At 69.1% G+C, this 56978-nt stretch carries 53 protein-coding genes and 1 riboswitch (1 of these 54 running past the window's edge); of the genes, 24 read left to right on the top strand and 29 right to left on the bottom strand.

Annotated elements, in window-relative coordinates; all coding sequences use genetic code 11:
* A protein-coding gene (locus tag ACYQ78_RS20445) for a hypothetical protein (RefSeq protein WP_459802466.1) crosses the window boundary here: on the bottom strand, positions 1-447 show its beginning. It extends 543 nt beyond the left edge of the window; 447 of the gene's 990 nt are visible here — the first part of the coding sequence; its start codon is at positions 445-447; its stop codon lies beyond the left edge, outside the window.
* A gap of 85 nt (positions 448-532) precedes the next feature.
* Between ACYQ78_RS20445 and ACYQ78_RS20440 the strand changes: the two genes are divergently transcribed.
* Complete coding sequence (locus ACYQ78_RS20440; RefSeq protein WP_459802465.1) at positions 533-1504, top strand: aldo/keto reductase; 972 nt, start codon at positions 533-535, stop codon at positions 1502-1504.
* 98 nt (positions 1505-1602) lie between these two features.
* On the top strand, positions 1603-2244 hold the full coding sequence (locus tag ACYQ78_RS20435) for an HAD family hydrolase (RefSeq protein ID WP_459802911.1): 642 nt from the start codon (positions 1603-1605) through the stop codon (positions 2242-2244).
* Positions 2245-2378: 134 nt separating this feature from the next.
* Here the strand turns inward: ACYQ78_RS20435 and ACYQ78_RS20430 are convergent, their stop codons facing one another.
* The 4 genes from ACYQ78_RS20430 to ACYQ78_RS20415 all read right to left on the bottom strand — a co-directional run bounded on the left by ACYQ78_RS20430 (position 2379) and on the right by ACYQ78_RS20415 (position 8053).
* Positions 2379-3926, bottom strand: a complete 1548-nt coding sequence (locus ACYQ78_RS20430; protein WP_459802464.1) for an MFS transporter — start codon at positions 3924-3926, stop codon at positions 2379-2381.
* On the bottom strand, positions 3923-4384 hold the full coding sequence (locus ACYQ78_RS20425) for a MarR family winged helix-turn-helix transcriptional regulator (RefSeq protein ID WP_459802463.1): 462 nt from the start codon (positions 4382-4384) through the stop codon (positions 3923-3925). The genes ACYQ78_RS20430 and ACYQ78_RS20425 overlap by 4 nt, the downstream gene beginning before the upstream one ends.
* Positions 4385-4501: 117 nt before the next feature.
* Positions 4502-6445 carry an endo-1,4-beta-xylanase gene (locus tag ACYQ78_RS20420; RefSeq protein WP_459802462.1) on the bottom strand — a complete coding sequence of 648 codons (1944 nt, stop codon included), beginning with the start codon at positions 6443-6445 and terminating at the stop codon, positions 4502-4504.
* Positions 6446-6580: 135 nt separating this feature from the next.
* Positions 6581-8053 (bottom strand): NCS2 family permease, encoded by a 1473-nt coding sequence (locus ACYQ78_RS20415; RefSeq protein ID WP_459802461.1) that lies wholly within the window; start codon positions 8051-8053, stop codon positions 6581-6583.
* Positions 8054-8189: 136 nt separating this feature from the next.
* Here ACYQ78_RS20415 and ACYQ78_RS20410 point away from each other — a divergent pair, with 136 nt between their 5' ends.
* Positions 8190-8453, top strand: coding sequence for a DUF2530 domain-containing protein (locus ACYQ78_RS20410; protein WP_459802460.1), 264 nt, complete (start codon positions 8190-8192; stop codon positions 8451-8453).
* Here ACYQ78_RS20410 and ACYQ78_RS20405 read toward each other — a convergent pair.
* From ACYQ78_RS20405 to ACYQ78_RS20395, 3 genes are read right to left on the bottom strand one after another with little or no spacing between them, the layout of a single operon-like run.
* Positions 8395-9135, bottom strand: a complete 741-nt coding sequence (locus tag ACYQ78_RS20405; protein ID WP_459802459.1) for an SAM-dependent methyltransferase — start codon at positions 9133-9135, stop codon at positions 8395-8397. The genes ACYQ78_RS20410 and ACYQ78_RS20405 overlap by 59 nt on opposite strands.
* 19 nt (positions 9136-9154) lie before the next feature.
* Positions 9155-12244, bottom strand: a complete 3090-nt coding sequence (locus ACYQ78_RS20400; protein WP_459802458.1) for a sacsin N-terminal ATP-binding-like domain-containing protein — start codon at positions 12242-12244, stop codon at positions 9155-9157.
* A gap of 32 nt (positions 12245-12276) precedes the next feature.
* A complete protein-coding gene (locus tag ACYQ78_RS20395; protein WP_459802457.1) occupies positions 12277-13047 on the bottom strand; it encodes a DUF3027 domain-containing protein in 771 nt (256 codons plus the stop codon).
* Positions 13048-13153: 106 nt separating this feature from the next.
* Here ACYQ78_RS20395 and ACYQ78_RS20390 point away from each other — a divergent pair, with 106 nt between their 5' ends.
* Positions 13154-14605, top strand: a complete 1452-nt coding sequence (locus ACYQ78_RS20390; protein ID WP_459802456.1) for an MFS transporter — start codon at positions 13154-13156, stop codon at positions 14603-14605.
* Positions 14606-14611: 6 nt separating this feature from the next.
* On the opposite strand, the gene ACYQ78_RS20385 is transcribed toward ACYQ78_RS20390, so the two are convergent.
* Both ACYQ78_RS20385 and ACYQ78_RS20380 read right to left on the bottom strand, forming a co-directional pair.
* Positions 14612-15013 (bottom strand): cold-shock protein, encoded by a 402-nt coding sequence (locus ACYQ78_RS20385; protein ID WP_061299578.1) that lies wholly within the window; start codon positions 15011-15013, stop codon positions 14612-14614.
* Between the two features lie 90 nt (positions 15014-15103).
* Positions 15104-15718: an HAD family hydrolase gene (locus ACYQ78_RS20380; protein WP_459802910.1), complete on the bottom strand. Its 615-nt coding sequence runs from the start codon at positions 15716-15718 to the stop codon at positions 15104-15106.
* 100 nt (positions 15719-15818) lie between these two features.
* On the opposite strand from ACYQ78_RS20380, the gene ACYQ78_RS20375 reads away from it, so the two are divergent.
* On the top strand, positions 15819-16496 hold the full coding sequence (locus ACYQ78_RS20375) for a TetR/AcrR family transcriptional regulator (protein WP_459802455.1): 678 nt from the start codon (positions 15819-15821) through the stop codon (positions 16494-16496).
* On the opposite strand, the gene ACYQ78_RS20370 is transcribed toward ACYQ78_RS20375, so the two are convergent.
* The gene (locus ACYQ78_RS20370) at positions 16380-17459 is read right to left on the bottom strand and encodes a hypothetical protein (RefSeq protein WP_459802454.1); all 1080 of its coding nucleotides are present in this window, start codon (positions 17457-17459) and stop codon (positions 16380-16382) included. The genes ACYQ78_RS20375 and ACYQ78_RS20370 overlap by 117 nt on opposite strands.
* Before the next feature lie 53 nt (positions 17460-17512).
* Between ACYQ78_RS20370 and ACYQ78_RS20365 the strand changes: the two genes are divergently transcribed.
* Positions 17513-19774, top strand: coding sequence for a helicase-associated domain-containing protein (locus ACYQ78_RS20365; RefSeq protein ID WP_459802453.1), 2262 nt, complete (start codon positions 17513-17515; stop codon positions 19772-19774).
* A 16-nt stretch (positions 19775-19790) separates the two neighbouring features.
* Positions 19791-21431, top strand: coding sequence for a DNA repair helicase XPB (locus ACYQ78_RS20360; protein WP_459802452.1), 1641 nt, complete (start codon positions 19791-19793; stop codon positions 21429-21431).
* A gap of 247 nt (positions 21432-21678) precedes the next feature.
* Here the strand turns inward: ACYQ78_RS20360 and ACYQ78_RS20355 are convergent, their stop codons facing one another.
* Positions 21679-21990: a hypothetical protein gene (locus ACYQ78_RS20355; protein WP_459802451.1), complete on the bottom strand. Its 312-nt coding sequence runs from the start codon at positions 21988-21990 to the stop codon at positions 21679-21681.
* Positions 21991-22105: 115 nt separating this feature from the next.
* Here ACYQ78_RS20355 and ACYQ78_RS20350 point away from each other — a divergent pair, with 115 nt between their 5' ends.
* Together ACYQ78_RS20350 and ACYQ78_RS20345 are read left to right on the top strand one after the other, a co-directional pair.
* Positions 22106-24097, top strand: a complete 1992-nt coding sequence (locus ACYQ78_RS20350) for a HelD family protein (RefSeq protein ID WP_459802450.1) — start codon at positions 22106-22108, stop codon at positions 24095-24097.
* Positions 24098-24156: 59 nt separating this feature from the next.
* Positions 24157-24564 carry a GNAT family N-acetyltransferase gene (locus ACYQ78_RS20345; protein ID WP_459802449.1) on the top strand — a complete coding sequence of 136 codons (408 nt, stop codon included), beginning with the start codon at positions 24157-24159 and terminating at the stop codon, positions 24562-24564.
* Positions 24565-24636: 72 nt separating this feature from the next.
* On the opposite strand, the gene groL is transcribed toward ACYQ78_RS20345, so the two are convergent.
* The 5 genes from groL to ACYQ78_RS20320 form a co-directional block, all read right to left on the bottom strand.
* Positions 24637-26265, bottom strand: coding sequence for a chaperonin GroEL (groL, locus tag ACYQ78_RS20340; protein WP_459802448.1), 1629 nt, complete (start codon positions 26263-26265; stop codon positions 24637-24639).
* Positions 26266-26547: 282 nt separating this feature from the next.
* A complete protein-coding gene (locus tag ACYQ78_RS20335; RefSeq protein WP_066373698.1) occupies positions 26548-26748 on the bottom strand; it encodes a cold-shock protein in 201 nt (66 codons plus the stop codon).
* Positions 26749-27072: 324 nt separating this feature from the next.
* Positions 27073-27348: a MoaD/ThiS family protein gene (locus ACYQ78_RS20330; RefSeq protein WP_459802447.1), complete on the bottom strand. Its 276-nt coding sequence runs from the start codon at positions 27346-27348 to the stop codon at positions 27073-27075.
* A 23-nt stretch (positions 27349-27371) separates the two neighbouring features.
* Positions 27372-28616, bottom strand: coding sequence for a threonine synthase (thrC, locus tag ACYQ78_RS20325; RefSeq protein ID WP_459802446.1), 1245 nt, complete (start codon positions 28614-28616; stop codon positions 27372-27374).
* A 14-nt stretch (positions 28617-28630) separates the two neighbouring features.
* Positions 28631-28769: riboswitch (SAM riboswitch) on the bottom strand.
* 57 nt (positions 28770-28826) lie between these two features.
* Positions 28827-29387, bottom strand: a complete 561-nt coding sequence (locus ACYQ78_RS20320; RefSeq protein ID WP_061299589.1) for an RNA polymerase sigma factor — start codon at positions 29385-29387, stop codon at positions 28827-28829.
* Positions 29388-29483: 96 nt separating this feature from the next.
* On the opposite strand from ACYQ78_RS20320, the gene ACYQ78_RS20315 reads away from it, so the two are divergent.
* Both ACYQ78_RS20315 and ACYQ78_RS20310 read left to right on the top strand, forming a co-directional pair.
* Positions 29484-30908, top strand: a complete 1425-nt coding sequence (locus ACYQ78_RS20315) for an alpha,alpha-trehalose-phosphate synthase (UDP-forming) (protein WP_459802445.1) — start codon at positions 29484-29486, stop codon at positions 30906-30908.
* Between the two features lie 47 nt (positions 30909-30955).
* Positions 30956-32110 carry an MFS transporter gene (locus ACYQ78_RS20310; RefSeq protein ID WP_459802444.1) on the top strand — a complete coding sequence of 385 codons (1155 nt, stop codon included), beginning with the start codon at positions 30956-30958 and terminating at the stop codon, positions 32108-32110.
* On the opposite strand, the gene ACYQ78_RS20305 is transcribed toward ACYQ78_RS20310, so the two are convergent.
* From ACYQ78_RS20305 to ACYQ78_RS20295, 3 genes are all read right to left on the bottom strand, one after another.
* The gene (locus ACYQ78_RS20305) at positions 32088-32687 is read right to left on the bottom strand and encodes a hypothetical protein (protein WP_459802443.1); all 600 of its coding nucleotides are present in this window, start codon (positions 32685-32687) and stop codon (positions 32088-32090) included. The two genes, ACYQ78_RS20310 and ACYQ78_RS20305, sit on opposite strands and share 23 nt — an antisense overlap.
* Before the next feature lie 10 nt (positions 32688-32697).
* On the bottom strand, positions 32698-33474 hold the full coding sequence (otsB, locus tag ACYQ78_RS20300; RefSeq protein WP_459802442.1) for a trehalose-phosphatase: 777 nt from the start codon (positions 33472-33474) through the stop codon (positions 32698-32700).
* A 116-nt stretch (positions 33475-33590) separates the two neighbouring features.
* Complete coding sequence (locus ACYQ78_RS20295; RefSeq protein ID WP_459802441.1) at positions 33591-33830, bottom strand: DUF3263 domain-containing protein; 240 nt, start codon at positions 33828-33830, stop codon at positions 33591-33593.
* Positions 33831-33885: 55 nt separating this feature from the next.
* Here ACYQ78_RS20295 and ACYQ78_RS20290 point away from each other — a divergent pair, with 55 nt between their 5' ends.
* The 3 genes from ACYQ78_RS20290 to ACYQ78_RS20280 all read left to right on the top strand — a co-directional run bounded on the left by ACYQ78_RS20290 (position 33886) and on the right by ACYQ78_RS20280 (position 36344).
* A complete protein-coding gene (locus ACYQ78_RS20290; RefSeq protein WP_459802440.1) occupies positions 33886-34698 on the top strand; it encodes an SAM hydrolase/SAM-dependent halogenase family protein in 813 nt (270 codons plus the stop codon).
* Between the two features lie 67 nt (positions 34699-34765).
* Entirely contained in the window at positions 34766-35872 is a 1107-nt protein-coding gene (locus tag ACYQ78_RS20285; protein ID WP_459802439.1) for a S8 family serine peptidase, read from the top strand.
* A gap of 139 nt (positions 35873-36011) precedes the next feature.
* Positions 36012-36344: a hypothetical protein gene (locus ACYQ78_RS20280; protein ID WP_459802438.1), complete on the top strand. Its 333-nt coding sequence runs from the start codon at positions 36012-36014 to the stop codon at positions 36342-36344.
* A gap of 74 nt (positions 36345-36418) precedes the next feature.
* On the opposite strand, the gene ACYQ78_RS20275 is transcribed toward ACYQ78_RS20280, so the two are convergent.
* The 5 genes from ACYQ78_RS20275 to ACYQ78_RS20255 form a co-directional block, all read right to left on the bottom strand.
* Complete coding sequence (locus ACYQ78_RS20275) at positions 36419-37435, bottom strand: ABC transporter ATP-binding protein (RefSeq protein WP_459802437.1); 1017 nt, start codon at positions 37433-37435, stop codon at positions 36419-36421.
* The gene (locus ACYQ78_RS20270; RefSeq protein ID WP_459802436.1) at positions 37419-38465 is read right to left on the bottom strand and encodes an ABC transporter ATP-binding protein; all 1047 of its coding nucleotides are present in this window, start codon (positions 38463-38465) and stop codon (positions 37419-37421) included. The genes ACYQ78_RS20275 and ACYQ78_RS20270 overlap by 17 nt, the downstream gene beginning before the upstream one ends.
* Positions 38466-38478: 13 nt before the next feature.
* Positions 38479-39396: an ABC transporter permease gene (locus ACYQ78_RS20265; protein ID WP_459802435.1), complete on the bottom strand. Its 918-nt coding sequence runs from the start codon at positions 39394-39396 to the stop codon at positions 38479-38481.
* Complete coding sequence (locus ACYQ78_RS20260; RefSeq protein WP_459802434.1) at positions 39389-40330, bottom strand: ABC transporter permease; 942 nt, start codon at positions 40328-40330, stop codon at positions 39389-39391. Before ACYQ78_RS20260 ends, ACYQ78_RS20265 begins: the two co-directional genes overlap by 8 nt.
* A gap of 115 nt (positions 40331-40445) precedes the next feature.
* Positions 40446-42113: a peptide ABC transporter substrate-binding protein gene (locus ACYQ78_RS20255; RefSeq protein ID WP_459802433.1), complete on the bottom strand. Its 1668-nt coding sequence runs from the start codon at positions 42111-42113 to the stop codon at positions 40446-40448.
* 476 nt (positions 42114-42589) lie between these two features.
* Between ACYQ78_RS20255 and ACYQ78_RS20250 the strand changes: the two genes are divergently transcribed.
* The 4 genes from ACYQ78_RS20250 to ACYQ78_RS20235 all read left to right on the top strand — a co-directional run bounded on the left by ACYQ78_RS20250 (position 42590) and on the right by ACYQ78_RS20235 (position 45152).
* Positions 42590-43501 carry an ABC transporter permease gene (locus ACYQ78_RS20250; protein WP_459802432.1) on the top strand — a complete coding sequence of 304 codons (912 nt, stop codon included), beginning with the start codon at positions 42590-42592 and terminating at the stop codon, positions 43499-43501.
* Positions 43502-43517: 16 nt separating this feature from the next.
* Positions 43518-44324: an ABC transporter ATP-binding protein gene (locus tag ACYQ78_RS20245; protein WP_459802909.1), complete on the top strand. Its 807-nt coding sequence runs from the start codon at positions 43518-43520 to the stop codon at positions 44322-44324.
* Positions 44325-44370: 46 nt separating this feature from the next.
* Positions 44371-44907 carry a YbhB/YbcL family Raf kinase inhibitor-like protein gene (locus tag ACYQ78_RS20240; protein ID WP_459802431.1) on the top strand — a complete coding sequence of 179 codons (537 nt, stop codon included), beginning with the start codon at positions 44371-44373 and terminating at the stop codon, positions 44905-44907.
* A gap of 77 nt (positions 44908-44984) precedes the next feature.
* Entirely contained in the window at positions 44985-45152 is a 168-nt protein-coding gene (locus ACYQ78_RS20235) for a hypothetical protein (RefSeq protein WP_245674930.1), read from the top strand.
* A gap of 94 nt (positions 45153-45246) precedes the next feature.
* Here the strand turns inward: ACYQ78_RS20235 and ACYQ78_RS20230 are convergent, their stop codons facing one another.
* Positions 45247-45687: a hypothetical protein gene (locus ACYQ78_RS20230; protein ID WP_459802430.1), complete on the bottom strand. Its 441-nt coding sequence runs from the start codon at positions 45685-45687 to the stop codon at positions 45247-45249.
* Between the two features lie 268 nt (positions 45688-45955).
* A complete protein-coding gene (locus tag ACYQ78_RS20225; RefSeq protein ID WP_459802429.1) occupies positions 45956-47269 on the bottom strand; it encodes a KamA family radical SAM protein in 1314 nt (437 codons plus the stop codon).
* 183 nt (positions 47270-47452) lie between these two features.
* Here ACYQ78_RS20225 and ACYQ78_RS20220 point away from each other — a divergent pair, with 183 nt between their 5' ends.
* The 4 genes from ACYQ78_RS20220 to ACYQ78_RS20205 all read left to right on the top strand — a co-directional run bounded on the left by ACYQ78_RS20220 (position 47453) and on the right by ACYQ78_RS20205 (position 52340).
* Entirely contained in the window at positions 47453-48025 is a 573-nt protein-coding gene (locus ACYQ78_RS20220) for a DUF1707 SHOCT-like domain-containing protein (RefSeq protein WP_459802428.1), read from the top strand.
* A gap of 76 nt (positions 48026-48101) precedes the next feature.
* Positions 48102-49136, top strand: coding sequence for a phosphate acyltransferase PlsX (gene plsX, locus ACYQ78_RS20215; RefSeq protein WP_459802427.1), 1035 nt, complete (start codon positions 48102-48104; stop codon positions 49134-49136).
* Positions 49137-49178: 42 nt separating this feature from the next.
* Positions 49179-50903 (top strand): arginine--tRNA ligase, encoded by a 1725-nt coding sequence (gene argS, locus ACYQ78_RS20210; protein ID WP_459802426.1) that lies wholly within the window; start codon positions 49179-49181, stop codon positions 50901-50903.
* 126 nt (positions 50904-51029) lie between these two features.
* Positions 51030-52340 (top strand): hypothetical protein, encoded by a 1311-nt coding sequence (locus tag ACYQ78_RS20205; RefSeq protein ID WP_459802908.1) that lies wholly within the window; start codon positions 51030-51032, stop codon positions 52338-52340.
* Between the two features lie 264 nt (positions 52341-52604).
* Here the strand turns inward: ACYQ78_RS20205 and ACYQ78_RS20200 are convergent, their stop codons facing one another.
* Both ACYQ78_RS20200 and ACYQ78_RS20195 read right to left on the bottom strand, forming a co-directional pair.
* The gene (locus ACYQ78_RS20200) at positions 52605-52805 is read right to left on the bottom strand and encodes a hypothetical protein (protein WP_459802425.1); all 201 of its coding nucleotides are present in this window, start codon (positions 52803-52805) and stop codon (positions 52605-52607) included.
* A 687-nt stretch (positions 52806-53492) separates the two neighbouring features.
* Positions 53493-53876: a cell division protein SepF gene (locus ACYQ78_RS20195; protein ID WP_459802424.1), complete on the bottom strand. Its 384-nt coding sequence runs from the start codon at positions 53874-53876 to the stop codon at positions 53493-53495.
* Positions 53877-53998: 122 nt separating this feature from the next.
* Between ACYQ78_RS20195 and ACYQ78_RS20190 the strand changes: the two genes are divergently transcribed.
* Positions 53999-54178 (top strand): PhzF family phenazine biosynthesis protein, encoded by a 180-nt coding sequence (locus ACYQ78_RS20190; protein WP_459802423.1) that lies wholly within the window; start codon positions 53999-54001, stop codon positions 54176-54178.
* A gap of 233 nt (positions 54179-54411) precedes the next feature.
* A complete protein-coding gene (locus tag ACYQ78_RS20185; RefSeq protein ID WP_459802422.1) occupies positions 54412-55593 on the top strand; it encodes a glycosyltransferase in 1182 nt (393 codons plus the stop codon).
* Positions 55594-56978: the final 1385 nt, after the last annotated feature.

The raw sequence follows: 56978 nt of genomic DNA, 5'->3' as shown, positions 1-56978 counted from the left end.
CGCCCCGTCGGCATACCGGAACCGGTAGCGGACCGCGTCGATGGCGCCCCCGCGCAGCCGGTTCGGCTCGGTGACCTTGTAGACGGAGATGTCCTGCCAGGCCCCGTCGAGGTTGTCCCCGATATCCCCGAAGAACAGCACCCCGCGCCCCGACCGGTCACGATAGGCCGCCATGCCCTCCCAGTCGCGGGCCTCGGCGTTCCTGATCGTGTACGCCGCCTTGGTCCGCCCAGTGGAGGAGTCGACGGCGTAGAAGACGGGCGCCGCCGCGCTGTCGTTGTGTGTGTAGATGATCCCGGGGTGCGTGGGCGAGACCGCCAGCCCGCTCGACTCGGTGATCCGCGCATCGGCGAACTCGAACAGCTCATCGTCGTCGGCCTGCGCCGGAACCGCCCACACGAGCAGGATCAACGCCGCCAGCGCCATCCCCCGAAAAGTCCACCCCATAGAGACATCCTGCCTTGTCTGATGGTCGCGCCTCCGGAAGCGAGGGCTTGGCTGGAGTCCACTCCAGGTTCCTAAGGTGGGAAGCATGGACTACGCGCAGCTCGGTCGTACCGGACTCAAGGTCAGCAAGCTCTGCCTGGGCACGATGAACTTCGGCCCGCAGACCACGGAGGAGGACTCCTTCGCGATCATGGATCGCGCCCATGAGCTGGGCATCAACTTCTTCGACACCGCCAACGTCTACGGGTGGAAGAAGGGCGAGGGCGTCACCGAGCAGATCATCGGCCGGTGGTTCGCCCAGGGCGGCGGCCGTCGTGAGAAGACCGTCATCGCCACCAAGCTCTACGGCTCGATGGGCGACTGGCCCAACGAGACCTTCCTGTCGGCGCTGAACATCCGCCGCGCCTGCGACGCCTCGCTGAAGCGCATGCAGACCGACTACATCGACGTCTACCAGGCCCACCACGTCGACCGGAACACCCCGTTCGAGGAGTTCTGGGAGGCCATGGAGGTGCTCCGCCAGCAGGGCAAGATCCTCTACGTCGGCTCCTCGAACTTCGCCGGCTGGCACATCGCCAAGGCCCAGGAGACCGCCAGGCGCCGCAACTTCCTCGGCCTGGTGAGCGAGCAGTCGAAGTACCACCTGCTGGAGCGCTCGGTCGAGCTCGAGGTCCTGCCCGCGTGTGAGGACTACGGCCTGGGCGTCATCCCCTGGAGCCCGCTGGCCGGTGGCCTCCTCGGCGGCGTCCTCCGCAAGATCGACAAGGGCCGCAGCGCCAACCCCGACCAGATCGAGGCCCTGGAGAAGGTCCGCCCGCAGATCGAGCAGTGGGAGGCCTTCTGTGACGACCTGGGCGAAGACCCGGCCAACACCGGCCTGGCCTGGCTCCTCCACCAGAAGGCGGTGACCGCCCCGATCATCGGCCCGCGCACCGCCGACCAGCTCAACGGCTCCCTGCGAGCCCTGGAGATCAAGCTCGACGACAAGGCCCTGGCCCGCATCGACGAGATCTTCCCCGGCCCGGGCGGCACCGCCCCCGAGGCCTACGCCTGGTAGATCAGGTTCCCGGCGGCGGGGACACCGACCCACGTCCCCGCCGCTCCGGCGCGCGAGGCCCCGTCGCCGGTGAGAAGGGGTGAACCGTCACGCAGCGTCTGGCGCTCTTCGATCTGGACAACACACTGGTGGATCGGGCGGCGGGGCTGCGCCTGTGGGCGGCCGAATTCTGCGCGGGGCGTGACATCGACGCCCGTGAGGTCGAATGGATCGTGGCCGCGGACGGGGACGGCCTCGTACCGAAGATCGAATTCTTCACCCGGCTCCGGGAGAGACTCTCCCTGCCCGACTCCGTCGCGGAGCTGGAGGCCCAATATCGCCATCGCCATCCGGCCCTGATCCCGGCCGTCCCGGGGGCCCTGGCCGGGCTCGCCCGGTTGCGTCACGCGGGATGGAAGATCGGCCTGGTCACCAACGGCCTCGCCGACATTCAGCTGGCGACGATGACCCACACCCGAGTGGCCGGGCGCGTCGACGGCTGGGCGATCTCCGGAGCGGAGGACGTCCGCAAACCGGAACAGAGGCTGTTCGAACTCGCCGCCGGACGATGCGGTCTGGCCCTGACCGGGGGCGGGTGGATGGTCGGCGACAGCGTGACGGCCGACATCGACGGCGGGCGGGCCGCCGGTCTACACACGGTCTGGGTCAGCCGCGGCCGCCTCTGGCCGGAAGCGACCGGCGAGCCCGATCACATCGTGGTCGACGCCGCCGAGGCCATCAGGTGGTTGCTGACACGGTAGGCACGGGTCATTGGAGGAGTGCGCCCGCGACGACGAGCAGCATGAGCACACCGAGCACGGTCGGTAGCAGCCAGCGGCGGGGACGGTCCACGGCGTCGAGCCTAGCCAAGCTCATGGGGTGCCGCTGACCGTCGTCAGACCGCGACCGAAGCGGCGGCGGGGTTGAGGGCCACGGTTTTGCGGGCCGCGACCAGTTTCGTGACCAGCAGGGCCAGCGCGACCCCGGTCAGGCTGAGCAGGCCGGAGACCAGGATGCCGACCCGCGGACCGGCCAGTTCGGCGATCCAGCCGATCAGCGGGGCGCCGATCGGCGCTCCGGCGGTGAAGACGAGAACGTAGATTCCCATGACCCGGCCGCGCATCTCGCTGGAGGCCCCGAGCTGCAGGGTCGAGTTCGCGGTCGTCTGGACGGTGATCATCGCCAGCCCGGCCGGGACCAGCGCCACCAGGAACGCCCAATATCCGGGGCTGAACGCCGCCGCGATCTGGAACAGCCCGAAGGCCACACCCCCGATGATCAGCGTGCGCCGCGACGGGGTCACCCGCCGGGCGGCCTGGAGCGCCCCCACGACGGCCCCGATGGCGAACGCGCTGCTCGCGATGCCGAACGCCGACGCCCCCGAGTCGAACACCTCGGTCGACATGAGCGCGATCGACGTGCTGAAACTCTGCGCGAAGACGGCCACGAAGGCGACCATGAGCACCGGCAGCAGCAGGTCGGGGTTGCCGAACACGTAGCGCAGGCCCTCTCTGGCCTGGCCCTTGCCGCGTTTGACCGGCTCCGGGGTGCGGAGTTCGGCCTTGCGCATCAGCAGCATCCCGCCGATGGTGAACGCGAAGGTGAGGGCGTTGGCCAGGAACAGCGGCCCGGTGCCGCCCAGCCAGTTGATCAGCAGACCGGCGACGGCCGGGCCGACCACGCGGGCCAGGTTGAACGAGGAGCTGTTCAGCGCGATGGCGTTCGACAGGTCGTCGCGGCCGACCATCTCGACCACGAACGACTGCCGGGTGGGCACCTCGATGCAGGCCAGCAGGCCGAGGGTGAAGGCCATGACGTAGACGTGCCAGACCTCGGCGTTTCCGGTGACGGTCAGCACACCCATGGCCAGCGCCAGCAGCGCCATCAGCGTCTGCGCGGTCATCAGCAGCCGCCGCTTCGGGAACCGGTCGGCCAGCACGCCGCCCCACATCCCGAACAGCATGATCGGCAGGAACTGGAGCGCCACCGTGATGCCCAGCGCGGTACCCGACCCACCGGTCAGGCTCAAGACGAGCCAGTCCTGGGCGGTGCGCTGCATCCACGTGCCGACATTGGAGACCACAGAGCCGGAGAGGAACAACCGGTAGTTGTAGTTACGCAACGACCGGAACATGCCGGATTTTTCCGACGGATCACCGGAAGCCGAGGGAGCCTCGATCGCCACCTCGGAGCCGAGTTCCCCAGCCGAAGCGGCTTCAGCCTCCACCCCCGACCCGACCTCATTTTTGGCCCTTTCCCCCGGACGCGCCTCCTGGCCAGACCCGGCCTTGGCCTTCCGGCCTGCCGAGATCCCGGCGATCGAGCTCCCGGAAGCTCCGGCCGATGCCGGGCCGGGCGCGGTGGTCGGAGTCGGGCCGGACTCCCGAACCGGCCCCACTCCCGTCCACTTCGCCAGATCCGCCGCGGTGCGCAGGCGTCTCACATTTGGGAGAGCTTCTCCAGGATCGGGGCGGCCTGGCGCAGGATCGCCTTCTCCTCCGGAGTCAGTTCGCCGAGGCGCTGGGCGAGCCAGGCCTCCTTGCGGCGGCGCTCCTCTTTCAGCAGGGCCTCGCCCGCCGGGGTGACCGACAGGGTCACCTGACGACGGTCGGTGGGGTGGGGCGAGCGGGCCAGCAGGCCGCGTTCCTCCAGATGGGTGACCACCCTGGTCATCGAGGGAGGTTGCACCTTCTCGTGGTCGGCCAGTTCGCCGGGGGTCATCGTGGTGTGCCGCTCGACGGCGGCCAAGGCCGCGAGCTGCGTGGGCGTCAGGATGTGGCCCGTGGCCTGTTTGCGCAGGCGACGGGTCAGCCGCGCCAGCGACACGCGCAGCGCGGACGCCAGGCCGGCGTCGCTGCGCAGGTTCGCAGCCGGTTCCGTTTTCTGAGGATTCGTTAGCATGAGTCATTACCTTTGCTAACTATATGGCAGTCCGTGGAATTCCTCCACCGGGATACCTTCCCCTAAAGCAGAGGCACGGCCCCCCAGGATGGGAGACCGTGCCCGAAAAATAGCAGGTCAGGCGCAGGCGTAACCCGACGCCGTCGAGGTGTCGCTGGTCGGACGCGCCACCTGGAACCCGAACGTCGTGCTCGCGCCGGAGCCGAGGTTGCCGTTGTAGTTCGCGTTACGCGCCGTCACCGTGTTGCCCGACACCGTGAGGGTGGCGTTCCACGAGCCGACGAGGGTGTGGCCCGACGGCAGGGTGAAGGTCACCGTCCACGAGGTGCGCGCGGAGCTGCCGTTGGTCACGGTCACCGGCTGCACGACGTAGCCGCCGCCCCACTGGGTCTGCACCGTGGCGGCGACGGAGCAGCCGCCGGAGGTGCCGCCCGTGGTGGTGAAGGTCACCGACGACGAGTTCGACGACAGGTTGCCCGCGCCGTCACGCGCCCGGACGTAGACCGTGTACGCCGTCGAAGCGGTAAGGCCACTTAAAACCACAGAGTTGGTGGTGGACGTCGCGATCTGCGTACCGCCCGAGTTGTAGACGTTGTAACCCGCCAGACCCGAACCACCCGAGTCCGTCGACGCCGTCCACGACAGGGTCGCGCCCGACGAGGTGATCGACGAGGCGGCGGGGGTGCCCGGGGTGGTGGGCGCGGTGGTGTCGCTGCTGCCGCCCGTGGTGGTGAACGTGGTGGAGGTCGAGTTCGACGACAGGTTGCCAGCGCCGTCACGCGCCCGGACGTAGACCGTGTAGGCCGTCGAAGCCGACAGACCCGTCAGGCTCACCGAGTTCGTGGTCGAGGTCGCGATCTGCGTACCGGCGGAGTTGTAGACGTTGTAACCCGCCAGACCCGAACCACCCGAGTCGGTCGACGCCGTCCACGACAGGGTCGCACCCGAGGAGGTCACGTTGGACGCGGTCGGGGCGCCCGGCGTGGTCGGAGCGGTGGTGTCGACCGGTGTGGTGCCGTCGTCGAGGGCGTTGTGGACCGCCGTGTACGACGGCTTCTGGCTGTAGTTGTTGTCGTAGAGGAGCGCGAAGCCCTCACCGGGGAAGGTGTCCGGGACCCAGGAGTACTTGTCGGTGAAGCCCCAGATCGTCACGCCGGCGCAGGCCGTGACCGCCAGGCAGGCGTTCACCACGTTGGTGTAGTAGGTGGCCTGCTGGGTGTCCTTGGCCGTGGTGCGGGAGCCCTGGATACGGACGTCGAGCTCGGTGATCCTGACCTGGACGCCGAGGTTGGCGAACCGCTGGAGGTTCTGCTGGAGGTCGTTCGGGAAGCCGTACTGGGTGGAGAGGTGGGCCTGGAAGCCGACGCAGTCGACCGGCACGCCCTGCGAGCGCAGCTGCGAGACCAGGTTGTACATCGCGGTGCTCTTGGCGTTGATGCCCTCGACGTTGTAGTCGTTGATGCACAGGCGCGCGTTGGAGTCGGCGGCACGGGCCGACCGGAAGGCGTCGGCGATGTAGCCGGAGCCCAGCGTGTTGTACCAGAACGACTGGCGGAAGCTGCCGTCCTCGTTGAAGACCTCGTTCACCACGTCCCACGAGGTGACCGTGGCGTTGTTGGCGTAGCGCCCCACGACGGTCGCGATGTGGTCGCTGATGGCCGTGCGCATGTTGGCGGCCGACAGGCCCTGCACCCAGCCGGGGGTCTGCTGGTGCCAGATGAGGGTGTGGCCGTGCACCTGCGCGTTGTTGGCGGTGGCGAAGTTGACGATCTGGTCGGCGCCGGAGAACGTGTACTGGCCGTCGTTCGGCTCGGTGTCGCTCCACTTCATCGCGTTCTCGGCGGTGATCTGGTTGAACTCGGTCTGCGCGATGTTCCGGTACGCGGTCTCGTTCGCCAGCGGCGAGGTCGCCAGCGCGGTGCCGATGAACTTGCCGCGAGCCTGGGCGTGCACGCGTAACGCCGCGTCGGCGGACGCCGGGGTGGCGACGAGCACCGTCGCGGCGGCCGAGGCGAGGGCGAGGGCCGCCGCCGCCAGAGATCGCCATTTCAAGGAACGCACTGGATCTCCTCTTTCCGAAACCTTTCGGTAACGCTCGTGTCGCACGGAAGGCTAGGATCGGCCGGTAGAGCGGTCAATGAACCGACCGTGCGACAGAGAGAGATCCAGCAAACTATCGACTCATATCTGAAACTTTCAGAACCCGAACAGGATCTTGATCGGGCCGAGTGCGAAGTAGATCGTGAACAGCACGGCCACCAGCCACATCAGCGGGTGCACCTCGGAGGCCTTGCCCTTCGCGGCCTTGATGAGCACATACGTGATGAACCCGGCCCCGATGCCGTTGGCGATCGAATAGGTGAACGGCATCAGCACGATCGTGAAGAACGCCGGGATCGCGATCTCCAGATCGGTGAAGTCGATCTCCCTGATCGAGGTCATCATCAGGAAGCCGACGACCACGAGCGCGGGCGCCGCGGCCTCGTACGGAATGATGTTGACCAGCGGCGCGAGGAACATCGACGCGAGGAACAGCAGACCGGTGACCACCGAGGCGAGCCCGGTGCGCGCGCCCTCGCCGACACCCGACGCCGACTCGATGTAGGTCGTGTTCGACGACACCGACGCCGCGCCACCGGCGGCCGCCGCGATCGAGTCGACCAGCAGGATCTCGCGGGTCTTGGGCAGCGTGCCGTCGTCCTGCACCAGGTTGGCCTGCTTGCCGACGCCCACGATGGTGCCCATCGTGTCGAAGAAGTCGGTGATCAGCAGGGTGAAGACCAGCAGCACGGCCAGCACGACCGACAGCTTGGTGAACGCGCCGAACAGGCTGAACTGGCCGATCAGCGAGAAGTCGGGCAGCGCGAAGATCTGGTCGAAGCTCGGCAGCGAGGGCACGTTGAGGCCCCAGCCCTGCGCGTTGACCTTGTCGCCGTCGACCGCCGGGCCGATGTTCCCGATCGCCTGGACGATGATCGCGAAGATCGTCGCGCCGACGATGCCGATCAGGATCGCGCCCTTGACCTTGCGGGCCACCAGCAGCGCGGTGCCGAGCAGGCCGACCACGAACACCAGGATCGGCCAGCTCGTCAGCCCGCCGCCGATGCCCAGTTCGAGGGGCGGCGCCGGGGCGGCCGTCTTGCGCACGAACCCGGCGTCCACGAAGCCGATGAGCGCGATGAACAGGCCGATGCCCACCGAGATCGCGGTCTTCAGGCTCGCCGGGATGGCGTGGAAGACGGCCGTCCGGAACCCGGTCAGCACCAGCACCAGGATCACCAGGCCCTCGAGCACGACCAGGCCCATGGCGTCCTCCCAGGAGACCTGGGAGGCGATGCCGTAGGCGACGAACGCGTTGAGACCCAGGCCCGCCGCCAGGGCGAAGGGCACATTCGCCACAAAGCCCATGAGGATGGTCAGCAGACCGGCCACCAACGCCGTCGCCACGGCGATCAGCGACAGATTGGGCGCGGACCCGTCTCCGAGGAACTGACCGTCCGCGTCCTGGACGAAGCCCAGGATGATCGGGTTGAGCACGACGATGTACGCCATCGTGAAGAACGTGGCCAAACCACCACGAACCTCTGCGCCAACCGACGAACCGCGATCCGAGATCTTGAAGTACGTGTCGAGGAAACTACTGCTTTGGGGGGTTTTGACGTCGCTCACGTGCGCAGAGTGACACCCCTTACCAGCAGGGAAAAGACCCAGGTCGCCTACGTGACTTTTTCGTTGCGGTTTCGTACGCACCCCGCGTCGAACCTCACGTGGGCCGGTTGTGACCTGCCGGATTTAGGCTGACAGTGTGACCCAGCAAAGGCGGCCAGATCCAGAGCCCCTCAAGACCAACGACACCGCCACGATCACGGTTGGCATCGTCCTGTGGGCGATCGCGCTGATCGTCCTGCTCGTCGTCCGGCCCGACCAGAGCTGGTATCCGTGGACGTGCGTGGCCGGCATCGGCATGGGCTTCTTCGGGCTCTGGTTCGTCCGGCGGCGTGACCAGAAGATCAGGAGGTCCGCTTCAGCAGCAGCGTCACGAAGCCCAGAACCCCGCGATACCCCTTGAGCCACATGTCGCGGTGGGCCAGCGCCGCCGCCCGCGCGGCGTCGCCGTCGGCGCCGGGGTGGTCGGTCGCCCAGCGCAGCAGGCTGCCCGTCCACGACCACTCGTAGTCGTCCCACTCGGACAGTTCGCTCGTGTAGGCGTAGACCGTGGCGTAGCCCGCGCTCTCGGCGCGCTCGACGGTGCCGGCCAGGTCGGCGTACTCCCCTGGCTCGGCGCCCAGCGTGATCAGCGTCTCGGCGTTCGGCGGGACCTCCCAGAACCCCTCGCCGATCAGCGCCAGGCCGCCCGGCTTGAGGTGCTCCTTGACCGCCCGCGCGGTCTCCACCAGGCCGCCGTAGGCGTGGGTGGCGCCCACGCACATCACCAGGTCGTAGAGGCCGCCCCTGAAGTCGGCGGCGGCGGTCTGGTGCAGCGCGAGCTGGTGGTCGAGGCCCTGCTGCTCGGCCATGATCCGGCAGGACTCCAGGCCCTCGCGCGAGAGGTCGACCGCGTCGGCGGTGGCGTCTTCGTGCATGGCCAGCGCGCGGAGCGTCCACACGCCGTGGCCGCAGCCGAGGTCGAGGACGCGCGGCTGGCTGCCGAGCTTGGCCCGCCGCAGGATGCGGGTGACGGTCTGCCCGCTCACGGGAGCGGCGATCGGGTGGTCGGTGTGCGCTATGTGACTGATCAGATGACGTTCCACCCGACCACCCTGCCATTTCCTAGGCGTCGAGGTCCGCTTCCGCCAGCAGCAGCGGCACCCTTTCCGGGTCGCGCAGCAGCGCCTCGACCGCGAGCCGGTCGCTCCACTGCCCGGCCGCCCAGGCGAGCCCGCGCGCCAGCCCCTCGACACCACTGGCGTGCACGCGCCCCTCGACGAACCGCCAGGGCACCGGCCTGCCGTCGACGAGCAGCTCTTCATGCTTCGTGTACGAATTGGGCGCGTCGGGAAGCAGCCTGCGCACCTGCGGGGGCACCGGCGCGTCGGCGCCCGTGGAGGTGACGTCGCCGGTGACGACCTCGCCGACGAGCGGCAGGTCGAGCACCTCGGACAGCGCCTCGGCCTGGTCGAACCCGACCAGCACGAGCGGCCGGTCGGCCACCAGCGCGAGCAGGTCGGGCGCCTCGACGACGACCGGTTCGAGCTCGCCGTCGACGTCGGCGACCACGATCTCGCCGTTCAGCACCGCCCGGACCGCCGACGGAGGGCTCACCCGGTCGGGCGCGACCTCGGCCAGCGCCTTCCACAGCGCCCGGAGCTGGGCCCGGTCGACCGGCAGCGACGCGTCGGCCATCAGGTCGAGGAGCTCCTCGGGGCCGCCGTGGGAGGCCAGCAGGTCGGCCAGGGTCGAGCGCACGCCGATCATCGTGAGGGCGGCCTCGTCGGCGACGGGGGGCGCGTCGGCGTACAGCCCGAAGAGAAGGGGGTCGGCCGACGGCAGCCGCAGGGCGGTCGGCGCCTTGCCGCCGATCACCGGATGATGCGCCAGCCACCAGGCCGTGTACGACGGCACCTCGTGGACCTCACCGTTGGCCACCACCCGGAACGGCTGGAGGGCGGCCCGCAGCGGCGGCCGGGCCAGCAGCGGCAGCGCGGCGGCCCAGTCGGCGACGTATTCGAGGTCGCGGACGGCGGTGAACTCGCGCGCCACGGGCGGCACGTCGAGCTCGGGCAGCAGGTCGAGGATGGCGTCGAGCCACTCGTCTTCGCGGTCGAGGTCGTGGTCGCAGTCGTTCTGGTCGAGCACGACGTCGGAGTCGTTGACCACGGCGAAGCCGTCGAGCACCCCGGCCGCGGCCAGCACCCGCGAGCCGAACTTCTCGACCAGGTCGGGCGCCGCGAACGGGGCCTCCTGGTCGATCAGCCTGGCCAGGTCGCCGCCTTCGAGCAGCAGGTCACCGGCGGCGTAGACCTCGCCGTCGGCGCCCCGCAGCGCCAGCGTGGCCAGCCAGGGCGCCTCACCGGCGGTCAGCCCGGCGGCGTCGACCAGCGCCAGCACCGCCTGCGCGACCGGCTCGGGATCGGCCGACCCGGCCGACTCGGTGACGGCGGCGTGGGTGAGCGGGTCGTCGAGGACGGTGCGCGGCGTCGCCTCGGCCGCGCCGAGGCGCAGCAGCAGCGGGTGGGCGGCGTCGGGGTGGACGATCCGCAGCCCCAGCGGCGCCAGCAGCGAGGCGTCGAGCGCCTTCTCCCCGTCGGTCATGACGAGCGTGCCCCGGGCGCCCCGGACCAGCCGGCCATCGGCCAGCGGGACCGCCACGGCCCCGACCGCTTCGAGGTCGTCGGCCGGGATCACCTGGTAGAGCGCCCGCCACCAGGCCGGTTCGCGGTCTTCCACGGCGTCGCCGGAGAGCATGTCGATCACGTCGGCGAGCTCGACCCGGCGGATGCCCAGCCCCGGCAGCGCGTGGTGGCGCACCGGCCACCCCGAGGGCAGCAGCCCCGGCACCATCTCGGCCACCATGGTCAGGAACTCACCGGGCCCGGCCACCACGCGGGCGTCGCGCCCGGCGATGACCAGCTCTTCTTCGTCGGCGAGGGAGACCGGCGTCAGGCCGTCGGCCACCCGCCGCGAGTTGACGATCTCGGCGTAGCGCTCCGAGGGCTCCTCAGGTGCCGAGATCGCGGGCAGCAGCGGCAGGTCGGGCAGCAGGGTGAGGATCTCGCTGCGGATCGCCGCGTCGAGGTCGCCCTTCGCCAGCACCTGGGGCACCAGATCAAGCAGCCGGGGTGTACGCGGCAGCGACCGCAGCAGGTCGCAGTAGACCTCGGCCGAGCGGCGTACCAGGAAGTCGGTCAGCGGCCCCGAGGCGACGTGGCGCCGGTCGGTGGCCAGCGGGAACGTCGCGATCAGCAGCGCGGGCAGGTCGAGCGGCTCGTCGGAGGGCGTCGGCGCGTGCACCGACGACGGCACGTCCTTCGGCAGCGGCAGCGCCTCACCGGCCCGGCGGGCCTGGTCGCCCCACGCGCGGGCCTGGCCGTGGGCCACCGCCCCCGCGATCGGAACCGCCCAGCGCACCTGCCAGAACGGACGTGCCCGCTCCTCGGTCGGCCGGTCGGCGAACAGGTCGCCCACCTGCTCGGGCGTGAACTCGCCGGAGGCCTCGACGACGTGCCACCCGGTGGCGGTGACGCTGCGCCAGACCCCGTCGAGCTCGATGTCGATCGCCGACAGGGCGGGCATCACCAGCGGCAGCGCCGGGCTGGTCTCCTCCAGCATCCGCCGGACGGCGTCTTCCGCGGCGGGGTTGCGGAGCGGGAGGCGTACGACGGAATCGAAGCCCTCGGGGACCGTCAGCTCGGCCGGGAACGGCAGCCGGAGCAGCGGCACATGGCCCTCGCGCCCGGCCAGCTCGGTCTCCAGAGCGGGGATCGCGGCGACCAGCTCGGTGGTGAGCTCGCGCGACCAGCGCACCCCGCCGGTCGCCCGCGAGGCGATGGCGGGCTCGTCGCTGACCGAGACCACGGCGGCGAAGCCGACGCCGAACCGCCCGGCCGCACCGGCCTCGTCGCGCTTGCCGGAGACCCGGAGCGTCGACAGGCCCTCGACCCCGGCGGCGTCGAGCGCTCCCCCGGTGTTGGCGGCCTCGAGCACGCCGTCGCGCAGTGTCAGCCGCAACCGGCCGGGCACCCCGGCGCGCAGCGCGGCGTCGGCGGCGTTCTGGGCCAGCTCGATGATCAGCCGGTCGCGGTAACCGCCGAGGGCGAAGTCCTCCTCGGCGTTGGCGTCCTCCCGGAACCGGGCGGGCGAGGCCGTCCAGGCCGCGAGGACGTTTTCACGCAGGCGGGTGGTGCCGAAGAGGTCGTTCATCACACGCTTCCGGAAAAGGGATGAAAGGGAGGTCAGCCTTCCGGCATGGGGTCGTAGCCCATGTCGTCGAGAATCGGCTGGGGAGCCTCGCCACCCGCTGTGGGCGACGGGGTCGCCTCGGAATGGGCGCCGCAACCATGATCGGCGGCGACGACCTTACCGTCGTCGGGGGCGAACTCGTTGGCGCACACCCCGAAGCCCAGGCGCAGCGCGCCCGCGAGGGGCCAGTAGAAGCCGCAGGTCGAGCACTGGGCGGGGGCGGCCGTGGCGAGCGGGGAATCGGGGCCCGACTCGCCGCTGTGCCAGCGGTTGACCGCCAGGTCGCGGCCGATGGCCGACAGCACCCGCACCCGGCCGAGGCCGTATTCGAAGAGCATCTGGTGGTCGGTGTCGTCGTCGGCGTCGGCGGTGGCGGTCGTGAAGCCGGGGGCGAGCCGGTCGTCGTCGGCCTCGGCCGGCAGCAGGTCGCCGGGGCCCAGGTCACCGGGGCGCAGACGGCGGCTCCACGGCACCCAGGTGGGCGCCAGCAGGGCACCCTTGCCGGGCAGCAGCACGGTTTCACTGACGGTGACGGCCTTCGCACGCGAAGCGCGGGTCACTGTGATCGCCCACCGCCAGCCCTCGTATGCTCGATCGAGGCAGGCGAAGTAGTGGGTGACGATGCGGTCACCCTCCGCATCGAACCCCAGGTGGTCGCCCACCTCGCCCGGCCTGGCGATGTGCTCGGCCGCCGAGCGAGCCAGGTCGACGGCGGCGGCGCAGGCCTGGTCTGCGGCGGGGGTTCTCACGCGGGTACGGCTCACACTTCATTTTCACCTACCTGAGGAGCGATTTTCACCCTCACCGGGAGCGGACAGCATCCAACCGCGTCGGTAAGACTGGAAATTCGACACGAGAGGAGCGCGTGGGGTGGCGGGTGCCTGGGGCAAGGTCCGTGACGCGAGCCGGGCCTTCGCGTCCGCGACGGGCCGGACCGGCCGTTCCATCGGCCGTGGCGTGACCGCCGCGGGCCGGGGTGTCGGCCGTGGCGTGCACGGCGTCGGACGGGCCAGCCGGAGGCTGACCCACGCGAAGGGCGCCGACCGCACCGGCCTCGGCCGGCTCATCGAGGTCACCGCGGTGCACAGCGCGGGCGACGCGCTGATCACGGTCTCGCTCGCGGGCGCGCTGTTCTTCGGCATGCCGGTGGGCCAGGCGCGCGGCCAGGTGGCGCTCTACCTGCTGGTCACGATGGTGCCGTTCACGGTCGTGGCCCCTTTCGTGGGCCCGGTGCTCGACCGGTTCCGGTCGGGCCGCCGCTACGTCATCGCCGGAACCCTGTTCGCTCGCGGGCTGCTCTGCTGGGGCATGGCCTCCAGCGTCGTCTACGGCGACACGCTCTCCCTCTTCCCCGCCGCACTGGCGGTGCTGGTGCTCTCGAAGGCCTACAACGTGTCCCGGGCGGCGACCATGCCGAGCGTGCTGCCCGCCGACATAGGGCTGGTCACCGCGAACGCCCGCGTCGCCCTGTTCGCCCTGGTCGCGGCGGGTGCCGGGGCCGGTCTGGGCGCAGGCCTGGTGGCCTGGGTGGGCGCCGAGTGGGTGCTGCGGATCGCGATGGTGCTCTTCCTGGTCGCGGGCGTCGTCTCGATAAGGCTGCCGCGCCACGTCGACTCCCCCGAAGAGGAGGAGGACGTGAAACCGCCGGGCGTGCGCGCCCTGCTCAACGTCGGCCCGATCGTGGCCGAATCGATGCGGGCCAACGCGGCGATCCGCATCCAGGCGGGCTTCCTGGTCTTCTTCCTGCTGTTCCTCGTCCAAGACGAGCACCTGCCGGGCCTGGCCCCGGAGATCACGCTCGGCCTGCTCGCGGCGGCGGCCGGAGGTGGCGGCCTGTTCGGCGCGGCGGTGGCGTCGTGGGTGAAGTCCTACTCGCCGCAGCTGATCGTGCTGACGACGCTGGCACTGACCACGATCACCACGCTCGTGGCGGCGTTCTTCTTCAGTCTGTGGACGGCCGTCGCGGTCGCCCTCATCGGCGCCTTCGCGCAGGGCCTCGGCAAGCTGGCGCTCGACGCGATCATCCAGCGGGAGATCGGCGAGGAGGTGCGGTCGTCGACCTTCGGCGTAGTCGAGGCGCTGCTCCAGATCGCCTGGGTGTTCGGCGGCCTGATCGGCCTGATGCTGTCGCTGTTCGCGCAGGGCACCGCGGGCCTGGCGGTCATGGCGGGCGTGCTGGTGCTGTCTTTGGGCTGGCTGCTGGTGGCGCGGCGCGGACGCAAACGCGTGAGTGCGGCGGCCGCCGTCACGGTTCCCTTGCGGCCGGTGACTCAGCCACCGGCCACAACGGGAGATACGAAACCGTTGACAAATCCGTTTTAGCCACGTTTAGGCGTCGATGTCATCCGCAATTGCCCGAATGACAACGGCGACCTTCTTGGCCGCCACGGGCTCGGGGAGTTTGCCCTTCTGGTACGACGAGGTCGACAGTTCGTCGAGCAGCTTGATGAGGTCTTCGACGATCACGACCATTTCGTCGGGCTTTTTACGCTTCCCCTTCGGACGCGGCGCCTTGGCCAGGGTCGGGGGCTGCTCCAGGACCCGCACCGACAGCGCCTGCTGACCGCGCCGCCCCTCTGCGACTCCGAACTCGACTTTCTGCCCGGGCTTGAGGGCTTCCACGCCTTTGGGCAGTGCGGATGAATGCACGAAGACCTCACCGCCGTCGTCGCGGGTGAGGAAACCGAAACCTTTGGCTTCGTCGTACCACTTGACCTTGCCGCTGGGCACAGGAGTGACCTCGTTCAAACTGTCGTGGAAGGGAATGGATGTAGGTTATGCCCACTAGGGCTCCCGGGTGACCGCCGAAAGCCCGTCAAATTACGCGAGAATCGACGCCTGGGTGGTGTACCAGGAGACGAACTCGGTGAGGTCGTCGAGCACCACGTCAGCGCCCTGCGCCGCCAGTTGCGCGGGGGTGCAGCCGCCCGTCGCGACCGCCACGCTGATCGCCCCGCCCGCCTTCGCGGCGTCGACGTCGGCCACGTGGTCGCCCACGTAGACCCCCGCGCCGAAGGCGGCGATGGCGGCGCCCTTGTCGGCGCCGAAGACCGATCCGGCGATCTCGTCGACGTCCAGGCCCAGGGCGTCGATGGTGCGGCGGGCGTCGCGGGCGTTCTTGCCGGTGACCACGATGATCCGGCCACCCGCTTCGCGCACGGCCGCGAGCGCCTCGTGGGCGCCGGGCATGGCCACGGTGGCGGGCAGGGCGATGACCGGGTAGAGCGACCGGTAGAGCGTGACGGCGGCCGGGATCTCCTCGGCCGGCAGCCACTGGGCCAGCTCGCTCTCCAGAGGCCAGCCGATGCGCGACACCGCGACGGCGACGTCGATGGGGGTGTCGAGCGACGGCAGCATCGCCTCATAGACGGCGGCGATGGCCGCACGCGTGTCGGCGAGCGTCAGGTCGAGGTCGAAACCGACGTGGATCCCCATGTTGTGCACGCGTCAAGGATGCCAAAGCAGGCGATCAGCCGCGAAGTGGATCTTGCTTTGAAAGCGGGGCGGTCTACGCTGTCCCTCGCGGGAGGTACAGATGAGCACACGGGGTCGCATCATCGAGGAGGCGCTACGGCTGTTCGCCGAGCGCGGCTACAACGCGACCTCGGTGGCGGAGATCGAGTCCGCCGCCGGGTTGTCGCCCGGTGCCGGGGGTCTCTACCGGCACTTCAAGTCCAAATACGAGGTTCTCGCCGCCGCGGTCGCCGACCGGGCGTCCCGGAACGAGATCGAGCTGGACGTCGCCAAGACCGACCCGATAGAGGTCCGGCTGGCCGCGATGTGTCACGCGGGGCTGGAGAAGATGCGCGAGGAGCGCCTGCTCGCGCAGGTCTTCTTCCGTGACCTCTCCCAGTTCCCCGACCTGATCGCGGTGGTCAGGGCGGGCCTGCTGCAGCCCATGTTCGACGCGCTGCGGATCTGGTTCGACGAACAGCCCGAATACTTCGACGCCCAGGTCGACTGGGCCGGGGTCAGCTCGGTGCTGGGCGGCGCGATCATCCACTACCGGCTGATCGAGGACACCGCGGGCGAACCGCCCGGCCGCGTGGGCGAGGAGCGGTTCGTCTCGGCGTGGATCAGGCTGGCGGTCGGCCTGCTACCGGCGGGCGTGGGTGGAGACGGGTGGATCGAAGAGGCGATAGAGCAGCCACGTGAGCCCGGCGGCGGTGCCGATGATGAACGCGACGCCGGCGACCTCGTTGAAGCGTGCTAGCAGCCCTTCGACCGAGGAACGTTCCGGCCCGGTGAGCGCGAGGATCCCCCCACCGAAGATCCACGCCAGCACGGGCGCCCCCAGCCCGGCCAGCCGGTCGGGCATGTTCCACCCCTGACACGAGAGGGTCACCACCGCCCCCACCGCCCACACGATCCCCGGCACCGGAAAGATCACCACAGCCGGAAACCTGATCGGCACCAGCAGCGCGGCCACGGCCAGCAACGCCATCGCGACGGTCTCCCGCCGATGCCCATGCAGAATCGACCAGGCATCGGGCGTGGGCCTGCGCCGCCACCGGGGCGCCGGGCGCCCCTGCGACGCACCCACCCTCCACACGCGGCGAGGAGGCGTGATCACGCTGGGCAGCACCGAAGTCGGGTCAGATCCACGCCGATCCGATCCCGGCGAACGAGATCCCGGCGAACCTGGCCTCGACACCCCCGAACCCGTCCGGCCCGAACCTGACGCCCCCGAACCCGGCTGACCAGACGTCGAACCGCCCGAACCCGACGAACCGGGACCTGACGCGCCCGAACCAGTCCGACCCGAGCTCGACACACCCGAACCCGGCTGGCCAGACCGCGACGCACCCGAACCCGATCTCGACACCCCCGAACCCGGTCGGGCGGGTCTGAACAACCCTGACCCCGGGAGGGCCGAGGGCGGGAGGACCGTGCGGCGCAACGCGCTCATCGGGCGGGTCTGTTGAATTGGGGGTTCCGGTGGGGGTTCGCCGCGTAATCGGCGGACCTCGCGGTCGACCATGTCGGCCGGGGTGCCGAAGCGGGACAGGAGGCGGGCGACCGATTTGGGGTTCTCGTCGCCTTTGCGCTCCTGGTCGACGCGTTCGCGGACCCGCCTCACGTAGTCGAGGCGTTCCTCGGGGCGCATACGGCCGTGGGCGGCGTCGGCCACCCGGCTCACGAAATCCAGCACGAGCTGGTCGGCTCGCTCGATCACACCGTCATAGTGCCCCAGCGCCGCACTCCATGCATGCTCCTACGATGGAAAGGATGAGCGAGGGGTTCACGGAGTGGCTGCGCAGCCGGAGCGACGAGCAACTGCGCGTGCTCGCCATGTCCCGACCCGAGCTGATCACCCCGGTTCCGGCGAATGTGCCGGGTTTGGCGGCAAGAGCCGGAACCCCATCCGCCATCGGCCGGGCCCTCGACCGGCTCGACGGCTTCACCCTCGCGGTGGCCGAGACCCTGGTCGTCTTCCCGCCCGGTGAGCTCGCGAAAGCCGTCCACCGGGCCACGAACGACGCCCCGGGCACCGACGAGGCGATCGACCGCGCGCTGGCCACCCTGACCGAGATGGCGCTGGTCGACGACGCGCGCGGGCTCGCCCCGGGCGTGAAGGAGGCGCTCGACCCGCCCGCCGGGCTCGGCCAGCCGGCCGCCCACGTGTTCCGCCACGACCAGCGAACGGCCGTGAAACTGGCGGAGCCGGGGAGAATACGCAAACTGCTCGACCAGGTCGGCCCGCAGGCCCGTGCCGCGCTCGACGAACTGGCCTGGGGGCCGCCGTCGGGGCGGGTGCCCAACGCGCGGCGCGAGGTGTCGGTCGAGACCGCCCAGTCGCCCATCGAGCAGCTGCTGGCCCGGGGCCTGCTCGGCGCGATCGGCGACGACACCGTGACCCTGCCGCGTGAGGTCGGGCTGGTGCTCCGCCACGACCGTCTCCACCGCGACCTGTCGCCGGTCCCGCCGCCGCTGACCGGCGCCACCCGCCGCGCCGACCTGGCCGCCCGCACCGCCGCCGGCCAGGCCTTCAGCTTCGTACGGTCCGTCGAGGAGCTCTGCGAGATCTGGAGCGTCGACGCGCCGGGGGTGCTGCGCACGGGCGGCCTGGCCATCCGCGACCTGCGGCGCGCGGCCCAGCTCCTCGACGTGCCCGAATGGACGGCCGCCCTCGTCATCGAGGTCGCCCACGCCGCCGGGCTGGTCGCCACGGGTGGCCCGGCCGACGCCGAGTGGCTGCCCACCCCCGCTTACGACGCCTGGCGGGCCCGCCACACCGAAGACCGCTGGGAGACCGTGGCGCGGGCCTGGCTGACCCTCGACCGGGTGCCCGGCCTCGCGGGCGCCCGCGACGACCGCGACCGCCTGCTCAACGTGCTCCACCCCGACCTGCGCCGGGGCGCCGCCGCCGAGATCCGCCGCCGGGTGCTGTCGGTCGTCGCCGCGACCCGGCTCGCCCCGACGCAGGAGTCGGTACTGGCCCGGCTGACGTGGGAACGCCCCCGCAGAAGGGGCGCCCACCTGGAACGCATGACCGAGTTCGCGCTGCGCGAGGCCGAGGTCGCCGGCCTGACCGGGCTCGGCGTCCTGTCGCCCCACGGCCGGGCGCTGCTCGACAACGAGAAGGCGGCCGGGCTGCTGGCCCCGCTGCTGCCCGAGCCGGTCGCCCACGTCGTGCTCCAGGCCGATCTGACCGCCGTCGCCCCCGGGCCGCTCACTGGTGAGCTCGACCGCTGGCTGGGCATGGCGGCCGACATCGAGTCGAAGGGCGGCGCGACCGTCTACCGGTTCGCCGAGAGCTCGATCAGGCGGGTCCTCGACGCCGGGCAGAGCGCCGAAGAGATCCTGGCCATGCTGGCCCGCCACTCGACCACTCCGGTCCCGCAGCCACTGTCCTACCTGGTGACCGACGTCGCCCGGCGGCACGGCCGCCTGCGGGTCGGCTCGGCGTCGGCCTACCTGCGGTGCGACGACCCCGCGGTCCTCGACGAACTGCTGGCCGACCGGCGGGCCTCGGTGCTGCGGATGCGGCGGCTGGCCCCGACCGTGCTGGTGTCCAAGGCGACGCGGGCGACCATGCTCGACTCGCTGCGCGCGATGGGCTACGCCCCCGTCGCCGAGTCGCTCGAAGGCGACGTGCTGATCACCCGGGCCGACGCCCGGCGCGCCGAGGCCCAGCCGGTGCGGCAGGTCAACGGGCTGTTCGCGCCCGAGGCCGAGGTGGTCACGGCGGCGATCCGGGCGCTGCGGGCCGGTGACAAGGCGCTGCTGTCGCGGCCCGCGCCGGTGGGCGAACCGGGCGGCGCGGTCCCCCGCACCCCGGCGACCGCGACCATCTCGGCGCTCCAAGAGGCGATCAGGCAGGGCTCCCGGGTTTGGATCGGTTACCTAGACTCACAAGGTCAGGCCACGAGCCGGATCCTCGAACCGGCGAGAATAGAGGGTGGCTACCTGACGGCGTACGACGAGACGAGGGCGGCCATCCACCGCTTCGTACTCCACCGGATCACCGGCGTCGCCGACGTCAACTGATTAGGGGGCTCCACCCGTGAACGACGGGCCGCTCATCGTCCAGTCCGACAAGACCCTGCTGCTGGAAGTCGACCACGAGCGCGCCGACGAGTGCCGTCGGGCCATCGCGCCGTTCGCCGAACTCGAGCGCGCGCCCGAACACGTCCACACCTACCGCATCACCCCGCTGGCCCTCTGGAACGCCCGCGCCGCCGGCCACGACGCCGAGCAGGTCGTCGACGCCCTCATCGGGTTCAGCCGCTATCCCGTGCCCCACGCGCTGCTCGTCGACATCGCCGAGACGATGGCCCGCTACGGGCGGCTGCGGCTGGAGAAGCACCCCGTCCACGGGCTGGTGCTGACCAGCACCGACCGGGCCGTGCTCGAAGAGGTGCTGCGGGCCAAGAAGGTGCAGCCGATGATCGGCGAGCGCCTCGACGCCGACTCGGTGGCCGTCCACCCGAGTGAGCGCGGCAACATCAAGCAGTTGCTGCTGAAGCTCGGCTGGCCCGCTGAAGACATGGCCGGTTACGTCGACGGCGAGGCCCATCCGATCGCGCTGACCGAAGAGGGCTGGTCGCTGCGGCCCTACCAGAAGGAGGCCGCCGACGCGTTCTGGCACGGCGGCTCCGGCGTGGTCGTGCTGCCCTGCGGCGCCGGGAAGACGATCGTCGGCGCGGCGGCCATGGCCCACGCCCAGGCGACCACGCTCATCCTGGTCACCAACACGGTCAGCGTGCACCAGTGGAAGACCGAGCTGGTCAAGCGCACGAGCCTGACCGAAGACGAGATCGGCGAGTACACCGGCACCAAGAAGGAGATCCGGCCGGTCACCATCGCGACCTACCAGGTGATGACCTCCAAGCGCGGCGGCGTCTACCGCCACCTCGAGCTGTTCGACGCCCGCGACTGGGGTCTGGTCGTCTACGACGAGGTCCACCTCCTGCCCGCCCCCATCTTCCGCATGACCGCCGACCTCCAGGCACGCCGCCGGGTGGGCCTGACGGCCACGCTGGTGCGCGAAGACGGCCGCGAGGGCGACGTGTTCTCCCTCATCGGCCCGAAGCGCTACGACGCGCCCTGGAAGGAGATGGAGAACCAGGGCTACATCGCCCCGGCCGACTGCGTCGAGGTCCGGGTGACCCTGCGTGACGACGAGCGGCTCACTTACGCGATGGCCGACACCGACGAGCGTTATCGATTCGCCGCCACCACTCCGTCGAAGCTGCGCGTCACCGAGGCATTGGTGAAAAAGCACTCGGGCGAACAGGTCCTGGTCATCGGGCAGTACATCGACCAGCTCGACGAACTCGGCGAACATCTGAACGCGCCGGTCATCAAGGGCGAAACCAAGGTGAAGGAGCGCGAGCGGCTGTTCCAGGCGTTCCGCGACAAAGAACTCCAGGTTCTCGTCGTGTCGAAGGTGGCGAACTTCTCCATCGACCTGCCCGAGGCGGCGGTCGCCATCCAGGTGTCGGGCACCTTCGGTTCCCGGCAGGAAGAGGCGCAGCGGCTCGGGCGGGTGCTGCGGCCCAAGGCCGACGGCGGCGGTGCCCGGTTCTACTCCGTCGTCAGCCGCGACACCGTCGACCAGGACTTCGCCGCCCACCGGCAGCGCTTCCTCGCCGAGCAGGGCTACGCCTACCAGATCATCGACGCCGACGACGTGCTTACCTGACGCAATTAAAAGACCCGGCGGGACAACTCCCGCCGGGTCTACTTAGAAAACATACTTAAGTCCACGAAATTCCGTAGGCCCGAGTCAACCTCATCACCCCCTCGTGCCTGGCCCCCACAGCCAAAGATGGCATCAACGCCCAGGTTCGGGCATACCCCCATTGTCCTGGGCAATCACCTGATTTGCCGCGCTTTTCTTAGGCTTTTCCCATACCGATTGATTAAGACTTCGGAGGGTATTCGCGAGATTACTGCGCGACCAGACCTCCGACGAATAGTACGCCTTCCGCGCCGATCCATGCGGCGATTGCGTACACGAGAAGACGGGCGCGCCAAGTCACCCACGCGCCGATTGTGAGCGCGGTCGCGACGACCGCGAAGAGTGAGGAGACGGAGATCACGAGGGTCATGCGCCCGGCGCACTCCTCGGCCGGTTCTCCGCCGGCGCAGAACGCCTCCAGCCCCCACCCCGCGTACACGGAAAGACCCCACAGGGCGGCCAGCAGCACCATGACGGCGGCCGGCAGCGCGGGCGGGATCGGGATCGGACCACGGAACACCTCTGCCGCCCTACCCGGCCACGACGCGACTCAGACGGGCCGTAAACCTTTTGGTCTGACCGCGACCGGCGACTAGGCTGGCCGGTTCGCCCAGCTCTTCAGGAGGCACTCCGTCATGCCGCAACACACCCTGGCCCCCGACATACCCCCGGCCGACGACCTCGGGGAGGAGCGAAGGCACCTCGACGAGTCGCGTGCGGCCCTGCGGGCGATGCGCGAGCACGCGAGCTCGCTGTCGTCGGACATGGCCGGTGACTGGGTCTCCCGGCAGGTGCTCCAGGGACTGCTCGACCAGCGCGTCGCGGCTCTCGCCGACCACCCGGACACCCCCCTGTTCTTCGGCCGCCTCGACCGTTCCGCCGACGACGACCTGCCGCCGGTGCTGTACGTCGGCCGCCGGCACGTCCACGACGGCGGCGGCCGGGCGCTCGTCATCGACTGGCGCGCACCCGTCTCCCGGGCCTTCTACCAGGCCAGCCCGGCCGACCCGATGGGAGTCGACCGGCGGCGCCGGTTCGGCTACCAGGGTGGCGCGCTGACCGCCTTCGAAGACGAGGACCTCGCCCACGGCGGCGACCTCGGCCCCTCCCGCATTCTGACCGATGAGATCGAGCGCCCGCGCACCGGACCGATGCGCGACATCGTCGCCACGATCCAGCCCGACCAGGACGAGATCGTCCGCGCCGAACTCGGCGTGACCGTGTGCGTGCAGGGAGCGCCCGGCACCGGGAAGACCGCCGTCGGCCTGCACCGCGCCGCCTATCTGCTGTTCACCCATCGCGAGAAATTGTCTCGCGCCGGGGTCATGATCGTGGGTCCGAACCGCGCGTTCCTGTCGTACATCTCCTCGGTTCTTCCCGCGCTCGGTGAGGTGAAGGTCGACCAGACGACCGTGGCGGGCATCCTGGGAGACCACGCGCACCCCGAGGATCCGGCGGTCTCGGCCGTCAAAGGTGACGCCCGGATGGCCGCCGTGCTGAAGCGGGCCATGTGGCTGCATGTGGTGAAACCGCTCGAAGGGGTGCTGGTCACCAAGGGGGCCAACCGCTACCGCGTGGCCGACTACGAGGTGCGCGAGATCGTCGCCTCGCTGCGCGGCACGACCCGCTACAACCCCGGGCGGGCGGCGCTGGCGCAGCGGCTCGCCCACCAGGTGCTGGTGCAGATGGAGCGGCGCGGCGAGTCACCCGACGACCGGGTGCAGGACGCCGTGGCCCGCTCGAAGTCGGTCAAGGCCGTGGTCGACCAGGTCTGGCCGAAGCTGGTCCCCGAGCAGGTGCTGTTCCGGCTACTCGCCGACCCCGAGTTCCTGGCCCGCGCCGCCAAGACCGACCTGACGGCCGAAGAACAGACCGCTCTGCTGTGGACGAAGCCCTACAAGTCCCACAAGAGTGCGAAGTGGAGCGGCGCCGACGGAGCGCTCCTCGACGAGCTGGCCGACCTGATGGACCGCACCCCCTCCCACGGCCACCTGGTCGTCGACGAGGCGCAGGACCTGTCGGAGATGCAGCTGCGCGCGCTGGGCCGCCGCTGCCGCAACGGCTCGGCGACCATCCTGGGCGACCTCGCGCAGGGCACCACGCCGTGGTCGGCGCGCTCGTGGACCGCCGTACTCACGCACCTGGGCTTCGCCGAGGGTCTGGTGACGGAACTGACCCTGGGCTTCCGCGTCCCGCGCGAGGTCCTCGACTACGCCGCCCGCCTGCTGCCCGGCATCGCCCCCGAACTGGCCGCCCCGCGCTCGCTGCGCCCGGGTGCGGGCTCGCTGAGGCTCGTGGAGACCTCCGATGTCCTGGCGGGCGTCAGGGGCGCCGTGAGCGCCGCGGGCGAGGGTTCGGTGGGTGTCATCGTCCGCGACGCCGACGCGGAGGCCTTCGCGACCGCCCTCGGCACCCCCGTGCTGGGCCCGGACGGCGACGGTTCGACGGTCCTGGTCGTCCCCGCGGGCCTCGCCAAGGGTCTCGAGTACGACCACGTCGTGGTGGTCGAACCGGCCGACATCGTCGAGGCCGAGCCCCGGGGCCTGGCCCGCCTCTACGTGGTCCTCACCCGAGCCGTCACCACCCTGACCGTGGTGCACAGCCGCCCGCTCCCGGAAGCGCTGTGAACCGGGCCGAGTCGGAAATGTCCGCGACGCCGGCCCCGCTCCCGTGGCAGGGTGACGCCATGATCCGCTTTGCGACCTCGGCCGACGTCGAGGCGATCCTGACCTTCTGGGTGGCCGCCGCCGAGGGCACCGACCGGCGTGACGACCCCGCGAAAGTGCACGCGCTCATCGAGCGCGACCCCGAAGCCCTGCTCGTGTACGAACTCGACGGCGCCATCGTGGGCACGGTCGTCGCGGGGTGGGACGGCTGGCGCGCGCACCTCTACCGGCTCGCGGTCGCACCTGAGACGCGGCGCAGGGGCATCGGGAAACAGCTCATCGCCGCCGCGGAGGAGCGCTTCAAGGCGTTCGGCGCCTTCCGGGTCGACGCGATGGTCCTGCACGGCAACACCGACGCCCACCCCGCGTGGACGGCGACCGGCTACACGCTCCAAGAAGAGTGGGGCCGCTGGGTGAAGCACCTCTAGTCGTACACCCGGAAACAGAAGAAGGCGGGCCCCGGAAACGGGGACCGCCTGCTCTGTGTGGTGCTGATGGACTTAGAAGTCCATGTCTCCGCCGGGCATGCCGCCGCCCGCGGGAGCCGGGTTCTTCTCCGGCTTCTCGGCGATGACGGCCTCGGTGGTGAGGAACAGGGCCGCGATCGAAGCGGCGTTCTGCAGCGCGGAGCGCGTCACCTTCGCCGGGTCGATGATGCCCGAGTCGAACATGTTGACGTACTCGCCGGTCGCGGCGTTGAGGCCCTCACCCGGGGTCAGGTTGCGGACCTTCTCCACCACGACGCCGCCCTCGAGGCCGGCGTTGACGGCGATCTGCTTCAGGGGCTCCTCGAGCGCCTTCTTCACGATCGCGGCGCCGGTCGCCTCGTCGCCCGACAGCTCCAGCTTGTCGAACGCCTTGGCCGAGGCCTGCAGCAGAGCCACGCCACCGCCGGGGACGATGCCCTCTTCGACGGCCGCCTTCGCGTTGCGGACGGCGTCTTCGATGCGGTGCTTGCGCTCCTTGAGCTCGACCTCGGTGGCCGCGCCCGCCTTGATGACGGCGACGCCGCCGGCGAGCTTGGCGAGGCGCTCCTGGAGCTTCTCGCGGTCGTAGTCGGAGTCGGTGTTGTCGATCTCGGCGCGGATCTGGTTGACCCGGCCGGCGATCTGGTCGGCGTCACCGGCGCCGTCGACGATGGTGGTCTCGTCCTTGGTCACGACGACCTTGCGGGCGCGACCGAGCTGGTCGAGGGTGGTCGACTCGAGCTTGAGGCCGATCTCCTCGGAGATGACCTGGCCGCCGGCCAGCGTGGCGATGTCGCCCAGCATGGCCTTGCGGCGGTCGCCGAAGCCGGGGGCCTTGACGGCCACCGAGCGGAACAGACCGCGGATCTTGTTCACGACCAGGGTCGCGAGGGCCTCGCCCTCGACGTCCTCGGCGATGATCAGGAGCGGCTTGCCGGCCTGCACGACCTTGTCGAGCAGCGGCAGCAGGTCCTTGTTCGCGGAGATCTTCGAGTTGACGACGAGGATGTAGGGGTCCTCCAGGACCGCCTCCATGCGCTCGGGGTCGGTGACGAAGTAGCCCGAGTTGTAGCCCTTGTCGAAGCGCATACCCTCGGTGAGCTCGAGCTCGAGGCCGAAGGCGTTGCTCTCCTCGACGGTGATGACGCCTTCCTTGCCGACCTTGTCCATCGCTTCCGCGATGAGCTCGCCGATCTCGGTGTCACCGGCGGAGATCGAGGCGGTGGAGGCGATCTGCTCCTTCGTCTCGACGTCCTTCGCGAGCTTGGAAAGCTCCTCGCTGACGCGCTCGACGGCGGCCTCGATGCCCTTCTTCAGGGACATCGGGTTGGCGCCGGCGGCGACGTTGCGCAGACCCTCGCGCACCAGCGCCTGGGCGAGCACGGTGGCGGTGGTGGTGCCGTCACCCGCGACGTCGTCGGTCTTCTTCGCGACTTCCTTGACGAGCTCGGCCCCGATCTTCTCCCACGGGTCTTCGAGCTCGATCTCCTTGGCGATGGAGACACCGTCGTTGGTGATCGTGGGGGCGCCCCACTTCTTCTCCAGCACGACGTTTCGGCCCTTGGGGCCGAGGGTCACCTTGACGGCGTCGGCGAGCTGGTTCATACCGCGCTCGAGACCGCGCCGGGCTTCCTCGTCAAACGCGATCATCTTGGCTGCCATAAGGCTGGACCTCCCAGTAAGAGGGTGGCTTCGAAAGAGAGGACCGAGCCGACGCCCGCGACGGCAAGGCCCGCATACCCTTTGGCAGGCCCCATCGCCTCGATCCGTATGGTTGGCACTCCCGGCCGGGGAGTGCCAACCAACTGTTTAGCACTCTCACCGGTCGAGTGCAAGCCGAAGGCCGACGACCAGCACCTCCACGAAAGAAGAGCCCGGACCGCAGGCTGCGGACCGGGCTCCACGTCGTTGGGGGTTGTGGGGTTGATTACTGCCTGGTGGGGATCAGACGGTCCGGACACCCTCCGCCTGTGGACCCTTCTGTCCCTGCGTGATGTCGAACTCGACACGCTGACCCTGCTCCAGGGCCTTGTAGCCGTCCATCATGATTGCCGAGTAATGGACGAAAACGTCCTTACCACCGTCTACCGCGATGAAGCCGTAGCCCTTGTCCGCGTTAAACCATTTGACGGTGCCCTGCGCCACTTTCCGACTCCTCTTGCTGGGCCTGGCAACGGATCCGCCCATTCCACCGCTGATCCGTGACCTTTCGAGCCGTTCTTCCCGGCTACGTCGATCGTTCTCGACCATACACATGGCAAGGCGTGGGACAACAGAGTCAATCGACCCCTGACTTGTTGTCGTTCGCCCAAAGCGAGAGGGCTTCTTTTTCGGTTAGAGATTGGTTGGTTGAGAATTGCACCATATGCCATGGCACTCATTAAGCTTCGATAACGATAGAAGTGCAGGTAAACATAGAAACACCCACGCACTGTAGGAGTACGTGGGTGTGGGAAAGGCTGCGGAAGGTTACCCTCCGGCTACGGCGGGGATCACCGAAATCTGTACGCCGGCCGGGGTTGGAGTGTCCAAACCTTCGGAGAAACGGACGTCCTCTTCTCCGACGTAGACGTTGACAAAACGCCGCACCTTGCCCGATTCATCGAGGATCCGGGCCCCGATCCCGGGGTAGTCGGCTTCGAGCTTCTCGAACACCTCGCGCAGCGTCGCCCCTTCGCCGGCCACCTCGGCCACGCCTCCGGTGTACGTACGGAGAATCGTCGGAATCCGCACTGAAACACTCATGATGATGTTCTCCTTACGAGGCGTTAGTTGGCGAATGCGGTGCGGAAGGCGTCGAGAGACGGCCGGATGACCGCCGTCGGGCGGGCCTCCGCCTGCACGGCGTCGAGGGTCTTGAGTCCCTCGCCCGTGTTGAGGACCACCGTGGTGGCCTCGGGGTCGATGACCCCGGCCTCCGTGAGCTTGCGCAGCACACCGACCGTGACACCGCCGGCGGTCTCGGCGAAGACGCCCTCGGTGCGGGCCAGCAGCCGGATCGCCGAGACGATCTCGGGGTCGGTGACGTCCTCGACGGCCCCGCCGGTGCGCCGGGCGATGTCGAGCACGTAGGGCCCGTCGGCCGGGTTGCCGATGGCCAGCGACTTGGCGATCGTGTCGGGCTTCACGGGGCGCACGACGTCGTGCCCGGCCTTGTAGGCGGCCGAGACCGGCGAGCAGCCCTCGGCCTGGGCGCCGAAGATCTTGTAGGGGGTGTCCTCCACCAGCCCGAGCGCGATGAGCTCCTTGAAGCCCTTGTCGATCTTGGTGAGCTGGGAGCCCGAGGCGATCGGGATGATGATCTGCTCGGGGATGCGCCACCCGAGCTGCTCGGCGATCTCGTAGGCCAGCGTCTTGGAGCCTTCGGCGTAGTAGGGCCGCAGGTTCACGTTGACGAAGCCCCACTTCTCACCCAGCGGGTCGCCGATGAGCTCGGAGCAGAAGCGGTTGACCTCGTCGTAGCTGCCCTCGATGCCGACCAGCTTGCCGCCGTACACGGACGCGACGACGATCTTGGCCTCTTCGAGGTTCGACGGGATGAACACGCACGAGTCGAGCCCGGCCCGCGCGGCGGCGGCGCCGACGGCGCCCGCGAGGTTGCCGGTCGACGAGCACGAAAGGGTTGTGAACCCGAAGTTACGGGCCGCCTCAACCGCGATCGACACGACGCGGTCCTTGAACGAGTGGGTCGGGTTGCCCGAGTCGTCCTTCACGTAGAGGTCGCGGAGCCCGAGCTCGGCGCCGAGGTTCCCGGCGTGGTGGAGCTTGGTCCAGCCGGGCTGGAGGTTGGGCTTGTCGGCGACGTTCGCCGGGACGGGCAGCAGGGCCTTGTAACGCCAGATGTTGGCCGGACCGGCGGCGATGTCCTCGCGGGTCACGGTGCCGAAGTCGTACGCCACCTCAAGTGGCCCGAAACAGTCCTGACAGGCGAAGATCGGACCGAGGTCGTAGCGGGCGCCACACTCGCGGCAGGAGAGGGCGACGGCGGGTCCGAAGTCGTGCTGAAGCGCCATGAAGCGAGGCCTTTCCCTCATCTTCGCCTGCGACCGCCTTGATCACAGGCCGGAATTGGCACCTGTTCCGATCGGCCTCGCCCCGTGGCGAGTTGAATCGGAATGGTTGCCGGGGCTTCGCAGGGCCGGTCCCTCCACCCCTCTGGATGAGCAAATATTCAGTTGTCCACAAAACTGTACCTTGGACCCGTCAGAGTCCGAATCGCTGTCTCACCTTCCGAGATATCCGTCGCCCAGCGAGGCCTGGATGTGCTTCCTGGCCTGGTGGATGCGGCTCTTGGCGGTGCCGAGCGGGATGCCGAGCTGCGCGGCGATGTCGGAGTAGTCGAGCTGCACGATGTCGCAGAGCACCAGCGCGCGGGCCAGATCGGGCTTCTCGGCCTCCAGCGCCTCGATGGCGTCGAGCAGGTCGAGGCGGGCGCCGGCGATCACGCTGACCCGGTGGGGGTCGGGCCGCTGCTCGGCCAGGTCGTCGCTCGACTGCTCGGCGGAGCGGCGCTTCAAAGTGCGGTAGGTGGTGCGGGCGCAGTTGGCGGTCACGATGTGCAGCCAGGTGGAGAAGCGGGAGCGGCCCTCGAAACGGCCGATGTTGCGGGCCACCGCGAGCAGGGTGTCCTGACAGGCCTCTTCGGCGTCCTGACGATAAGGGAGAAGGCGTTCGCAGTGGCGCAGCACATCGGGTTCGACGCGGCGCAGCAGTTCGCCGAGGGCGACGTGGTCGCCGGTGGCCGCGGTGCGGGCCAGTTCCTCGGTGGTCTCGTCAAGCGGCATTGACTGCCCCGATTCTTCGGCGGCCGGGGGTTTCCTGACATCCTATTGTCGACGACATCTTTTCTTAGTCCTCCGGCCATCTGGGGTGTGCCCACCGTGAGTTCAACGCTGATCGCCTCCAACCGCGGGCCCGTCTCGTTCATCCTCTCGGATGACGGCGCGCTGACGATGCGGAGAGGCGGCGGCGGACTGGTGTCCGGTTTGTCAGAAGTGGCCGGAGGTGACGACCATCTGTGGGTCTGCGCCGCGCTCACCGACGGCGACCGCAGCGCCGTCCGGGTGGCCCCCGAGGGCCGCATCGACCGCGCGGGTTACGACACCGGGCCCGTACGCATGCTCGACATCCCCCCGGCCGTCTTCCACCGGGCCTACAACGCGGTCGCCAACTCCACCCTGTGGTTCGTCGGCCACCTGCTCTACAACACCCCGTTCGCGCCCACCTTCGACACCCGGTTCCAGCGCGAGTGGGAGTCCTACCGCGAGTACAACGGGATGTTCGCGCTGGCCCTGGCCGAAGAGGCGGCCCACGGCGCCAAGGTCCTGATCCAGGACTACCACCTGACGCTGGCCCCGGCGATGCTCCGCGTCGACCGGCCCGACCTGCGGGTGGCCCACTTCTCCCACACCCCGTGGGCGCCGCCCGAATACTTCGCGCTGCTGCCCGACATGATCGCGGCCGAGATCCTCCAGGGCGTGCTGGGCGCCGACCACGCCGGGTTCCTGACCGAGCGGTGGGCGAGCGCGTTCATCGACTGCTGTGAGGCCGTGCTCGGCGCGCGGGTCGACCGGTCGGCCATGACGGTCGAGTTCGAGGGCCGGATCACCCAGATCGGGGTGCACGCTTTGGGCGTCGACGGCGACGCGCTGCTGGCCCGCGCCGCCGAGCCCGACGTCGAGTCGCACATGCAGGCGATCAAGGAGCAGGTGGGCGACCGGCGGCTGATCGTACGCATCGACCGCACCGAGCTGTCCAAGAACATCGTGCGGGGCATGCTCGCCTATCGCGAGTTCCTGGCCGAGCACCCCGAGTGGCACGGCAAGGTCGTCCACCTCGCCTTCGCCTATCCCTCGCGCCACGACCTGCCCGAATACCGCGAATACACCGCGGCCGTGCAGCGCTGCGCCAAGGAGATCGAAGACGAATACGCCACCGACGACTGGGATCCGCTGATCCTCAACATGCAAGACGACTATCCGCGCTCGCTGGCCGCCTACCGCATGGCCGACGTGCTGCTGGTCAACCCGATCCGCGACGGCATGAACCTGGTCGCCAAAGAGGGGCCGATCCTGTCGCCCCGCTGCGTGCTGGTGCTCTCGCGCGAGGCGGGCGCGGCGGCCGAACTCGGCGCCGACTCGCTCCTGGTCAACCCCTACGACGTCACGGGCACCGCCGCCGCCCTGTACGAAGCCCTGGTCATGCCCGACAAAGAGCGGGCCGAACGCTGCGTGCGGCTGCGTCAGGCGGCCACCGCGATGCCCCCGCAGCGCTGGTTCGCCGACCAGTTGGCCGCTCTGTCCTGACGATGTACGGTTTCCCCGTATATCTATCAATATCGGGGGAATTGCCGGTGTCGACGCCTGCCATCACGTTCACGCGCGACCGGCCCACCTGGTTCGTCTATCTGATGCTGGCGACCTTCGCCACCTACCTGTACGGACTGTCCTCCGCGCTGCCCACCCTGCGCGCCGAACTCGGCGTCACCCAGGCGATCGCCGGTCTCCACGGCACCGGCATGGCCGTCGGCAGCATCCTCACCGGCCTGTCGATGCCCTGGCTCACCAGGCGTTACGGCCGCCGGTTCGCCGTCTGGCTCGGCATCGCGGGCATGAACGCCGGCATGGTGCTGGTGGGCTTCGGCCCGACCCTCGCGTTCACCCTGGCCGGATACAGCATCGCCGGCGGCTTCGCCGCCATCGCCCTGTACGTCTCCATGGCCGCCCTCAGCGACCACCACGGCCCCGCCGGACCGGCCTCGATCAGCGAGGCCAACGCGGTCGGCGTTCTCGCGGGCATCCCGGCGACCTACGGGTTCAGCGTGCTGGCCGAGTCGGTGCTGGGGTGGCGGGCGGCCATGTTCATCCCCGTCGTGCTCACCGCGCTGCTGGCGCTCGGGATGGGCCGGGTCTGGTTCCCCGAGGTCCCGGCCGAGCGGGAGGTGACCCGGGTGCGCAGGCCGTTCGGCTGGCGGTTCCACTTCGCCGGGGCGGTGCTGCTCTGCTGCGTGGCGGTGGAGTTCGTCTTCAACCTCTGGGCCGCCGAGCTGTTCTCCCAGCGGACCGGGCTGTCGCTGGCCGAGGCGGCCACCGGACTGACCGCGATGCTCTCCGGCATCGCCGCCGGACGCTTCGCCGGCGCCGCCCTCACCCTGCGCTTCCCGGTCTGGCAGGTCTTCCTCGGCACCATGGCCGTCACCCTCGTCGGCTGGACGATCTTCTGGTCGACGACCTCCGTCGCCGTCGGCTACGCCGGCCTGGCCGTCAGCGGCGCCGGGATCGGCATGCTGTTCCCCCTGGGCCTGACCCGGATGATCGAGACCTCGGGCGGGCGGCCCGACCAGGCCAGCGGGATCGCCTCGGTGTGGGCGGGGGTGGGCTCGGGCACCGGGCCGTTCGTGCTCGGCGCGCTGGGTGACGCCTTCGGCACCCACACGGCCTTCCTGCTGGCCCCCGCGCTGCTCGGCCTCGCGGCCGGCGGGCTGCTCAGTTCCAGGTCGCAGTTTTGAGGATGGTCGCCAGGCCGGGGGTCTTCCACTGGTCGACGACCAGGATCTTCGACTGCGGCAGGTACCACTCGCGCTGCGTGAAGTAGCCCGCGCGGTTGTACTTGGGCGGGCCGTACATGCAGCTGCCCGTCCACTCGCGGTAGTGGGCGTTGTGACCGGCGCCGACGGGCTTGTAGCCCTTGACGACCGGCTTGGTCTTGAACGACTGCATCCACAGCTTCTTGTTGTAGACGCAGGGGCCGACGTCGGTCGCCGGGCTGTAGGGGCGGCTCGGGTCGTAGGGGTTGAAGGTCTCGTGGCCGACCCTGATGGCGGCCGGGCCGAACACCCAGAAGCTGCGGCACCCCGAGTCGCGGAAGCCGAAGTTCTTGGTGCCCGCCGTGGGGCAGCTGCCGGTGACGATCCGCACGTAGTCGGGGGCGGTCTTGTAGACCTTCCAGTTCGACGGGATCTTGATCGTGAGGCCCTTGCGCAACTGGACGGTCTTGGTGCCCGCCGCAGTGGCAGCGGCGGGAGTGGAGACGAATCCGACCAGGGCGAGGCCGGCGGCTGCCACCGCCAGAGTTCTGGAGATCATGGCGCAGAGGCTACTGTTCGCGGCTTGCAATCGACTTGAGGAGCCCTTCGAGGAAGGCGACCACCCCGTCGGGCCCGTCGACCACCACGTCGGCCTGCTCGGCCAGCGCGGTCACCTCGGCCGACGCCGAGCAGACGCGGACCCCCGGGATGTTCACCGACGCCACCGCCTCGAACGCGGCCAGGTCGCCCAGGTCGTCGCCGATGAACATGACCGAACGGGCCCGTTCGGCGATCAGGAGCTCCTTGAGCGCCTTGCCCTTGTCGACCCCGGGACCGCGCAGCTCCAGCACCTTGCGGCCGGGCTCGACCACCAGTCCGTTGGCGGCGGCCAGCTCGACCAGCGGCACCCGCAGCGCCTCCAGCGCGGCGTCGGGGTCGGGACAGCTCCGGGTGTGGACGGCCAGCGCCCGCCCCTTGTCTTCGACGGTCACGCCCTCGTGGCCCGACAGCAGGCCGGGCAGCGCGGCGCGGATCGTCGTCAGGCCGGGCGGCGGGGGTGGCGAGGTGATCTCCCCGCCCTCCCAGCGCTCGATCCCGTACTGCCCGAGGATGACCAGGCCGGGGACCTCCACCAGGTCGGGGCCTTCGGGGGTGTCGCCCAGCGCGAGCGCGGTGCCGGGCGGCCGGCCGGTGACGACCGCGATGCGGCGCACGACCTCGGCCAGCCTGATCAGCGTGGCCGGGGCGGCGGGGTGGATCCAGGCCGACGCGGGGTCGGCGACGATCGGTGACAGCGTGCCGTCGAAGTCGAGGCCGATGACGGCCCCGCCCGGGTCGTTCACCATCGCTTCAAGGCCGGCCCGGCCACCGCTGGTCCGAACGTCCGGAATTTCCCCCACGGCTTCGCCCCTTTCGTCGCGCGACGGTCACTCTGTCAATCGCAGGTTAACGCGACGTGAACTCAGATCGACCGCCCGCGTCCGCGGCGGCGCGCGTCCCGGCGCTCGCGCAGGCGGTTGACGAGAGCGGGATTCTCGGCCAGCGCCTCGGGACGGTCGATCAACGCGGCCAGGACCTGGTAGTAGCGGGTGGTGGACATGCCGAAACGGTCGCTGATGGCCTGTTCCTTCGCGCCGGGATGGCGCCACCAGCCGTCCTCGAATTCGAGAATGTCCCGTTCTGTTGGGGAGAGCCCGTCCACACGGGCCATGCTAACTGTCGCCATTTATCGGGGCGGCAACGTAATGTCACCAGGTGTGACGCCTGTTATCACTCTCCTGACCGACTACGGTCTCGAAGACGGTTTCGTGGCCGCGTGTCACGGCGTTATCGCCGGCATCGCCCCCGAGGCCCGGATCATCGACGTCGGCCATCTCGTCCCGGCGGGTGACGTGCGGCGCGGGGCCGCGATCCTCGCCCAGACGATCCCCTATCTGCCCCGTGGTGTGCACATCGCGGTGGTCGACCCGTCGGTCGGGTCGAGCACCCGCCGGGCGGTCGCCATCGAGGCGGGCGGGCGGGTGTTCGTGGGGCCCGACAACGGGGTGCTCTCGTGGGCCGTCCACGCCGTCGGCGGGGCCACCGGGGCCTTCGAGCTCACCAACGAGGACGTCTGGCTCAAGCCGGTCTCCCGGACCTTCCACGGGCGTGACATCTTCTGCCCGGTCGCCGGCCACGTGGTGGCGGGCCGCGACCTGATGGAGCTCGGCACCGCGATCCCGCTCCGCGAGCTGGTGACGCTGCCCGAGCCGACCTCCCGGCTGCGCGACGGCGCGTGCGAGGGCGAGGTGCTCTCGGTCGACCGCCACGGCAACGTCCAGCTCTCGATCACCGCCGCCGACCTGGGATATCTGGGTGTACGCGACGGCGACACCCTGGCCGTCTGGCTCGGCCGCCGGCAACTGGCCGTCCCCTATCGCGACACCTTCGCCGCCGTGCCGCCGGGCGATCTGGTGGCCTTCACCGACTCGGCCGGGCTGGTGGCCGTGGCGGTCAACGCCGGTGACGCCGCCCAGCGGCTCGGGCTGCCGCCGGGCGCCCACGTGCGCCTGTCGCCCGCCCGGACATAACGCACTGTATTTGAATGTTCACGGAAAGGTCAGATTCGCGGGCGTGAGCGTGCCAGAATAAGCCGCCGTGACCTCTGTGGCATCACGGCTGCTCATGGTCTGTGTGGTGGCCGGGCTGATCTTCCCGCCCCCCGCTCACGCCGATGAGCTGGGGACGACGGCCCGGGAGCGGCAGTGGCCGCTGGGGGTCATGGGCGTTCCGGCGGCGTGGGAGCTGAGCCGGGGCGAGGGCGTCACGGTGGCCGTCCTCGACACCGGCGTCGACGCCCGCCACCCCGACCTGGCCGGAGCCGTCGTCGAGGGTCCCGACCTGACGGGGGCCGGGACCGGCCACGTCGGCCGCCACGGCACCGCCATGGCCGGCCTGATCGCCGGGCGCGGCCACGGACCGAGCGGTGGGCTCGGGGTGGTCGGGGTGGCCCCGCGGGCGACGGTGCTGTCGATCAGGGTGACTCTGGAGGCCGACGACCCGGCCCGCACCGACCCCCACGTCGAGGTGCGGGTCAGGGGCGCGGTCGCCCGGGGCATCCGGTGGGCCGTCGACCACGGCGCCGAGGTGATCAGCATGTCCCTGGGCGGCGGCGACGGCAGCGACGAGGGCAGCCCCGACGAGGAGGAGGCGGTCCGCTACGCCCTGTCGAGGGGCGTGGTGCTGGTGGCCTCGGCCGGCAACGACGGCGAGGGCGCCAACCGGCGCACCTACCCGGCCGCCTATCCCGGGGTGATCGCGGTCGGCGCGGTCGACGAGAGGCTCTGCCCGGCGCCCTTCTCCAACCGGCAGGGCTACGTGTGGGTGACCGCCCCCGGCACCCGCATCGTCAGCGCGGGCGGTCCGGCGTCCTATGTGGTCGGCGACGGCACGAGTTCGGCCGCCGCGTTCGTGGCGGGGATCGCCGCCCTCATCAAGGCCCGCCATCCCGGCATGAGCGTCACCGATGTGCGCCGGGCGATCTCGCAGGGCGCCACCCGGCGCGACGCCGACGCCACCGGGGTGGCCAACGCGCGGCGGGCGCTGCTGTTCGCCGGCGCGCCCCGGCAGGCGGTGATGGCGGCGCGGCCGCGTCAGGCCGTCGTCGGAGGGGCTTCGGAATCTACCCGTTCGGGGCCTTTGATCTGGGCCGTGCTGTTGTTACTTGTCGCCGCGTTGGTCGCGAGGGTGGCGCTTCGCGCCTGAGCATTGCGGCTTCCTTGCCGCTCCCTGACCGGATGGGGGGTCCTCCCCTTACGAAAGACCGGGTAGACATGTGTCTGACTACACAGAGTAGTCATCCGCGTGCTCAGCCGCCCGGACCCACCTCAGGGGAGAGATACATATGATCCGCCGAATCGTCGTTGCCTCGGCCGCCGCTGGTCTCGTCGTCGTCGCCCCCGCCAGCATGGCGCACGCCGACACGCCCGTCACCAACCTGCTCAACACCCAGTGCGTGTCGTCGCCCGAGCTCCTCACGGGCCTCCCCGTGCTCGCCACCCTGCTCTCGCCGGTCTGTGGCCTGGTCAAGAGCCTCCCCGGCCTCGTCGGCCAGGTCGTCGGTGGCGCCACCACCGGCCTCCCGCTGCCGTCGCTGCCGTCGCTGCCGTCCGTCCCGGGCGTCAGCACCGGCACCGTCACCGGCCTCCTGCCGGTCAACGCCGTGTCGGTTCGCTAGTTCTCGCGTACCACTTGTGGAAAGGCCCCCGCCTGGATCCAGCGGGGGCCTTTCCCGTTACTGCGAGTAATCGCCTACGAGGCGCCGACGACGTCGTGGACCTCGGCGAAGTGGCAGGCGCTCAGGTGATCCGTACCGGGACGGATCTGGAGAAGCGGCTCCTCGACGGCGCAGATCTCCTGCGCCTTCCAGCACCTGGTCCGGAACCGGCAGCCCGACGGCGGGTTCGCCGGCGACGGCGGGTCACCCTGCAGAATGATCCGCTCCCGCGACTCCCGGCCCTCGGGGTCGGGCACCGGCACCGCCGACAGCAGCGCCTGCGTGTACGGGTGACTCGGCCTCTCGTAGATCTCGGCGTCCCGGCCGATCTCCACGATCTTCCCGAGGTACATCACCGCGACGCGGTCGGAGATGTGCCGCACCACCGACAGGTCGTGCGCGATGAAGATGTACGCCAGCCCGAACTCGTTCTGCAGCCGCTCCAGCAGGTTGATGACCTGGGCCTGGATCGACACGTCGAGCGCGGAGACCGGCTCGTCGCAGACGATGATCTCGGGCTGCAGCGCCAGCCCGCGGGCGATGCCGATGCGCTGCCGCTGACCACCGGAGAACTGGTGGGGGTAGCGGTTGATGTGGTCGGGGTTGAGCCCCACGACCTCCAGCAGATCCTGCACCTTCTTACGCCGGTCGCCCTTGGGGGCCACCTCGGTGTGGATCTCGTAGGGCTCCCCGATGATGTCGCCGACCGTCATCCGCGGGTTGAGCGAGGTGTACGGGTCCTGCATCACCATCTGGATGTTGCGGCGGAACCGCTTCAGATTGCTGCCCTTGTGCAGGTCGACGACCTCGCCGTTGACCTTGACCGTGCCCGAGGTCGGCTTCTCCAGCGCCATCAGCAGCTTGGCCAGCGTCGACTTGCCGCAGCCGGACTCGCCGACCACGCCGAGGGTCTCCCCGCGGTTCAGTTCGAAGCTGACGCCGTCGACCGCCTTGATCGCGCCGACCTGGCGCTTGAGCACGATCCCCTGCGTCAGCGGGAAGTGCTTGACCAGGTCGCGGACCTCGAGGATGGGGTCACCCTGCGGTGCCATCGAGGACCTCCCTCCAGTAGTGGCACGCACTGCTGCGCGTGCCGCTGATCTCGTGCAGCGCCGGGACGTCGGTCACGCAGTCGTCCTGGCGGAACGGGCAGCGGGGGTGGAAGGCGCAACCCGTCGGCATGTCGAGCAGGTTCGGCGGCAGGCCCTTGATGGCGTACAGTTCCTGGCCCTTCATGTCGACCCGGGGGATCGACTCGAGCAGGCCCTTCGTGTACGGGTGTGCGGCGTTGCGGTAGATGTCGTGCACCGGGGCGTTCTCGACGATGCGGCCGCCGTACATGACCGCGATCTTGTCCGCGACGTCGGCGACCACGCCGAGGTCGTGGGTGATCAGGATCAGGCCCATGTTGCTCTCGCGCTGGAGTTCGGCGAGCAGTTCCATGATCTGGGCCTGCACGGTGACGTCCAGAGCGGTCGTCGGTTCGTCGGCGATGAGCAGGTCGGGGTCCAGCGCGATCGACATCGCGATCATGATGCGCTGGCGCATACCGCCGGAGAACTGGTGCGGGTAGTCGTTGACGCGCTGCTTGGCGGCCGGGATGCGGACCCGGTCCATCAGCTCGACGGCCTTCGCGTAGGAGGCCTTCTTCGACATGCCCTTGTGCACGCGGAACATCTCGGCGATCTGCCAGCCCACGGTGAACACGGGGTTGAGCGCCGAGAGGGCGTCCTGGAAGATCATCGCGATCTGCTGGCCGCGGATCTGGCTGCGCTGGGCCTCCGACAGCTGGAGCAGGTCGGTGCCCCGGAAGCGGATCTCCCCCTTGGGGATGCGCGCGGGCGGCATGTCGAGGATGCCCATGATCGCCTGGGCCGTCACCGACTTGCCGGAGCCCGATTCGCCCAGCACCGCGAGGGTCTCCCCGGCGTTGAGCGCGTAGGACACGCCGTTGACCGCGCGGGCCACTCCCTGGCGCGTGGTGAACTCCACGTGCAGGTTGTCGACCGCGAGCAGCGGCTCGGTGCCGATCGTGCCGCTGTCGGCCGGAAGCAGGTGCGTGTCGACGGACGGGTTCTTCACTTGATCACCCCTCCTATCGAAGCTTCGGGTCGAGAGCGTCGCGGACGGCGTCGCCGAGCATGACGAACGCCAGCACCGTGAGGCTCAGGAACAGGGCCGGGAACAACAGCGCCTCCGGTGCCTGCAGGAACCGGTTGCGCGCGTCGGCGATCATCAGGCCCCACGAGATGTCGGGCGACTGGATGCCGACGCCGAGGAACGACAGCGCGGCCTCGGCGGCGATGAAGACGCCCATGTTCATGGTCGCCACCACGATCACCGGCGCCAGCGCGTTCGGCAGGATGTGACGCTGCATGATCCGCCCGGGACCCGCGCCGAGCGCCCTCGCCGCGATCACGTAGTCCTGGTTCTTGGACGACATGACCGCCGCCCGCATGATCCGCAGCACCATCGGCCAGGCCAGCACCGACAGGGCGAGCACCACGGTCCAGATGCCCGCGTTGTCCCGGCCGACGACGGCCAGGATGAGCAGGGCGCCCAGGGTCGAGGGGATCGCGAAGAAGACCTCGGCCACGCGGGACAGGATCGTGTCGGTCCACCGGCCGTAGAAGCCGGCGAACAGGCCCAGGATGCCGCCGATGAGCGTGGTCACCAGGGTCGAGAAGACACCCACCATGATCGAGATCCGGGCGCCGTACACGACCCGCGAGAAGGTGTCGCAGCCGAGGTTGTCGGTGCCGAACCAGTGGGCCGAGCTCACGCCCTGGCGGGCGATGGTCAGGTCGCACGTGCTCGAATCAAATGCGTTGACCGGAGAGAACAGACCCGGAATGATCGACATGACCACGAGGATCGCGATCATGACGGCGGCGATGATGAAGACCTTGCTCCGCCGCAGGTCATACCACGCGTCCGACCACAGGCTCGCCGGCTTCTTCTGCTTCGGCGGTTTATCCGATTTCGGCTTCTGCTCGGTGAGCGTGTCACTCATAGCGGATCCTGGGGTCGAGAACGGCGTACAGCAGGTCGACGAACAGGTTGGCGGCGATGAAGATCAGCACCAGCACCGTCACGATGCCGACCACGACCGAGTTCTCCGACAGGTAGACCGAGTCGAAGAGCTGCCGGCCGATGCCGTTGAGGTTGAAGATGGTCTCGGTGATCACCGCGCCGCTCATCAGCGCGCCGAGGTCGGCGCCCAGATAGGTGACCAGCGGGATCAGCGAGTTGCGCAGCGCGTGCCTGCCGAGCACTCTTCGCCGCGGCATGCCCTTGGCGATCGCCGTGCGCACATAGTCGGCGCGCAGTGTCTCCATCAGGCTGGTCCGCGTCAGCCGCGTCAGATACGCGATCGACGTGCCCGCCAGCACCAGGCCCGGCAGCAGATAGCTGCGCCAGCCCTCCGAGGTGCCCGCGACGGGGAAGAAGTCGATGCCCGTCGAGGTCTTCAGCTGCACGCCCAGCACCAGCTGGAGCACGAAGCCGCTGACCAGGGTCGGAACCGACACCAGCAGCAGGGTGAAGGCCAGGATCGCGGTGTCGGCGGCCTTGCCGCGGCGCAGCGCGGCGATGAGGCCCAGGCCGATGCCGACGATCGCCTCGATCACCAGGGCCATGAGGGCCAGGTTGAGGGTGACCTGGAACTTGCCTTCGAAAATGGTCGACACTGGCAGGCCTCGGAAGGTTTGTCCGAAGTCTCCGGTGAAGATGCCCTGTACGTAGTAGCCGTACTGGACGATCAGAGGGTCATCTAGGTGGAACATCTCGCGCATCGTGGCCCTGAAGACCGGGTCGACCGCCCGGTCGCCCGCGAGGGCCTGAATGGGGTCGCCCGGCAGGGCGTAGACGAGCGCGAAGATGAGAAACGTGGTGCCAAGCAGCACAGGGATCGCCTGGAGCAGGCGCCTGACAACGTAGCGGCCCATTCGGTCTCCCGATCATGACGAAGGGCAGCCCCACTGCAACCAATCGGGCTGCCCCAAGAGTGATGGTCCATCCCGGGCGGCTCAAGGGGTTCCGCCGCCCGGGTTGGATGCCGTCTTAGGCCTTCTCGACGTTCGCGATCTCGATCCGCTCGAACGGGTCGATCTTGACGCTCTTGACGTTGGCCGAGAACGCCGCGTTGGTCTGGTAGAAGTAGACCGGGATGTAGGGCAGTTCCTTCAGCAGGATGTCGTCGGCGGCCTGGTAGGACGCGATGCCTTCCTCGACCGTCGGGGCCGAGTCGGCCTTCTTCAGCAGCTCCTCGAACTCCTTGTTGTTGAAGCCCGAGTAGTTCGAACCGGCGTTGGCCGCGAAGATCGGCTTGAGGTAGTTCTCCGGCGACGGGTAGTCCATGATCCAGGCCATCCGGAAGAGGCCCTTCCACTTGTCCGCGCCCAGGTCGTCGAGGATCGTGGCGAACTTCTCGACCGGCTTCGGCTCAACGGTGGCGCCGAGGTTGGTGCGCAGGTTGTTCGCGACGGCCTCGATCCACTCCTTGTGGCCACCGTCGGCGTTGTAGCCGAGCTCGATCGCACCGGCGTTGGCGCCGCCGTTGCTGTCCCACAGCTCCTTGGCCTTCACCGGGTCGTAGGTGCAGGCCTCGCCGCACGCGCCCTGGCGGTAACCGGCGACGACCGGCGAGATGAAGTCGTCGGCCGGCACGCGGGTGCCGGAGAAGACCTGCTCGGTGATGGTCTTGCGGTCGATGGCCATCGAGATGGCCTTGCGCAGCTCGGCGCTCTTGGCGTAGTCGGCGCCGACCTTGGTCGGGAAGCCGAGGTAGCCGATGCCCGAGGAGGGCTGCTCGATGTAACGGTCGCCCAGCTCGGCCTTCGCGGAGGCGATGACCTCGGCGGGGAGCTGGTCCATGATGTCGAGGTTGCCGGCCTGCAGGTCGCGGTACGCGGTGTTGAGGTCGGTGTAGATCTTGAAGTCGATCGCCTCGACCTTGGCCTTGGCCTCGGTGTAGTCGTCGTTGCGGACCATCGAGATGGTGGTCTCGACGCCGCGCTTCCACGGCTTGGCCATCTTGAAGGGGCCGTTGCCGATGGGCGACTCGCCGTAGGCGGCGGTGACCTTGCCGTCAGGGCCGAAGGCGGCCTTGGGCATCGGGTAGAAGGCGGTGTAACCCAGCATCGTCGGGAAGCCCGAGAACGGGTTGGTGAGCTGGACCGTGAAGGTCAGCGGGTCGACGACCTTCAGACCGGAGAGGCTGGTCGCGGTGGCCGCGGGGGCCGCCTGCGGGCCGTCACCGTCGGGGTCGACCGGGTTCATCTCGGCGTAGCCGGTGATCGAACCCATGAAGTAGTTGGCCTCGTACGCGTTGGCGCCGTTGGCGGTGTAGTTCCAGGAGTCCACGAAGCTCTGGGCGTCGACGGGGGTGCCGTCGTGGAACTTGTAGCCGTCCTTGAGCTTGATCGTCCAGTTGGTCTGGTCTTCCGACGTGATGGACTCGGCGATCTGGTTGATCGGCTTCTTGTCCGCGTCGTAGTTCACAAGACCGATGAACAGGGCGTTGAGCACCTCGGCGCCGCTGGTCTCCGCGGTGTTGCCGGGGACGAGCTCGTGCTGCGGCTCCCCGATCTCAACGGTGACCGGCGCCGCGCCGGCGGTGCCACCAGTGGCGGCAGGGTTCGAAGCCTCGTCGCCGCCGCCACAGGCGGCCACGGCGAGCGCCAGCACGGCAGTGCCGGCGATGATCTGTGCGCCCTTGAGTACGCGCATAGTGAGTAGGTCCTCCCTCAAAGGATGGGCGTTGGCGCTGAGCTGCGATAAGTCCAGGTCGGCACCCCCGCGGTCCCTTGTGGGGACCCCGGATTTGCAGACACGGTCAAACGAGCTGACGCCCTGCCAGTCGTCCGCGAGCATCCCTCACCACACACCGCAGTGTTGTCTCTGCTGCGTTGCAGTTCGGTCACACGTGCGTCAGTCGGGCGTCACACGCATACCAAGAAGGTCGCCGCAAACCTCGCAATAAGCTTTAAAGACCCCATAAAGGTACACATGTCTAGATGCTGGTGGAGCCAAGGTACGGCCTTTGCGGTACCGACCGTGGCGTTGTCCCCATATCAGGACCTGGTGGGCTACCTTTGACCCTGCCGTGGCACCCCGCCGCCGGTGGCTTCACCCAACCCCCACGAGGAGCCTACGGATGACCATCGCAGGCGCCTCGTTCATCTGCATCCAATAGAGTCCTTGCCATGAGCCAGCCGGATTCCGCCGTCGCGGACGCGCAGGGCGGCGCAGCGACGGAATCGCTGGCCGCGCTCGCCAAACGCCACGGTCTCCGTCGCGCGATCGCCCGCCCGAGCCTGCCCTACTACGTCGGCCAGCTCTGGGCCCGTCGGCATTTCGTGCTCAAGTACGCGACGTCCCGCAACGTCTCGAAATACAGCCAGTCGATGCTGGGCCAGCTCTGGCAGCTCCTGACCCCGCTCCTGAACGCGGGCGTCTACTACCTGATGTTCGGCGTGATCCTCGATCAGAAGAAGGACATCGGCAACTACACCGCCTTCCTGATCACCGGCGTCTTCATCTTCACGTTCACCCAGCGCACGGTGAGCGGCGGTGCCAAGTCGATCTCGAACAACCTGTCGCTGATCCGGGCGCTGCACTTCCCCCGGGCCGCCCTGCCGCTCGCCTACGCGGTGCAGGAACTCCAGCAGCTCATGTGGTCGATGCTCGTGCTCATCGGCATCGTGCTGCTCACGGGTGAGACGGTCACCCTCGCCTGGCTGTTCATCCCGGTCGCGCTGCTGCTGCAGCTCACCTTCAACGTCGGGGCGAGCCTGTTCATGGCCCGCGTCGGCGCCTTCGCCCGCGACATGAACCAGCTTCTGCCGTTCATCATGCGCACGTGGCTCTACGCCTCCGGCGTCTTCTTCAGCATCCCCGACCGGGTCGCCGACCTGCCCGAGGAGCTGGCATTCGTGCAGTACATCATGGAGCTCAACCCGGCGGCCGCCTACATCGAACTGATGCGCGACCTGCTGATCCATGACCACCCCGCACCCCAGTGGGCCTGGACGACTGCCATATTCTGGGCCGTGTTCGCCCTTGTCATCGGATTCTGGTACTTCTGGCGCGCCGAAGAGAGGTACGGACGTGGCTGAGGCGAAGCCGATGGCGATGGAAAGGGTGTGGCCGTTGACCGCCGAAGAGCAGGAGGCGACCACCAAGAGGTCCGCCACCGGCACCCCGACCGTCATCGTCGACGACCTCAACATCATCTACAAGGTCTGGGGCGCCGCCTCCGACGAGGAGAAGGGCAACGCCGCCACCGCCCTGCTCCGGCTGGTCAAACGGCAGGGCCGCCCGCAGATGCGCGAGGTCCACGCCGTGAAGGGCGTCTCGTTCGTGGCCCGCCACGGCGACGCCATCGGCATCATCGGCCGCAACGGCTCGGGCAAGTCGACCCTGCTGCGCGCCATCGCGGGCCTGCTGCCGCCGGCCTCCGGCGCCGTCTACACCGACGGCCAGCCGTCGCTCCTGGGCGTCAACGCCGCCCTGATGAAGGAGCTCACCGGCGAGCGCAACATCACCCTCGGGTGCTACGCGATGGGCATGACCCCCTCCGAGGTCAAAGCCAAATACGACGAGATCGTCGACTTCTCCGGCATCGGCGAGTTCGTCCAGTTCCCGATGTCGACCTACTCCTCCGGCATGGGAGCCCGTCTCCGGTTCGCCATCGCGTCGGCGAAGGTCCACGACGTGCTGCTGATCGACGAGGCGCTGGCCACCGGCGACCGCGAGTTCCGCAAGCGCTCCCAGAAGCGCATCATGCAGATGCGCGAGTCGGCGGGCACCGTCTTCCTGGTCGCCCACAACCTCGACGTCATCGAGGAGACCTGCAACCGGGTCATCTGGCTGCACAAGGGCAAGATCAAGATGGACGGCGACCCCACCGAGGTGATCAGCGCCTACAACAAGGCGTAGGTGGTAGAGGATGGGTGATCACGACCCATCCCGAGCGGAGAGCGACATGCCCACGCCACCACCGATTCCCTACGACCACCTGCCGGAAGTCGCGGCCCTGACCGTCGAGGCCGCCGGGCTCGCCGACGGCCAGACCATGTCGGCCCGCCACGTCTTCAACGACTGGGGCTTCTCCGGCGAGAACGTCTCTCCCGCCCTCACGTGGTCGGGCGCCCCCGAGGGCACTCTCGGCTACGCCGTCACCTGCTTCGACCCCGACGCCCCCACCGGCAGCGGCTTCTGGCACTGGCTGGTGTTCGACATCCCGGCGTCGGTCACCGAACTCCCCGAGGGCGCCGGCAACGGCCCCGCGTTCGCGGGCCTGCCCGAGGGCGCCGTCCACGCCAAGAACGACTACGGCATCAAGGAGTACGGCGGCGCCGCCCCTCCCCCCGGCTGGCCGCACCGCTACCTGTTCGCCGTGCACGCCCTCGACGTCGACAAGCTGGGTGTCGACCCCGACTCCAACCCGGCCGTGGTCGGCTTCAACATCACCGCCCACACCCTCGCGCGCGGATTCATCGCACCGGTGTACGAAAGCTGATGCCGCTGCGGCCGGTGTTCCACTATGATTCGAACGGGGATTCGATCTAAGGAACGCCGATGCCATGGGAGGGCGGGATGAGTGAGCTGGTGACGGCCATCGATCATCTGGCCGACGAAGACCCTTCTGAACTTTCACCTGCCCTGCTCACCGAGCAGCTCATCGAACTGCACTGGCAGATGGCCAGACTGCAGGCACAGATCGCCCGGCGCACCTCGGTGCGGCCCTGGGCCTCGAACAACTAGAAAACGGCCGGCGCCTGATCAAGGCACCGGCCGTTTTCGCATGTCAGAGATACGGAAACGTTGACGTGGCCACGCCAACGTGTCCGGTGGGGAACTACCTGCGGGTACCGGCGACGATGTTGTTGACCGCGCCCGACAGGCCCTGGGCGGCCAGGCCGACCTGGGTGGCCGAACCGGTCAGGTTCTTGGCGGCGCCGCTGAGCTGGTCGGCGGTGCCGGTGAGCTCGCCGGTCGCGCCGGTGATGGCCGACAGCGCCGGCTTGAGCTCACCCGAGACGTCGTTGGGCGTGGCGGTCATGGGGGTGACCTGCACCCGCTCGGCCCAGCCCGTGGCGGCGGCCGGGGCGGCCGGCGCTGCCGGGACGACCGACTCGGCGCCGGGGATGGCGCCGGTCAGCCCGGTGAGCTGTCCGCCGATCGGCAGCGTGCCGAGCAGGTCGGAGATCGGGTCGCTCGCGGCCTGAGCGGGCGCGGCGAACATCGCTGCGACGCCGAAGGTCGCGACGACAACTGCTGCCTTGATCATTCGCTTCATGTAAATGCCTCCTGAGCCCCGTCCCAGGTCAGGGAACGGGAACCGAGAACCCCCGCGTAACCGGCGCGGGTTCGCGCCGGCCGATTGGCTAGGCCGAATTTCTATCACCGCGAGAAACGGCCCGGTGACCGGGAGTCACAACGCCGAGGGGCGGGAGGGCGCCCGACTTGGCGGCACATGGTGGGAATTCACATCCGGCCCGGGAGAAAGGCACGGTAAACACGGCGCCCGGGCCGGGAGGAATTGTTTTCCGTCCCTTGGCAAGCGGTCAGGCCGCGAGGGGTGCCGGCGGCTCGAAGGGGAATCGGTCGGCGAACGCGGGGCGCAGGTCGGTCAGCCAGACGGCCTTGGGGTCGTACCGGGCGAAGAAGGGACGCCCGACCAGCCCGGGGTCGCGGGCCTGGATGAAGTGCAGGACGAACACGCGCTCGCCGTTCACCTCGGTCACACCGTCGACGCAGACCTTGCCGGGGGTGGCCGACATCGAGGGCCCCCTGACCGTCCGGCAGAGACCGGAGACCTGGGCATAGGCGTCCCTGAAGGTCTCGTACGCCTCGGCGAGCGGCACCGCGAAGTAGTCCTGGGGCCCGGTGTCCCGCTCGACGAACATGTAATAGGGGACCATCCCCATCGAGTTCTGCCGGCGCCACATGTGCGCCCACGTGGCGGCGTCGTCGTTGATGGTGCGGATGAGGGGCGCCTGGGTCCGGATCGTGGCGCCGGTGTCCAGGATCCGGCGGACCGCCGAGCCCACCGCCTGGGGTTCGAGCTCGCGGGGGTGCGAGAAGTGCGCCATGAAGGCGAGGTTCTTCCCTGACCGTACGACCTGCTCGAACAGCTTGAGGGTGTCGTCGGCGTCGGGATCGGTGACGAAGCGGCCGGGCCAGTAGGCCAGCGACTTGGTGCCGATGCGGATCGAGTCGATCTGCGGGATCTCCAGCAGCGGCTCGACGTAGCGGCGCAGCACCGCCTCTCCCATGATCATGGGGTCGCCGCCGGTGAACAGCACCGAGGTCACCTCGGGGTGGCGGCGGATGTAGCCGACGAGGGCGTCGACGTCGCCGGAGGCGAACTTCAGGTCGGGCTCGCCGATGAACTGCGCCCAGCGGAAGCAGTAGGTGCAGTAGGCGTGGCAGGTCTGCCCCTGCTTGGGGAAGAACAGCACCGTCTCGGGATATTTGTGCTGCATGCCGGGCACCGGCTCGTCGCCGATCTTCGGCACGTTCAGGTCGAGCTGCCCGGCCGGGTGGGGGTTGAGACCCATCCGCACCTCGTTGGCCGCGGCCGTGAGCTGCTTGACGGACGCGTCCGTCCTGAGGAGGTTCGCCAGACGGGACACGTCCGTTTCGGGCAGCATGTCCTCCTGAGGAAAGACGAGCCGGTAAATCGGGTCGTCGGGTACCGCGGACCAGTCGATCAGCTCGTCGACGACGTAGGCGTTGGTACGGAACGGCAGCACCGTCGCCACCGCGCGCGCCCGCAGCCGCGCCTCCTCGCCGAACCCTGCCTTCTCTCGCAGCAGGTCGTCGAGATGCTTCGTGGTGTAAGCCCGAAAGCCGCGGGTGCCCTCACTAAAGATCACTCGGCCTTCCCTTCCCGGTAGTTTTTCCCGATCTCGTGTAAACCAAGGAGGCCTGTCAGGCGTCTGGGCATCCTCTATACCGGTATTGGGCCATCCCGACAGCCGAATCCACGATTTGGTAAAGGCCGAAGTCGGGGAATTCCTATCTCGCGACATATCTCGAATGGGAGTAATCTAGGAAATGTGACGATAGAAGACCCAGGTCAGCGCGCATCCGACGCCGACCGAGACCGGGTCGCGGCGGTCATCGCCGAGGGCCTGGCCTCCGGCCGCCTCACCACGGCCGAACACGCCGACCGCCTGGAGGCCACCTACAGTGCGGTCACCATGGGCGAACTGGTCCCGATCACCAAAGACCTCCCCTCGACCACCACCGCGATCGCCGCTCCGGCCGACGTCGGCCGCAGAAGCGTCAGCGCGGTCTTCAGCAAGGTCGTCAAGAAGGGCCGCTGGGTGCCCGGCCGGACCCTCCGCCTGCAGGCGAGCTTCGGCGCCCTGATCATCGACCTGGGCAGCGCCGTGCTGCCGGGCCGGGAGATCACCGTCGACATCCAGGCCGCCTTCAGCAAGGTGATCATCCGGATGCCGGCCAACGCCCACATCATCGACGACGGCGGGGCCGCCTTCTCCAAGCGCATCGTGGCGGGCGACGAACAGGGCGAGGAGGGCGGACCGGTCATCCGGCTGACCGGGCACGCCGCGTTCTCCAAGGTCATCGTGTCGCGTACCGTCTCCGACTGGAATATGCGCTCATAGCCGCGAGCCGACGGACTTCGCACCAACCGGTCCCCCCTACCATTCACTAGGATTCCCGGATCGATTGGATGGCGCTGTGGCCGTATCGTCGCCGGTCGCGCTCGACGCCATGGGCGGCGACCACGCGCCAGAGCAGATCGTCGCCGGGGCCGTCATGGCCGTCAGGGAGCTCGGGGTCCCGGTCGTGCTGGTCGGCCAGCCCCGCGTGCTCCACGAGATCCTCCTCGGCTACGGCGCCGCCTCCGAGATCCCGATCGTCCGTGCCGAAGAGGCGCTCTCGATGGACGAGGGCGCCCTGGCGAGCCTGCGCCGCCCCCGCTCCAGCATCGCCGTGGCCTGCCATCTGGTGCGCAAGGGCGACGCGAGCGCGGTCGTGTCGGCGGGCTCGACGGGCGGCGTGGTCGCCACCGCCAAACTGCGGCTGAAGACCCAGCCGGGCGTGCTCCGACCGGCCATCGCGGTCGCCCTGCCGACGGTCCCCGACCCGACGATCCTGCTCGACGCGGGCGCCAACGCCGACGCCAAGCCCGAGATGCTGGTCCAGTTCGCCCACCTCGGCGTCGCCTACGTCGCCACCGCCCTCGGCCACGACAACCCCCGCGTCGGCCTGCTGACCATCGGCGCCGAAGCCGAGAAGGGCAACAAGGTCGTCAAACGGGCCCACGAACTGCTGGAGGCCGCCCCCGGCATCCACTTCGCCGGCAACGTCGAGGGCCACGACCTGCTGACGGGCCGCGTCGAGGTCATCGTCGCCGACGGCTTCACCGGCAACGTGGCGCTCAAGACCATGGAGGGCAGCGTCCGCTACGCCTTCGGCCAGCTCCGCCAGGCCGTCGACGGCAGCACGGTGGCCCGCATCGGCGGCCTCCTCCAGCGCCCCCGCCTGCGCGGTCTCTACGAACGCCTCGATCCCGAGGCCCATGGTGGAGCGGTCCTGCTCGGCCTCAACGGCTGCGTGGTGATCGCCCACGGTTCCTCCCACGCGAAGGGCGTCGCGGCCGCCTGCGAACTGGCCGCCAAACTGGCCGCCGAGGGCGTCGTCGGCAAGGTCGGCGAACGCATCGCGGCCATCCCCCGCTCCCACCGGTTGTGGTTCTCCGAGCGGCGGTAAACCGTGGCGACGACGCCGGTTTCGCGTCGCTAGGCTTGGTGTATGACCGACCCGCAACTCGTGCTCGTCGAACGCGTCCAGCAGGCGCTGGCCACCGCGTTCGGCCAGGAATACGCCGTCGAAGACCCGCTGATCAGGCCCTCCCAGTTCGCCGACTACCAGGCGAACGTCGCGATGAGCCTGGCCAAGCGACTCCGACGCGCGCCGCGAGATGTGGCGTCGCAGCTCGCCGAGGTCCTCGACCTGCCCGGCACCGTCGAGGTGAGCGGCCCCGGGTTCCTCAACCTGCGCTTCCACGACTCCTGGATCGCCGCCGAGGCCGGCGCACTGCTCGCCGACGACCGGCTCGGCGTGCCGAAGGAGCTCCCGTCCAAGACCGTGGTGGTCGACTACTCGGCGCCCAACGCCGCCAAGGAGATGCACGTCGGGCACCTGCGCACGACGGTCGTGGGCGACGCTCTGGTCCGCGTACAGGAACATCTCGGCAACCGCGTCGTGCGGCAGAACCACCTCGGCGACTGGGGCACCCCGTTCGGCATGCTCATCGAGCACCTCCTCGACATCGGCGAGGAGGCCGCGGTCGCGCAGCTCGAGGCGGGCAACGGCAACGACTACTACCAGGCCGCCCGCGCCAAGTTCGACGCCGACCCCGAGTTCAACCGCAGGGCCCGCGCCCGCGTGGTGACCCTCCAGGCCGAGGACCCCGAGACGATGCGCCTGTGGCGCATCTTCATGGACGCCACGGTCCGCTACTTCAACAAGGTCTACACCCAGCTCGGCGTCACCCTGACCGACGACGACATCGCCGGCGAGAGCATGTACAACGCCGCCCTCGCCCAGGTCTGCGACGAGCTGCAGGAACGCGGCATCGCCGAGATCAGCGACGGCGCGCTGTGCGTCTTCCCGCCCGGCTTCACCGGGCGCGAGAGCCAGCCGCTCCCGTTCATGATCAGAAAATCCGATGGCGGGTACGGCTATGCGACGACCGACATGGCCACCATCCGCTACCGGGTGCAGGATCTGAAGGCCGACCGTCTCCTCTACGCCATCGGCGCCACCCAGGCCCTCCACATGCAGATGCTGTTCGCCTCGGCCAAGATGGCGGGCTGGCTGCCCGACCACGTGTCGGCCGAACACGTGCAGATCGGCAGCGTGCTCGGCAGCGACGGCAAGATGTTCAAGACCCGGGCCGGCAAGTCCATCAAGCTGCTCGAACTCCTCGACGAGGCCGAGACGCGGGCCGCCGCCGTGCTCGCCGACCGTCCGGGCCTCGACGACGCCGCGCGCGGCGAGATCGCCCACATGGTCGGCATGGGCGCGGTCAAATACGCCGACCTGTCGGTCAGCCACGACAGCGAATACGTCTTCGACTTCGACCGCATGCTCGCCCTGACCGGCAACACGGGTCCTTATCTCCAGTACGCCACCACGCGCATCCGCTCCATCTTCCGGGGCGGCGAGCTCGACCCGGCCGGTTCCTACGGCCCGGTCGTGATCACCCACCCGGCCGAGCGCGCCCTGGCCCTGCAGCTGCTGGGCTTCGGCGGGGTCGTCACCGAGGTGGGCGAGCGCAACGAGCCCCACCGTCTGTGCGCCTACCTGTTCGACCTCGCCAGCGCGTTCACGACCTTCTACGAGAACTGCCCGGTCCTGAAGGCAGACTCCGAAGAAGCGCGTCAGTCGAGGCTCGCGCTGTCCCAGCTGACCCTGCGGGTGCTCCTGCAGGGCCTCGACCTCCTGGGGATAACCGCGCCCGAGCGGATGTGATATCCACAGATCGGCGCGCCTGAAGACACGAACAGGTCACGGGCGTCTAGTGTGGGCGCGGTCAAGGGAGCGTCTGCGGAACGCAAAGCAGACGTCCACCTGCCCTGGGGGAGTCAGCGCGTGAGCATGGATGTATCAGCCCGGTCGGGATCGTCCGGACACGCCGACACCACAGAGCTGCACCGCTACGCCGAGGCACTGCTGGTCCACCTGGCCGCCGACGGCACCGCACCGCCGCTGCCCCCGGGATCGATCGAGGTCCCGGGCTACTGGCTCTCCCCGGCGGTGCGGGCGCTCGTGCGCATCCTCGCGGGCGACGACGCGATGGAGCCGCTGTCCGAGGCGGCCCAGCTCGACGGCGCGAAGACCGCTCTGTTCCTGTGCCTGGCCTTAGCCGTCTGCGGCCACGGCGACCGCATCCACGCCTCGTGGCTCGGCACCGCCTTCGGCGACCTGTCGGCCGAGCGCCCGGTCGGCTCCGGCCAGCGGGCCCTGTGGCTGGCCGCCGCCCGTGGCGCCTACGGCCCCGCCGGGAAGATCTTCGTCCTGCGCAAGCTCGACGTGGTCGACGTCCCCCGAGACGACGACGTGTGGCTGAAGGCGCTGGTCCCCGCCGAGCCCGGCCTGGTCGTCCCGCCCTCTTTGAACGACTTTCCCGAACTGGCCCAGATCCCGGCCCTGGGCGGCCCCGTGCAGGCCGCGGCCCGGCTGGCCAGGTTGCGCCACCGGTGCGAGGAGATCACCTCCGTACCGCCGCCCTCGGGCGCGCTGCCGCAGGGCCGTGCGGTCTGGCCCGACACCGAGCCGATGGCCGTGCTGTCGGCCCTGACCGGCTCCCCCGAGGCCGAGGGTCCTCTGAGCTCCCTCAACGGCCACCTGCTCGACGACCTGAAGCCCGGCGCCGACCCCTACCTGGCCGCCCTGGCCCTCCACGTGGCCGCCCCCGCCATCGGCACCGCCGCCGCCCACCTGGCCGACCGCACCGAGGGCGACCAGCCCGAGACCCTGGTCCTGCCGATCCTCGGCCACTCGATCACCCTGCGCCCTGACGGCCCCGACCCCGAGGCGATGACCGACGCCGAACGCCGCATCATGGCGGGCTACATCCCCCGGCGCCCTTCTCCCATGCCGGGTTACCTGGCGGCGGTGGGCGGCCTGGTGGTCTTCACGCTGGGCTTCGTGTTCTCGCTGATCCTGGCCGTGGTGGGGGTGGGGTTGGGGGCGTTCGGGGCGTGGCTGCTGTGGCGCTTCCGGGTGCGCGAGAAGGCAGACCTGGCGTTGGTCAACGCGCAACTGGCCGAACTCCATGAGCTGGCGTCGTCGGCGGTGTGGGCCCTTCACGAATACGCCCGCGAAGCGAAGACCCGACGAGACCAGGCCATGGCCGACGTCGCCGAGATCACCCGCCTGCTGAAGCGGGGGCCTCGCGCGGGGTGACCCGTTACGGCGGCGCCTCGACGGTGGGCTCGATCGTCGGCGATGTGCACCGTCTCTGCTGAAGCGGGGACCTCGCGCCGAGTGACCGCTACGGCGGCACCTCGGCGGTGGGCTGGATCGTCGGTGATGTGCACCGTCTCTGCTGAAGCAGGGACCTCGCGCGGGGTGACCACTACGGCGGCACCTCGGCGGTGGGCTCGATCGTCGGTGATGTGCACCGTCTCTGCTGGGCAGCTGGGATGGCCGCTTAGGAGCGTCGTCTGCCTAGGTGACCGTCCAGTTCTGGTGATGGGCCGGGCGGCCAGCGGAACCGACACCGGCGCAGAAGAGGACTGGCCCCGCCACCAGGCCGACTTCGCCACTGCCGTCATCCTCTAGTTGCCCGCCGCCTTGTCGACTCTCCACCATCTCGGGCGTCAGATCGGCCAGGTTGCCGAGCGCCAGGGTTGGGGCGGCTGGGATCACGCGGACTCGTCCATCAGCTGGGTGCCGTCGTGGCGGAGAGTCAACGAGGGACCGATCTGGTCACCATGATGCATTCCAGCGGCGGCCGAATTCGGATTCAAAGTTCACGGTTCGAGCGACCCGGCCGGGTGACCGATCAGCCGACGACCAGCGTCATCGGCCGGGTTTCCGTGGTCGCCGATCGAAGGCGGGTAGCCGGTTTGGGCAGCGGGTGCACTGACCGGTTTTGGCCGAATACCGATTCCGATATCGCGATGGAGGGCACCCGGCAGGCGCCGACCAACATACCGATGTATGTCTGAATATCGGGTGCGGTGCGTGGCGTGGCGCTAATTACAGACCGGGGGTGGTTTGCCTCAGATGAACCACCTGTCGGGAATCAGAGGATGCCGCGTTGAGGGGCGGGCTCCGGCGTGCGGAAAATCGGCACGAATTTGGCCGATGGCGAGCTGCACCAGGTTGCACTGATTCGGGCGGATGGCGAGCGCGGATTTATCGCGAAAATGGCGGACCCGGCCTGCGGAATCCCATCGCGGGCCGGGTCGAATGGTCGGTCGGGGCTGGTCGGAACATCCCCTGGAGTGTCGGACAGGTCGTACACATGAGACCGGCGGAGGGGCCGCCGGCGCGGGATCGGGTGGTGAGAGGCCTCGGCGTCGCCTCTCCACCCGTTCGCCGGAGTGACCGCTAAGCGGTGGTCACCTCGACGTTCGACGGCGTGAGCAGGAAGACCTTGTCGGCGATCCGCTCAATGCGACCCTCGCAGCCATACGCGAGGCCGGCCGCGAAGTCGACCATTCTGGTCGCCTCCAGGGTCGACATCGTCGCGACGTCCATCACGATCGTGTGGCCTTCGCGGAAGTGACGGCCCACGGTGAGCGCGTCGTCGTACTTCCTCGGACGTACCATCACAATCCGCGACGGTTCCCCCGTCGACTGCCAGCGTTTCGCGGCCCTTTCCGAAGCCGGCATCCAGTCATCGTCGTATTCCTCTTCGCCATAGGGCTCATCCGAATATTGCTCGGCTCCGCCCAGGCCAAGGTAGGTCGCTACCTTGCGCACTGCCCCCATCGGCTTCGTCCTTTCCGGGTTTGTCCCGACACAAGGGACGCTAACCGACCATTCTCTTACGGCGACTCGACACGCCTATACATGGGATTCTCTTTGTCGGGGTTCGTCAGTAGCCCCGTGACATGCGCGCCTGCACCGTAGATTCGTTTACCGACCAGCCATTCAAGGGTAACCCGGCGAGCATCCGCCTGCTGGAAGGTCAGATAACCGGACCGTCGATGAGCACCATTGTGGCGGAAATGCGGCATTCGCTAAACAGATTATTCCGGCGCCGAATCAATTCGCTGGACAACGGACCGTAGCGACAGAGTGTGACCAATCGCATCACTCGGACGAAGAGCACAGATCATGGGAACTACCCGTGCCCACCGGATCACCACATATGCGGGAATGCCTGGCGGACATCCAAGGCGAAGAGTGCGGGGGCACCTGATTCACCCCGCCACTTTCAAGCTATAGCCGACCCCCGGGCTTGCGGCAAGACCCCCGTGACCCCCCAAAATCGGTGCTCGCAACCACACCAGGGGGAGACTTCATGCGCGTACTGCTGTCCACGATCGGATCACGCGGCGACGTCCAGCCGCTGGTGGCGCTCGCGGTGGAACTACGGTCCCTCGGCCAGGAACCCCACCTGTGCGTCCCACCGGACTTCCGCGACTGGATCGAGGGCCTCGGCCTCCCGGTCACCCCGATCGGCCCCGAACTCCGCACCCTCACCGCCGCCGCCCCACCCACGACCCCGCCGTCCCCGGAAACACTCCGCCGCCTGGCGGAGGCTTCCGTGACCACCCAGTTCGAAACGGTGATGACCGCGGCGAATGGCTGCGACCTCATCGTGGCCGCCACCGCCCTCCAGGTCGCCGCCCGCTCGGTCGCCGAGGTCCTGAAGATCCCCTACGTCTTCACGGCCTTCTGCCCCGCCGTCCTGCCCTCCCGCCACCACTCTCCTGCCGGACACCCCACCGAAGGCGACGGGTGGGCCCAAGACGCCGCCCGCTTCACCACCAACTTCGGCCCCGCCCTCAACAGCCACCGCACGACGCTCGGCCTGAACCCCATCTCCGATGTACGCCGCCACATCCTCACCGACCACCCGCTCCTGGCCTCCGACCCGACCCTGTCTCCTTGGCCAGAACCGGAAAGCGGCGTCACCCAGACCGGAGCCTGGATCCTCCCGGACACTCGCCCCCTGCCGGACGACCTACAGGCCTTCCTCGACGCCGGCGCCCCACCGGTGTACTTCGGCTTCGGCAGCATCCGCACCCCTGCAGGCCTGGCCGAGGCCATGCTCGAAGCGGCCCGCGAGACCGGCCGACGAGCGATCCTCTCCCGAGGCTGGGCCGACCTGCTCCCCAGCGGCTCCGCTCCGGATGTCCTGTCGATCGCCGAGGTCAACCAGCAGGCCCTCTTCCCTCGAGTGGCAGCGGTCGTCCACCACGGAGGCGCCGGGACGACGCACGCCGCCGCCCGCGCCGGCACACCCCAGGTGGTGGTCCCCCAGCTCTACGACCAATTCTACTGGGCCCGGCAGATCCAGCACCTGGGCATCGGCATCGCCCACCCTGCCGGCACCCCGACCGGCGAATCCCTGACCGTCGCCTTGAGCGAGACCCTATGGCCGGACATCGCCAGCAACGCCGCAGCCCTGGCGCCCCTGATCCGCACCGACGGCGCGAAAGCAGCCGCGAACCACCTCATGCGTCTGCCCCAGAGCTGATCACCCCTTGGAGCGGCCAGCCTCGAGAGGTAGGCACAGCCAACCTCGCGCATCCAGCCAGTAGTCTGGACCACCAGAGCGTCTTGAGTAGCCAAGGCCTCAAGAGCCCAGCTCACACGAGACTCATCGAGGTCGTGGTCAGCCGCGAACAGAGATCGTGTCGTTGAGCAACGTCATCAGGCTCAACAAAGCATCAGAAGATCCGAAAGATCGGGCGCCTTGGCACCAAGAAAGCCACCGCTAACCCCCGAATCTCCGAAAGCCCGGCTTACTCGACCAAGCTCCCAGAACACGCAATGCCCAGATGACAGCGCATCGCTTGAGGGCAACAACCAAGCCAGCACTACGACAGAAGAGAAGTACGCGCTACACAGGTGCCCCGGGATTCGTTCCCCCGTCGCACTCCAGCCACCTATGGCAGAGCGCCCTGGCCCGTAGCCACCAACCCGAGCGCAGCGGGAGCAAACACATTGCCTAATGATCGACAACCATGCACCGGCGACGGCTCAGATGCCCGAGAGCCATCAACCCTGATAGATGCTGTCCGACGGGGATCCGCGCCGAGTAGTTTCTGTCCGGAGCTTCAAGAGACAGCCCGAGGATGACAACCGGCGCTCCCCGGCAATGCGTTCAGTAACACCAACGTGAATCGCCCGGGAGACTCTCCGCCTAGGCTGGCTTCCCAAGAGACTTCGGCTGCGATAGCCCAACTCGACACCAACTCCGGGGAACCGCGAAGACCTCAGCCACGGCAGATCAGGCCGATAGCCGCCCCGGAAAAACGAAAAGCCCGGCACGATGGCCGGGCCCGGCAGATCTCCTGAGAATCCAGGCCCATCGCGGCCAGATCTCCGGAACAACCCCAGAAGCACGAAAGCCGGGCGTGATACCTCCTTTTAGCGGGGCTCAGCCACCGCAGAAGTCGTGGCATTCGCGCCTAGCGCGGATGGGTAGGGGAGCGTCGTGTCGCCGGCGAAGCAGCGAGAAACGTCAAAGCTCAGCGCGTGGGCAGGCTGATACTTCACCGTGAACATCAAAGCCCGGCGCCTGGGGAGACGGGGCACTTCCCCGCGAAGGCCATAGCTCAGCTGAACTCACGGCCTCAAAACACGAAAGGCCGGCACGGATGCCGGACTAGATACCTCCTGGAGAGACATCAAAAGCCCGGCGCATGGCGGACTCGGTGAAACACCAACGCCTGACAGCCATTCGCCGGCGCCGGCACTCCCGCGAAACGACGAAAGCCCGGCCACCACGGCCGGGCCCAAGATTTTCCCCCTGGAAACGTCGAAGGCCCCGATCCTGAGATCGGGGCCTTCGGTATAAAGATTGTCCGGCGGTGTCCTACTCTCCCACACCGTCCCCGGTGCAGTACCATCGGCGCT

The sequence above is a fragment of the Herbidospora sp. RD11066 genome (genome assembly GCF_054661255.1).
This window is presented reverse-complemented; position numbering and strand designations above follow the sequence as displayed.

What these genes read in the sequence shown, in the direction of transcription:
- otsB (WP_459802442.1), bottom strand. Translation starts at nt 33,474, where the DNA reads ATGGTGAACGACCCGGGCGGGGCCGTCATCGGCCTCGACTTCGACGGC.
- ACYQ78_RS20240 (WP_459802431.1), top strand. Translation starts at nt 44,371, where the DNA reads ATGCCCACGCCACCACCGATTCCCTACGACCACCTGCCGGAAGTCGCG.
- ACYQ78_RS20375 (WP_459802455.1), top strand. Translation starts at nt 15,819, where the DNA reads ATGAGCACACGGGGTCGCATCATCGAGGAGGCGCTACGGCTGTTCGCC.
- ACYQ78_RS20275 (WP_459802437.1), bottom strand. Translation starts at nt 37,435, where the DNA reads ATGGCACCGCAGGGTGACCCCATCCTCGAGGTCCGCGACCTGGTCAAG.
- ACYQ78_RS20235 (WP_245674930.1), top strand. Translation starts at nt 44,985, where the DNA reads ATGAGTGAGCTGGTGACGGCCATCGATCATCTGGCCGACGAAGACCCT.
- ACYQ78_RS20205 (WP_459802908.1), top strand. Translation starts at nt 51,030, where the DNA reads ATGGATGTATCAGCCCGGTCGGGATCGTCCGGACACGCCGACACCACA.
- groL (WP_459802448.1), bottom strand. Translation starts at nt 26,265, where the DNA reads ATGGCAGCCAAGATGATCGCGTTTGACGAGGAAGCCCGGCGCGGTCTC.
- ACYQ78_RS20245 (WP_459802909.1), top strand. Translation starts at nt 43,518, where the DNA reads ATGGAAAGGGTGTGGCCGTTGACCGCCGAAGAGCAGGAGGCGACCACC.
- ACYQ78_RS20440 (WP_459802465.1), top strand. Translation starts at nt 533, where the DNA reads ATGGACTACGCGCAGCTCGGTCGTACCGGACTCAAGGTCAGCAAGCTC.
- ACYQ78_RS20380 (WP_459802910.1), bottom strand. Translation starts at nt 15,718, where the DNA reads ATGGGGATCCACGTCGGTTTCGACCTCGACCTGACGCTCGCCGACACG.
- ACYQ78_RS20425 (WP_459802463.1), bottom strand. Translation starts at nt 4,384, where the DNA reads ATGCTAACGAATCCTCAGAAAACGGAACCGGCTGCGAACCTGCGCAGC.
- ACYQ78_RS20260 (WP_459802434.1), bottom strand. Translation starts at nt 40,330, where the DNA reads ATGGGCCGCTACGTTGTCAGGCGCCTGCTCCAGGCGATCCCTGTGCTG.
- ACYQ78_RS20345 (WP_459802449.1), top strand. Translation starts at nt 24,157, where the DNA reads ATGATCCGCTTTGCGACCTCGGCCGACGTCGAGGCGATCCTGACCTTC.
- thrC (WP_459802446.1), bottom strand. Translation starts at nt 28,616, where the DNA reads ATGGCGCTTCAGCACGACTTCGGACCCGCCGTCGCCCTCTCCTGCCGC.
- ACYQ78_RS20280 (WP_459802438.1), top strand. Translation starts at nt 36,012, where the DNA reads ATGATCCGCCGAATCGTCGTTGCCTCGGCCGCCGCTGGTCTCGTCGTC.
- ACYQ78_RS20185 (WP_459802422.1), top strand. Translation starts at nt 54,412, where the DNA reads ATGCGCGTACTGCTGTCCACGATCGGATCACGCGGCGACGTCCAGCCG.
- ACYQ78_RS20350 (WP_459802450.1), top strand. Translation starts at nt 22,106, where the DNA reads ATGCCGCAACACACCCTGGCCCCCGACATACCCCCGGCCGACGACCTC.
- ACYQ78_RS20255 (WP_459802433.1), bottom strand. Translation starts at nt 42,113, where the DNA reads ATGCGCGTACTCAAGGGCGCACAGATCATCGCCGGCACTGCCGTGCTG.
- ACYQ78_RS20250 (WP_459802432.1), top strand. Translation starts at nt 42,590, where the DNA reads ATGAGCCAGCCGGATTCCGCCGTCGCGGACGCGCAGGGCGGCGCAGCG.
- argS (WP_459802426.1), top strand. Translation starts at nt 49,179, where the DNA reads ATGACCGACCCGCAACTCGTGCTCGTCGAACGCGTCCAGCAGGCGCTG.
- ACYQ78_RS20190 (WP_459802423.1), top strand. Translation starts at nt 53,999, where the DNA reads ATGCGCGCCTGCACCGTAGATTCGTTTACCGACCAGCCATTCAAGGGT.
- ACYQ78_RS20265 (WP_459802435.1), bottom strand. Translation starts at nt 39,396, where the DNA reads ATGAGTGACACGCTCACCGAGCAGAAGCCGAAATCGGATAAACCGCCG.
- ACYQ78_RS20320 (WP_061299589.1), bottom strand. Translation starts at nt 29,387, where the DNA reads ATGCCGCTTGACGAGACCACCGAGGAACTGGCCCGCACCGCGGCCACC.
- ACYQ78_RS20365 (WP_459802453.1), top strand. Translation starts at nt 17,513, where the DNA reads ATGAGCGAGGGGTTCACGGAGTGGCTGCGCAGCCGGAGCGACGAGCAA.
- ACYQ78_RS20230 (WP_459802430.1), bottom strand. Translation starts at nt 45,687, where the DNA reads ATGAAGCGAATGATCAAGGCAGCAGTTGTCGTCGCGACCTTCGGCGTC.
- ACYQ78_RS20330 (WP_459802447.1), bottom strand. Translation starts at nt 27,348, where the DNA reads ATGAGTGTTTCAGTGCGGATTCCGACGATTCTCCGTACGTACACCGGA.
- ACYQ78_RS20400 (WP_459802458.1), bottom strand. Translation starts at nt 12,244, where the DNA reads ATGAACGACCTCTTCGGCACCACCCGCCTGCGTGAAAACGTCCTCGCG.
- ACYQ78_RS20195 (WP_459802424.1), bottom strand. Translation starts at nt 53,876, where the DNA reads ATGGGGGCAGTGCGCAAGGTAGCGACCTACCTTGGCCTGGGCGGAGCC.
- ACYQ78_RS20305 (WP_459802443.1), bottom strand. Translation starts at nt 32,687, where the DNA reads ATGATCTCCAGAACTCTGGCGGTGGCAGCCGCCGGCCTCGCCCTGGTC.